Annotated in this window: 55 protein-coding genes and 1 pseudogene (1 of these 56 only partly in view); 20 read left to right on the top strand and 36 right to left on the bottom strand. The window is 70.1% G+C overall.

Annotated elements, in window-relative coordinates; translation table 11 throughout:
* The 5 genes in view from uppS to ACIQU6_RS27905 are tightly spaced (at most 40 nt apart) and all read right to left on the bottom strand, a layout consistent with a single transcriptional unit that may run on beyond the window.
* Window positions 1-567: the 5' portion of a polyprenyl diphosphate synthase gene (gene uppS, locus ACIQU6_RS27925; protein ID WP_403484436.1), read on the bottom strand. It extends 153 nt beyond the left edge of the window; the window shows 567 of its 720 coding nt (coding positions 1-567); its start codon is at window positions 565-567; its stop codon lies off the left edge, out of view.
* A gap of 34 nt (window positions 568-601) precedes the next feature.
* Complete coding sequence (locus tag ACIQU6_RS27920) at window positions 602-1,213, bottom strand: phosphatase PAP2 family protein (protein WP_403484435.1); 612 nt, start codon at window positions 1,211-1,213, stop codon at window positions 602-604.
* The gene (locus ACIQU6_RS27915) at window positions 1,210-2,466 is read right to left on the bottom strand and encodes an MAB_1171c family putative transporter (protein WP_403484434.1); all 1,257 of its coding nucleotides are present in this window, start codon (window positions 2,464-2,466) and stop codon (window positions 1,210-1,212) included. Before ACIQU6_RS27915 ends, ACIQU6_RS27920 begins: the two co-directional genes overlap by 4 nt.
* A gap of 30 nt (window positions 2,467-2,496) precedes the next feature.
* Window positions 2,497-3,033 (bottom strand): hypothetical protein, encoded by a 537-nt coding sequence (locus ACIQU6_RS27910; protein ID WP_403484433.1) that lies wholly within the window; start codon window positions 3,031-3,033, stop codon window positions 2,497-2,499.
* Window positions 3,034-3,073: 40 nt separating this feature from the next.
* The gene (locus ACIQU6_RS27905; RefSeq protein ID WP_403484432.1) at window positions 3,074-3,562 is read right to left on the bottom strand and encodes a hypothetical protein; all 489 of its coding nucleotides are present in this window, start codon (window positions 3,560-3,562) and stop codon (window positions 3,074-3,076) included.
* A 358-nt stretch (window positions 3,563-3,920) separates the two neighbouring features.
* Between ACIQU6_RS27905 and ACIQU6_RS27900 the strand changes: the two genes are divergently transcribed.
* Window positions 3,921-4,400, top strand: coding sequence for a hypothetical protein (locus tag ACIQU6_RS27900; protein ID WP_403484431.1), 480 nt, complete (start codon window positions 3,921-3,923; stop codon window positions 4,398-4,400).
* Window positions 4,401-4,731: 331 nt separating this feature from the next.
* Window positions 4,732-5,271, top strand: coding sequence for a PH domain-containing protein (locus ACIQU6_RS27895; protein WP_403484430.1), 540 nt, complete (start codon window positions 4,732-4,734; stop codon window positions 5,269-5,271).
* A 658-nt stretch (window positions 5,272-5,929) separates the two neighbouring features.
* Here ACIQU6_RS27895 and ACIQU6_RS27890 read toward each other — a convergent pair.
* The 3 genes from ACIQU6_RS27890 to ACIQU6_RS27880 form a co-directional block, all read right to left on the bottom strand.
* Window positions 5,930-6,235 carry a hypothetical protein gene (locus ACIQU6_RS27890; RefSeq protein WP_403484429.1) on the bottom strand — a complete coding sequence of 102 codons (306 nt, stop codon included), beginning with the start codon at window positions 6,233-6,235 and terminating at the stop codon, window positions 5,930-5,932.
* A gap of 388 nt (window positions 6,236-6,623) precedes the next feature.
* A complete protein-coding gene (locus tag ACIQU6_RS27885; RefSeq protein WP_274911915.1) occupies window positions 6,624-6,779 on the bottom strand; it encodes a hypothetical protein in 156 nt (51 codons plus the stop codon).
* Between the two features lie 151 nt (window positions 6,780-6,930).
* On the bottom strand, window positions 6,931-7,767 hold the full coding sequence (locus ACIQU6_RS27880; RefSeq protein WP_403484428.1) for an SGNH/GDSL hydrolase family protein: 837 nt from the start codon (window positions 7,765-7,767) through the stop codon (window positions 6,931-6,933).
* Window positions 7,768-7,868: 101 nt separating this feature from the next.
* Between ACIQU6_RS27880 and ACIQU6_RS27875 the strand changes: the two genes are divergently transcribed.
* Complete coding sequence (locus tag ACIQU6_RS27875; protein ID WP_403484427.1) at window positions 7,869-8,495, top strand: TetR/AcrR family transcriptional regulator; 627 nt, start codon at window positions 7,869-7,871, stop codon at window positions 8,493-8,495.
* On the opposite strand, the gene ACIQU6_RS27870 is transcribed toward ACIQU6_RS27875, so the two are convergent.
* From ACIQU6_RS27870 to ACIQU6_RS27845, 6 genes are all read right to left on the bottom strand, one after another.
* Entirely contained in the window at window positions 8,467-9,717 is a 1,251-nt protein-coding gene (locus tag ACIQU6_RS27870) for an FAD-dependent oxidoreductase (RefSeq protein ID WP_403484426.1), read from the bottom strand. The two genes, ACIQU6_RS27875 and ACIQU6_RS27870, sit on opposite strands and share 29 nt — an antisense overlap.
* 154 nt (window positions 9,718-9,871) lie before the next feature.
* The gene (locus ACIQU6_RS27865) at window positions 9,872-10,891 is read right to left on the bottom strand and encodes a hemolysin family protein (RefSeq protein WP_403484425.1); all 1,020 of its coding nucleotides are present in this window, start codon (window positions 10,889-10,891) and stop codon (window positions 9,872-9,874) included.
* A complete protein-coding gene (locus ACIQU6_RS27860; RefSeq protein ID WP_403484424.1) occupies window positions 10,888-12,222 on the bottom strand; it encodes a hemolysin family protein in 1,335 nt (444 codons plus the stop codon). The genes ACIQU6_RS27865 and ACIQU6_RS27860 overlap by 4 nt, the downstream gene beginning before the upstream one ends.
* Before the next feature lie 355 nt (window positions 12,223-12,577).
* The gene (locus ACIQU6_RS27855; protein WP_403484423.1) at window positions 12,578-13,468 is read right to left on the bottom strand and encodes an LLM class F420-dependent oxidoreductase; all 891 of its coding nucleotides are present in this window, start codon (window positions 13,466-13,468) and stop codon (window positions 12,578-12,580) included.
* An 80-nt stretch (window positions 13,469-13,548) separates the two neighbouring features.
* Window positions 13,549-13,950, bottom strand: a complete 402-nt coding sequence (locus ACIQU6_RS27850; RefSeq protein ID WP_403484422.1) for a phage tail protein — start codon at window positions 13,948-13,950, stop codon at window positions 13,549-13,551.
* A 204-nt stretch (window positions 13,951-14,154) separates the two neighbouring features.
* On the bottom strand, window positions 14,155-14,817 hold the full coding sequence (locus ACIQU6_RS27845; protein ID WP_403484421.1) for a GntR family transcriptional regulator: 663 nt from the start codon (window positions 14,815-14,817) through the stop codon (window positions 14,155-14,157).
* Between the two features lie 165 nt (window positions 14,818-14,982).
* On the opposite strand from ACIQU6_RS27845, the gene ACIQU6_RS27840 reads away from it, so the two are divergent.
* A complete protein-coding gene (locus ACIQU6_RS27840; RefSeq protein WP_403484420.1) occupies window positions 14,983-16,050 on the top strand; it encodes a multidrug resistance efflux transporter family protein in 1,068 nt (355 codons plus the stop codon).
* A gap of 132 nt (window positions 16,051-16,182) precedes the next feature.
* Here the strand turns inward: ACIQU6_RS27840 and ACIQU6_RS27835 are convergent, their stop codons facing one another.
* Window positions 16,183-17,319 carry an APC family permease gene (locus tag ACIQU6_RS27835; protein WP_403484419.1) on the bottom strand — a complete coding sequence of 379 codons (1,137 nt, stop codon included), beginning with the start codon at window positions 17,317-17,319 and terminating at the stop codon, window positions 16,183-16,185.
* Window positions 17,320-17,524: 205 nt separating this feature from the next.
* Here ACIQU6_RS27835 and ACIQU6_RS27830 point away from each other — a divergent pair, with 205 nt between their 5' ends.
* Together ACIQU6_RS27830 and ACIQU6_RS27825 are read left to right on the top strand one after the other, a co-directional pair.
* Complete coding sequence (locus ACIQU6_RS27830) at window positions 17,525-17,812, top strand: hypothetical protein (protein WP_403484418.1); 288 nt, start codon at window positions 17,525-17,527, stop codon at window positions 17,810-17,812.
* A complete protein-coding gene (locus ACIQU6_RS27825; RefSeq protein WP_403484417.1) occupies window positions 17,809-18,180 on the top strand; it encodes a fic family toxin-antitoxin system, toxin component in 372 nt (123 codons plus the stop codon). Before ACIQU6_RS27830 ends, ACIQU6_RS27825 begins: the two co-directional genes overlap by 4 nt.
* On the opposite strand, the gene ACIQU6_RS27820 is transcribed toward ACIQU6_RS27825, so the two are convergent.
* The 4 genes from ACIQU6_RS27820 to bioB form a co-directional block, all read right to left on the bottom strand.
* Window positions 18,160-18,960 carry a class I SAM-dependent methyltransferase gene (locus tag ACIQU6_RS27820; protein ID WP_403484416.1) on the bottom strand — a complete coding sequence of 267 codons (801 nt, stop codon included), beginning with the start codon at window positions 18,958-18,960 and terminating at the stop codon, window positions 18,160-18,162. The genes ACIQU6_RS27825 and ACIQU6_RS27820 overlap by 21 nt on opposite strands.
* 41 nt (window positions 18,961-19,001) lie before the next feature.
* Window positions 19,002-19,733 carry a dethiobiotin synthase gene (bioD, locus tag ACIQU6_RS27815; protein WP_403484415.1) on the bottom strand — a complete coding sequence of 244 codons (732 nt, stop codon included), beginning with the start codon at window positions 19,731-19,733 and terminating at the stop codon, window positions 19,002-19,004.
* A gap of 83 nt (window positions 19,734-19,816) precedes the next feature.
* Window positions 19,817-21,121, bottom strand: coding sequence for an adenosylmethionine--8-amino-7-oxononanoate transaminase (locus ACIQU6_RS27810; RefSeq protein ID WP_403484414.1), 1,305 nt, complete (start codon window positions 21,119-21,121; stop codon window positions 19,817-19,819).
* Window positions 21,114-22,253 (bottom strand): biotin synthase BioB, encoded by a 1,140-nt coding sequence (gene bioB / locus ACIQU6_RS27805; protein ID WP_403484413.1) that lies wholly within the window; start codon window positions 22,251-22,253, stop codon window positions 21,114-21,116. The genes ACIQU6_RS27810 and bioB overlap by 8 nt, the downstream gene beginning before the upstream one ends.
* Window positions 22,254-22,482: 229 nt before the next feature.
* Between bioB and ACIQU6_RS27800 the strand changes: the two genes are divergently transcribed.
* Window positions 22,483-23,721 (top strand): 8-amino-7-oxononanoate synthase, encoded by a 1,239-nt coding sequence (locus ACIQU6_RS27800; RefSeq protein ID WP_403484412.1) that lies wholly within the window; start codon window positions 22,483-22,485, stop codon window positions 23,719-23,721.
* Between the two features lie 273 nt (window positions 23,722-23,994).
* A complete protein-coding gene (locus ACIQU6_RS27795; protein ID WP_403484411.1) occupies window positions 23,995-24,423 on the top strand; it encodes an ATP-binding protein in 429 nt (142 codons plus the stop codon).
* Between the two features lie 70 nt (window positions 24,424-24,493).
* On the opposite strand, the gene ACIQU6_RS27790 is transcribed toward ACIQU6_RS27795, so the two are convergent.
* The 3 genes from ACIQU6_RS27790 to ACIQU6_RS27780 all read right to left on the bottom strand — a co-directional run bounded on the left by ACIQU6_RS27790 (window position 24,494) and on the right by ACIQU6_RS27780 (window position 26,332).
* On the bottom strand, window positions 24,494-24,967 hold the full coding sequence (locus tag ACIQU6_RS27790; protein ID WP_403484410.1) for a C40 family peptidase: 474 nt from the start codon (window positions 24,965-24,967) through the stop codon (window positions 24,494-24,496).
* Window positions 24,968-25,383: 416 nt separating this feature from the next.
* Window positions 25,384-25,689: a hypothetical protein gene (locus tag ACIQU6_RS27785; protein WP_403484409.1), complete on the bottom strand. Its 306-nt coding sequence runs from the start codon at window positions 25,687-25,689 to the stop codon at window positions 25,384-25,386.
* 7 nt (window positions 25,690-25,696) lie between these two features.
* Entirely contained in the window at window positions 25,697-26,332 is a 636-nt protein-coding gene (locus tag ACIQU6_RS27780; RefSeq protein WP_403484408.1) for an ATP-dependent Clp protease proteolytic subunit, read from the bottom strand.
* Between the two features lie 148 nt (window positions 26,333-26,480).
* On the opposite strand from ACIQU6_RS27780, the gene ACIQU6_RS27775 reads away from it, so the two are divergent.
* From ACIQU6_RS27775 to ACIQU6_RS27760, 4 genes are all read left to right on the top strand, one after another.
* Entirely contained in the window at window positions 26,481-26,684 is a 204-nt protein-coding gene (locus tag ACIQU6_RS27775; protein WP_403484407.1) for a hypothetical protein, read from the top strand.
* Window positions 26,685-27,229: 545 nt separating this feature from the next.
* Entirely contained in the window at window positions 27,230-27,703 is a 474-nt protein-coding gene (locus ACIQU6_RS27770) for a hypothetical protein (RefSeq protein ID WP_403484406.1), read from the top strand.
* 161 nt (window positions 27,704-27,864) lie between these two features.
* Complete coding sequence (locus tag ACIQU6_RS27765; RefSeq protein WP_403484405.1) at window positions 27,865-28,212, top strand: DUF6247 family protein; 348 nt, start codon at window positions 27,865-27,867, stop codon at window positions 28,210-28,212.
* Window positions 28,209-28,469 (top strand): hypothetical protein, encoded by a 261-nt coding sequence (locus tag ACIQU6_RS27760; RefSeq protein WP_403484404.1) that lies wholly within the window; start codon window positions 28,209-28,211, stop codon window positions 28,467-28,469. Before ACIQU6_RS27765 ends, ACIQU6_RS27760 begins: the two co-directional genes overlap by 4 nt.
* Window positions 28,470-29,193: 724 nt before the next feature.
* On the opposite strand, the gene ACIQU6_RS27755 is transcribed toward ACIQU6_RS27760, so the two are convergent.
* The 9 genes from ACIQU6_RS27755 to ACIQU6_RS27715 form a co-directional block, all read right to left on the bottom strand.
* A complete protein-coding gene (locus ACIQU6_RS27755) occupies window positions 29,194-30,843 on the bottom strand; it encodes a PIG-L family deacetylase (RefSeq protein WP_403484403.1) in 1,650 nt (549 codons plus the stop codon).
* Window positions 30,844-30,977: 134 nt separating this feature from the next.
* A complete protein-coding gene (locus ACIQU6_RS27750; protein WP_403484402.1) occupies window positions 30,978-31,262 on the bottom strand; it encodes a hypothetical protein in 285 nt (94 codons plus the stop codon).
* 213 nt (window positions 31,263-31,475) lie between these two features.
* The gene (locus ACIQU6_RS27745; RefSeq protein ID WP_403484401.1) at window positions 31,476-32,012 is read right to left on the bottom strand and encodes an acyltransferase family protein; all 537 of its coding nucleotides are present in this window, start codon (window positions 32,010-32,012) and stop codon (window positions 31,476-31,478) included.
* A gap of 872 nt (window positions 32,013-32,884) precedes the next feature.
* The gene (locus ACIQU6_RS27740) at window positions 32,885-33,589 is read right to left on the bottom strand and encodes a polymorphic toxin-type HINT domain-containing protein (RefSeq protein ID WP_403484468.1); all 705 of its coding nucleotides are present in this window, start codon (window positions 33,587-33,589) and stop codon (window positions 32,885-32,887) included.
* A 3,744-nt stretch (window positions 33,590-37,333) separates the two neighbouring features.
* On the bottom strand, window positions 37,334-38,449 hold the full coding sequence (locus ACIQU6_RS27735; protein ID WP_403484400.1) for an ALF repeat-containing protein: 1,116 nt from the start codon (window positions 38,447-38,449) through the stop codon (window positions 37,334-37,336).
* Window positions 38,450-38,502: 53 nt separating this feature from the next.
* Window positions 38,503-39,165 (bottom strand): RICIN domain-containing protein, encoded by a 663-nt coding sequence (locus tag ACIQU6_RS27730; protein WP_403484399.1) that lies wholly within the window; start codon window positions 39,163-39,165, stop codon window positions 38,503-38,505.
* A gap of 120 nt (window positions 39,166-39,285) precedes the next feature.
* The gene (locus tag ACIQU6_RS27725; protein WP_403484398.1) at window positions 39,286-39,840 is read right to left on the bottom strand and encodes an RICIN domain-containing protein; all 555 of its coding nucleotides are present in this window, start codon (window positions 39,838-39,840) and stop codon (window positions 39,286-39,288) included.
* Window positions 39,841-39,893: 53 nt separating this feature from the next.
* Entirely contained in the window at window positions 39,894-41,486 is a 1,593-nt protein-coding gene (locus tag ACIQU6_RS27720) for an AbfB domain-containing protein (protein WP_403484397.1), read from the bottom strand.
* A gap of 913 nt (window positions 41,487-42,399) precedes the next feature.
* Entirely contained in the window at window positions 42,400-43,392 is a 993-nt protein-coding gene (locus ACIQU6_RS27715; protein ID WP_403484396.1) for an FG-GAP repeat domain-containing protein, read from the bottom strand.
* A 1,140-nt stretch (window positions 43,393-44,532) separates the two neighbouring features.
* Between ACIQU6_RS27715 and ACIQU6_RS27710 the strand changes: the two genes are divergently transcribed.
* Both ACIQU6_RS27710 and ACIQU6_RS27705 read left to right on the top strand, forming a co-directional pair.
* A complete protein-coding gene (locus tag ACIQU6_RS27710) occupies window positions 44,533-45,702 on the top strand; it encodes a hypothetical protein (protein WP_403484395.1) in 1,170 nt (389 codons plus the stop codon).
* Window positions 45,703-46,234: 532 nt separating this feature from the next.
* Entirely contained in the window at window positions 46,235-46,549 is a 315-nt protein-coding gene (locus tag ACIQU6_RS27705) for a type II toxin-antitoxin system Phd/YefM family antitoxin (RefSeq protein WP_403484394.1), read from the top strand.
* Between the two features lie 57 nt (window positions 46,550-46,606).
* Here the strand turns inward: ACIQU6_RS27705 and ACIQU6_RS27700 are convergent, their stop codons facing one another.
* Complete coding sequence (locus tag ACIQU6_RS27700; protein WP_403484393.1) at window positions 46,607-47,554, bottom strand: M28 family metallopeptidase; 948 nt, start codon at window positions 47,552-47,554, stop codon at window positions 46,607-46,609.
* A gap of 521 nt (window positions 47,555-48,075) precedes the next feature.
* Here ACIQU6_RS27700 and ACIQU6_RS27695 point away from each other — a divergent pair.
* The 6 genes and pseudogenes from ACIQU6_RS27695 to ACIQU6_RS27670 all read left to right on the top strand — a co-directional run bounded on the left by ACIQU6_RS27695 (window position 48,076) and on the right by ACIQU6_RS27670 (window position 52,831).
* On the top strand, window positions 48,076-48,378 hold the full coding sequence (locus tag ACIQU6_RS27695) for an urease subunit gamma (protein ID WP_274911893.1): 303 nt from the start codon (window positions 48,076-48,078) through the stop codon (window positions 48,376-48,378).
* Window positions 48,379-48,395: 17 nt separating this feature from the next.
* Window positions 48,396-48,701, top strand: a pseudogene (locus ACIQU6_RS27690) (urease subunit beta); the annotation flags it as partial.
* 115 nt (window positions 48,702-48,816) lie between these two features.
* The gene (locus tag ACIQU6_RS27685) at window positions 48,817-50,538 is read left to right on the top strand and encodes an urease subunit alpha (RefSeq protein ID WP_403484392.1); all 1,722 of its coding nucleotides are present in this window, start codon (window positions 48,817-48,819) and stop codon (window positions 50,536-50,538) included.
* Between the two features lie 42 nt (window positions 50,539-50,580).
* A complete protein-coding gene (locus ACIQU6_RS27680) occupies window positions 50,581-51,255 on the top strand; it encodes an urease accessory protein UreF (protein WP_403484391.1) in 675 nt (224 codons plus the stop codon).
* A 62-nt stretch (window positions 51,256-51,317) separates the two neighbouring features.
* The gene (gene ureG, locus ACIQU6_RS27675) at window positions 51,318-52,013 is read left to right on the top strand and encodes an urease accessory protein UreG (protein WP_403484390.1); all 696 of its coding nucleotides are present in this window, start codon (window positions 51,318-51,320) and stop codon (window positions 52,011-52,013) included.
* The gene (locus ACIQU6_RS27670) at window positions 52,010-52,831 is read left to right on the top strand and encodes an urease accessory protein UreD (RefSeq protein ID WP_403484389.1); all 822 of its coding nucleotides are present in this window, start codon (window positions 52,010-52,012) and stop codon (window positions 52,829-52,831) included. Before ureG ends, ACIQU6_RS27670 begins: the two co-directional genes overlap by 4 nt.
* Window positions 52,832-52,864: 33 nt before the next feature.
* Here the strand turns inward: ACIQU6_RS27670 and ACIQU6_RS27665 are convergent, their stop codons facing one another.
* The 4 genes from ACIQU6_RS27665 to ACIQU6_RS27650 form a co-directional block, all read right to left on the bottom strand.
* A complete protein-coding gene (locus ACIQU6_RS27665) occupies window positions 52,865-53,239 on the bottom strand; it encodes a hypothetical protein (protein WP_403484388.1) in 375 nt (124 codons plus the stop codon).
* A 126-nt stretch (window positions 53,240-53,365) separates the two neighbouring features.
* Entirely contained in the window at window positions 53,366-53,761 is a 396-nt protein-coding gene (locus tag ACIQU6_RS27660; RefSeq protein ID WP_403484387.1) for a roadblock/LC7 domain-containing protein, read from the bottom strand.
* 70 nt (window positions 53,762-53,831) lie between these two features.
* Window positions 53,832-54,683 (bottom strand): hypothetical protein, encoded by an 852-nt coding sequence (locus ACIQU6_RS27655; protein ID WP_403484386.1) that lies wholly within the window; start codon window positions 54,681-54,683, stop codon window positions 53,832-53,834.
* Window positions 54,684-54,691: 8 nt separating this feature from the next.
* Window positions 54,692-55,078: a hypothetical protein gene (locus ACIQU6_RS27650; RefSeq protein WP_403484385.1), complete on the bottom strand. Its 387-nt coding sequence runs from the start codon at window positions 55,076-55,078 to the stop codon at window positions 54,692-54,694.
* Window positions 55,079-55,443 lie beyond the last annotated feature (365 nt).

Genomic DNA, 55,443 nt, shown 5'->3' with positions numbered 1-55,443 from the left:
CGTGCGGACGATGAGGTCGGGATTCGGGAGCCCGGCCGTGCTCAGGTACTGATCGACGGTCGGAGCGCCGAGCGGGGTGCGAGGAGGCACGACCATGGCCTGGTGCACGGCCTGGGCGATGTCGGCCTGTCCGTCGTAGCCGATCCCGAAGCAGACAGCCATGCCGGCGCCAGCGCGGTCCGCAGTGTCTCGCTCGGCACGCGCGATGACGTCCTTGAGGAACTGCGGTGCACGCGCCGGCATGATGGGGCCGCTGGAGAGGATTCGGACGGGACCAGTGGAGGCGGCGGCCGCGGTGTCGACCAGGTCGGCTATCACCTTGGCGAGGATGGCGACCTCCGCCGGATCCCGTTCGAAATTCCGGTCGGACATGAGATGGACCGTCGCCACCTCAACCCCCAGGGCCCGGCACTGCTCCAACACGTGGTGTACCGCGGCCGCCCCTTGAGAGAAGCCCTCCGCGACCGTGGCGTTATGAGCCTTGGCCCAGCGCCTATTTCCGTCAGCAATGAACGCTATGTGGCGGGGCGGAGCGACGTCGGCGAGTCCGCGAGCAGTGATCATCATGGCCGTGCTTCCTACAGGCAGAGGGGACGTAGCGTCACGCGCTCACCGCCGTGAAGACCAGGCCAGCGACCACAGCGCCAGCGACCGCGCCGGCGACGGTCTGCGCGGGGGTGTGGTCGCGGAGCGAGACGCGAGACCAGCCGATCACCGCGACAAGTGGGATGGCGAGCCACACCAGCGAGCCGTAGGTGACGGCGAGCATTGCCAAGGAACCAGCGGCGACCGACGTGTGGACGCTGATCTTCCAGAAGGCAGTGATAGGCAGCAGTGCGGCCAGCGTTGCGAGCATCGCGACGACCAGCGCAACCATGGCTGACGGCGCCTCGCGCCAGATCATGATGGCGATCCCCGTGGCAACGGACGCCATGATGACGGGAATGAGCAGCAGCCGGCGCTTGCGTTGGCCGACATGGCGATCGGCCCACATGCCCTTGCGCATTCCGAACTTGATGTAGGCGACAGGTATGGCAGCAGAGAAGAGGATCGCTTCCAGCGCCCAAAGGAGACCTGTCGCCCGGTTTTCCTGAGCAAGGCCGACGCCGAGGCTCACCAGGACGATGACGTTGCGCGGCTCCATGCCGTTGGTGATGAGACGAGCAGCACGGTGCTCGTCGGTGCGAGAGGCAGTCTGGACGGTGTCGGTCATGTGGTTCGTACTTCCTGAAGCGGCGCCTGGCCTGCCAGTTCGGTGGCGACTTCGACCAGGCGCTGGTCGGTGTGGTGATGAGCGACCCGGGCCAGCCAGACCGCATTGGCCAACAGGTCGTTCTGGAGGGAGAGGAGGGAGCCGGCCGGGTGCAGGGCGACAACGTCACCGTCAACGGCCTTGATACGGGCAACGCGCAGGCAGATCGCTTCACGAGCTGCACGGGCATCCGCACCGTGAAAGCCCTCGGCACGCGCAGCAGCGAGGGCTTGGTGATACAAGTCCCTACTAACCCACGGCAACAACTCGAAGGTGGCGTCAGAGATTTCCACCACGCGTTCGTCAAGGCGACCGTAGAGGTCACGCAGGCGCCTACGGTCGTCCTTCATCGACGTGCCGGCCTTGAAGTGCGCGCGGATCACATCAGGTGGGAGGACCGAGACGAGTTCCTGCCACAGAGGGCGCAGGGCGATCAGGCCGCGGCGGTAACGGATCGCACGCACGAGGATGTCGGCGGCGCGGACGGAGCTGCCGGCGATCACCAGGAGGATTGTCACGGCCTGGATGAGACTTCCACCGAGGTGGAACTGCGCTTCGGTGAGCGGGTACGTCCAGTCGGTCAGGCCGCAGATGAGGAACGTGAGTCGGTACGTCGGATAGAAGGCGCCCACACCGGCACCGGCGGCCATCAGCTGCATGCACAGCCGCAGCAGCCCATCGGTCCGGCGGGCCGCGGTCAGGCACAACAGCGTCGACAGCGACAGAGCAATGCCCATCGGCAACAGGTACATCGACAGGTGCAGCGTTCCAGCGAGGTTGCCGTACTGCGGTGTCGCAAAGTCCGTTGAGCCGTCAGGCGCCGTCAGCGAAAGAGCGGCGAAGGGGAACGTTGCAGCACCGGCAATGCCAGTGATGGCGTACAGCCCCATGCGGTGCCGCAGGGTCGTCCAGCGGCGCCAGGCAGGCTCCGGATCGCGCGGCGGGACCACCGTTTCCACCCAGCCCAGGAGCAGGAAGCAGGACAGCATCACCAGCAGATGCTTGGGCAGGATGGCCAGATCAGGAACGCCGGTCAGGGCAGTGATGCCGTGCTCAATGAAAGTCAGACGCAAGGTCGCCGCGACCGTGAGCGTCGTGAAGGTCCAAAAGATTGCCCACTGCCCCGGATTCGTGGGCCGGGCGTAGAGCCGGAAGGCCACCACCGCCCACAGCGGGACAGTGGTGAGCAGGTCGATTATGTCGTCTGTGGGCACAGTTGGTCTTCTAGCGGAAGTGGGTACGGGTTACAGGCTGTGGTGTAGCCGGTGGAGCAGAGGGTCAGCTCCGTACCGGGTGTCGCGCGCATGCTCGTCGGCCTTACGACGCAGCAGGAAGGCGAAACGCTCGGCCTCGTTCTCGATCTGCTGGTACGCCGGATCCTGGGAGCCGTCTTGAGACCGAGTGCGGCCGATGAGACAGCCGCTGAGGAAGTCGGCGCTGAGAAAGGCGAATTCCTCGGGTTCGGGAGCCTTGGGGCGGGCAGGAAGGACCACCGGCTCATGGCCGAGGAGGAAGTGCCCGACCTCGTGGGCGAGGCTATGGATCGCGGCAGCGCCGCTGAGTTCAGGGGCGATCCACATGGCGTCACCGTCGGCATCCGGGCGGGTGAGCCATAGCCCGTTGGCCCGTAGTCCCTCAATGGGGGGTTCCCCGCGAAGGAGCTCCAAGGGCTTGGGGTACATGGCCTGGACCGCGGTGAAGAGACTTTCGACGGTCAGGTCGTGTGGTAGGTCGATCCTGTTGAGGGCGCATCGGATCTGACTGTCGGGATGGTGGATCACCGGGACACCTTGGCAGAGGGGGAAGCGTCGGGCAGGTCAGCTAGCCGTCTGCCTCATGCTCCAGTCGTTCAAGTTCTTCGAGTTGTGAGACGTACCGAGCGGCGCGGGCTTGCCCCGCAGGGGAGAGACGTCGGGCCGCGCGAGCTAGTACCGCAACATCCGGAGCGTCTTGCTCCGCTTGTTGTTGTCGACGCTTAGCTTCGACGAAGCGTTGCGCCTCGGCCATGACTTTTTCGGCGATCTCGCTCGGGCTGCCTGTGATTTTGAAGGCGTCGAGAGGGACTTGGAAGAAGTCCGCGAGGACCGAGAGGTAGCGCTCGGTCGGGTTAGGGCCGCCCTCCTTGCGCAGTCGGCGGATGTACTCACCAGTGATCGTGCTGGCGCCGTGGCGCCTGTTGATCTCGTCGGCCACCTGTTGATTGGTGTACTCGACGTACCGGCCGGGACGTTCAGGGTCTTCGGGGGCGCACGCCTCGAACAACAGGTTCAGGCGCGCGGCGAAGGAATGCCGCAGGGTGGGTGGGGTCACGGTGGTGGGGGTCTTCCTTGGCGGGTTTTGGAACCATCACGCCCACCTTATCCTCCGATCCAACGATTGTTGGATACAGGTGGCGGTCTGCCACAGATGGTTTGACGAATCCCGTTCAACCCCGTTTCATGGTGATCAGGCCAATGCGCCATTACTGGCTGCTTAGGCTGTTTTACCCCTTGTGTCGTACTTGACGAGGAGCGTCGATCATCCATGCAACCGCCCACCTCCGCGCCCCCGCTCACCCCCGTCACTGCGCGAGAGTGTGTTGCTGTGCTCCTCCTGGTGCCAGGCTCCTCGCGCTCTCGTGTGTCGAACTAACATTCGATCACGAGTCATTCCACAGGACGGACAAGCCATGACGATCTCCGACGCCATGCCGATGCTCCTGGCCTCCGGCCTGCGATCGACCACGACCACACATCTAGAAGGCTCGGCCCCGCAGCAGGCTCTGGGACAGGAAACCTCGCTGGAGTTCAGGATCGGCCCCGAGCATGGCCCGACCGAGGTGCTGCGACGCGCCCGTAGATTCGCGGCGATGGTCCTGCCGGCATTGCTCGGCTCGGCGCCGGAGGCTGAGCCCCTGGGTGAGGCCGTCCTCGCTGTCCTCACAGAACTCGTCGACGTCACCGCGCGACACCGCGCCAGCGTTGACCTCGCCGGCCGCATCTCTTACGACGGCTCACATGCCTTGGTCTCCATCGGTGAAATGAACCGAATTCTTCCGGAGCCGCAGGAGGAGCCGGGCCTGTATCTAGTGCACCGAGTCGCCGAGGACCTTGGCCAGCACGAAGGGTTCGATGGGGGCTACGTGACCTGGGCCGCCATCCGCGCGTAGTTCCTTCTTTTTCATGTGAGTTCATAAGAGAGAAGGAGCTGGGGGCGCTTTTTCTGCCCCCCAGGTGTGTGAGAGGCCCGCCCGTTGGCGTTGTGGGTGCCACGGGCCCCTGTTCATGTAAATGAAGGCGGGCCCCATGCCGTGGGCTCCAGTGTCCGACGTGGAGGCGTGAGCGTTGCGCCCGCCCGGCTCCTCCCGCCCCGCGCCCCGGTGTCTTCCGGGATGACGCGGTGCGATTCCGGCCGGGGTCGCTTACGGCGCCTCCATCCAGGCGCCAACTTTGTCAGGGGTGGTGCGCTGTCGCAGTCCGGCTGGAGCATAGGGTGAAAGCGTGCAAACTATCGAATACCGTGCCGTGTCCCACGCGTGGCAGTGGGGTGCCGTGGCGTTCTTCGTCATCGGGGGGATCCTCCCGACGTGCTTTCTGTTCTTCGGTCTTGGCTGGGGCGGATACATCCACGGCTTCGGGCAGCCACGCAGCAGCGCAGCCGGGCAGTGGTCCTCCCTCTGTACCGGAGGATTGGTCATGCTGCCCGTCTCGCTCGTGGCTTATTACTTCACTGCCGGGCGGACATACGTCAGCGCCGAAGGTGTTCGGACCAGGACCCCGCTACGGCGGCGCTTCATACCCTGGCGCGACATCAGAAGCGTCTTTGTCGATGACGACACTCAAGTGTCATACCGCAAAGGCCGCCGTGGCTCCACGTACCGGATCAGGCTGGACCTGGTGAATGACACGTATGTCTATTTGCCAGCGCCCCTACGTGGGGAGTTTGATTCCGCCCTGGAATCGGTAAAGAGCGAGATCATTCACCGTTGGAAAGCAGCGAACGCTTCAGATCCGTCCGGTGGTCATGTAGTACGCGGCTGACGTAGATCAAGACAACTGCAAGGCTGTCACGTTCCAGCTGCATTTGCAGGGGAGAGTTCCATGCCCTGGTGCGGCAGCAACCGACGCTCCCGCCTTCCCGCGGACGGCCGGTCCGGCGCCTGTCCGTCCTGAAGCGGGATGGCTTCCAGCGCGTGGCCCTGCTGCGGGATACGGGGGCGCGGTGTTCGGCGCCAGCCACGGACGTGGACCACGTCGTTCCGGGCGACGATCACGCCCCGGCGGACCTGCAGGCGTTGTGCGGTTGGCGTCACGCGCGGAAGCCGTCCGCGGAGGGTGCGGCGGCTAGTCGAAGGCGGGTGTCCAGGCGGAGGCCAGCACAGCGGCATCCGGCAGAGTTGGGGTGAGGGTGCGCGGTATTGCGCAGCCCCTAATTCTGTGGGTTTGATCCGGACGCCCTCAGCTGTGTCAACGGCCATAGAGATGCCCAGGTAGGTGGCCGTGGGGTGTCCTTCGAGTGGTCATGCCGCATCAACGGTGTGCCGGTGAGGTTGTGCCGAGTATTCGCTCGGCCCAACGGGCCGGCGCCCCGGGGAAGGCTGACGGTACGGCACTCGACGTGCGTGACCGGGCGTATCACAGACTCCCGTTCATGGAGATGCGTGCGGGCGCGGGTCTAATAACCCTTGGCTATGGTCATTCACTCGATATCGGCCGCAAGTGCGTCGATAAGCCGCCGTAGGGCCAGGAGTGCATTGGCCGTTGCGTCCGCGCTGACTGAATCTCGGGACTCCAGCACCGTCGTTGCCGGGTTAAGGACGTTGATTAACCGTCCAGTGCGAACGGCTGGATGTACTTCGCGAAGTGCGGTACGGAAAGACTCCGGATACCAGTGCATGTGAGCTAGGCCCTCGGCAGGGGTGTACACCTCGGGGGCTGGATGCCGCTTTGCGTCCTCGTGGGCCGTGAGGAGTTCGGCGGCATCCCGGGCGAGCGCCTTGGCCATCGCGATTGTTATACCCCACCAACGACGACCACTGCCCGCCGTGACGGGACCGCACGCAGGTCACCAGCCGGCAGGCGTCGGCGGAAGCCTGTCTAAATGCCAGCCCGGTGTGTGGCGTCCTCGCCGTCAGCCACGGGCCTACGGCTGGCCGTAGCCTTAGTGGTGGGTGACACGGCGATGCCCCGCCGACGCCCTGTCGAGGACGACGGCGGGGCTCTAGATCACATAGGGAGGGGCTTAGGGAGGGGTGAACCTTGCCCCAAGCGCGTTCTCGCAGGTAGCAGCCGTCGCCTGCTTCTCCTGGCGGTTTGCGCAGGCCAGCGCCCCGGTCCCGGCTGTGCTTTCCTACAGGCGCGGGCCCGCGGAGGGCGCGCGCAGATCCAGGCCGTCAGTCCTCGTCGTCTTCCGCCCGGCGCTCGCCCTCCGCCTGGGACGGCTGGGTGCGCATCGTCTCGGGGTGCCGCGGCTCGTTGGGGTCCCTGTCCTCGTCCAGCCGCTCGCCCTCGGCCTGCGACGGAGTGGTGTACTCGTCGTACTGGCTCATGGCCGCCTCCGCACGAATCGGAACGGGTGCGTGCACATCGAGCGTAACGCCTGGCGGGGGTGCCGGCCCGGGCCCGTTCGCCGCGCGAGGGGCGCCCGGACGGCGCGCGGCGCCGCGGTCGCGCGGCAGGTGGCCCGCCAGTCCGCGCGGATCACGATCCGACCGGTCGCCAGCCCGTCACGGGGCCGGGGTTGGCGTGGTCCGTCGGCGATATCCAGAAGGGCCGGCCGAGTTCGGCGCTGAACTGGGCGCCCGTCCGGCCGTCCCCGGTGGAGCGTCCGGTGAGCCGGCGGCCGATCCACGGCACCAGGTGCGCGCGGGCGAACCGCAGGTCGGCGGCGCGCCGGTCGGCCCAGCGCGGCGGGACCGGGGGCGGCAGTGGTGCGTCCCAGTCCGACTCCGCCGGCAGGCCCAGGGCCTGCCAGACCGCCTCGGCGACCCGACGGTGCCCCTCGGCGTTCAGATGCAGCCGGTCCTCGGCCCACAGTCGCGGATCGGCCAGCGCCGCGGAGGAGTAGAGGTCGACGACCAGCGCGCCGTGCCGGGCGGCCAGTTCGTCGATCCGCGCGAACAGCCGCTCCATGCGCGGCCGGAAGCGCTCCAGTACCGGTCCGCGGCGGCCCGGGCTGCGCATCAGCACCAACTGCCCGCCGCCGCGCGCCAGTAGCTCCGCGCACTCCGTCAGCCGCGCGCAGACCCGCTCCACGTCGCACTGGGGGCGCAGCACGTCGTTGAGTCCGCCGACCAGCGTCACCAGGTCCGCGCCCATCGAGGCGGCCGGGCCGCACTGTTCGTCGGCGATCTGGTCGATGAGCTTGCCGCGCACCGCGAGGTTGGCGTACCGGAAGCCGGGCGCCCTGGTGGCCAGGCGGGCGGCGAGCAGGTCCGCCCAGCCCCGGTAGGAGCCGTCCGGGAGGTCGTCCGACATCCCCTCGGTGAAGCTGTCGCCGACCGCGACGAAGCTGTTGTATTGCGCATTCATCTCCATGGCGCGGTGATCCTATCCCGCGGTGTACGGTCGACAGCGGCCGGAGTGCCGGCCGCGAAGAGGCACCGCGAACAGGCGGCGAAGGCAGAGGTGGGCGTGGGATGAGTCCTCGGCGGAGCGCGGATCCCGAGGCGGCGACGTTCACCGAACGGGCCCGGCGGCAGCAGTTGATCGACTGCACCATCGAGCTGATCTCCACCCGCGGTTACCCGGCGACCTCGCTGTCGGCGATCGCCGAGCGGGCCGGCGTCTCCAAGGCCGCGGTGCTCTACCACTTCTCCTCGAAGGACAACCTCACCCGCGCGGCGCTGACCCAGGTGCTGGACCAGTTCGGCGGCTACGTCCGCGAGCGGGTGGAGCGGGCCGCCGACCCGCTGGCCGCCGTCGTCGCCTACGTGCACGCGATGATCGGCTACCAGCGGGACAACCGCCGCCAGGTCCGGGTGATCACCGAGATGCTGCTCGACGACCACGGCGGCACCCGGCTGAAGACGCCCGGCTCGCACGACACCTACGACCGCTGGCAGGGCCTCGCCACGCTGCTGGCGGAGGGCCAACGGGCCGGGGTGCTGCGGGAGTTCGACACCCGCACGGTGGCGCTGGCGATCGGCGGCGCGATCGACGGGCTGATCGGGCACTGGCTCGCCCACCCGGACCTCGATCTGGACGCCGCCGCCGCGGAGTTGGAGACCTTCACCCTCAACGCCGTGCTGCGCCCGGCCTCGTAGCGGCGCCCCGCGCGAAGTCCGGGGTCGGCTCGGGCCGGAAGCCGATGCCGCCGAGGTAGCCGGTGACGGTCCGCAGCGCCGGCACCCGCCGCAACAGCCGCATCGGCACCGGGAGTCGGTCCCCGCGCAGCGTGCCGTTCAGCGCGGAGCGGATCATGGCGTGCTCGCTCTGCTGGGACTTCTGCACCATCGCCATCGGCCACTCGCGCCGCCGCTGCACCCGGGCCAGGTCCTCGTCGCCGACCGTCCCGCGGCGCAGCGGCCCGGCCAGGATCCGGGCGGCGGCCACCGCGTCCTGGAGGGCGAGGTTGACGCCGACCCCGCCGACCGGCGACATGGTGTGCGCGGCGTCCCCGATGCACAGCAGGCCGGGCCGGTGCCAGCGCCGCAGCCGCCCGAACGTCACCTCCAGCAGCTTGACGTCGTCCCAGGAGCCGATGGTGGCGGTCACCTCGTCGTCCCAGCCGAACAGCGCGCCCAGCCGGTCCCGCAGCCACTGGACGTCGTGGCCGCGCATGGCGGCGTCCCGGCCCTTGCCGATGAGGTAGGACGTCTGGAAGTAGCTGCCGCGGTCCATGGTGACCGCGACCTGGCCGCCGCCGAACCGGGCGAAGACCCGACCCTCCTTGACGGCGTCGCTCGGGGCGTCCACCCGGATCTGCCAGACGTCCATCGGGACGTCGAGGTACTGCTGCCGCATCCCGGCCGCCGCCCGGATCGGCGAGTTCCGGCCGTCGCAGGCGAAGGTCAGGTCGGCGGCCAACTCCCCGGCGTCGCCGTGCTCGTCGACGTAGGTCACCCCGGTCACCCGGCCGTTCTCGGTGCGCAGTCCGGTGGCGGTGGTGCGCATCCGCAGGGTGAAGGCGGGCTCCTCGGCGGCGGCGCGGGCGATCAGGTCGAGGAAGTCCCACTGCGGGACCATGGCGAAGTACTTGTGCGGTCCGGGGATGCGCCGCATGTCGGCCATCACCACGGTGGTGTCGTCGACCTGGATCCGCATCTCCTCCAGCTTCGGGAACGGCAGCCGGGCGAACTCCGCGCCGAGGCCGAGGTCGTCGAGCAGGTTCAGAGTGGACGGGTGGACGGTGTCGCCGCGGAAGTCGCGGAGGAAGTCCCCGTGCTTCTCCAGGACGGTGACCTCGATGCCGGCTCTGGCCAGCAGCAGCCCGAGCATCATGCCGGCCGGGCCGCCGCCCACCACGCAGCATGTCGTGCGGTCCATGGTGTTGCCCCCTCGTCGCGTGCGCGTACGGATGCGTGACCGGGCCGTCGCGGCGGCACGCGCACGCGACTGACCGATCGGTTAGCAATCTAACCGATCGGTCAGTGATGGTGTTTCCGGGGGTCTCGCATCTCCGGCGGACGCCCGCGAGGGGTCAGGCCGTGGGCTGTTGCAGCACCAGCTCCCGTAGCACGTCCTCCATGGTCACCAGCCCCGCCAGCCGGCCGTCGTCGCCGATCACCGCGGCCACGTGCGTACGCGAACCGCGCAGCGCGGTCAGCACGTCGTCCAGCGGTGTCGCGGCCTTGACCCGGGCGATCGGGCGCAGCGCCGACACCGGGAACGGCGCGGTCCGCCCGGTGGCGTCCAGCGCGTCCTTGACGTGCAGATAGCCGAGGATGCGGCGGGTGTCGTCAACGACCGGGAACCGCGAGAACCCGGACTCGGCGGCCAGCCGCTCCAACTCCTCGGGGGTGATCCCCATCCGCGCCGAGACCACCTCGGACACTGGCAGCACCACGTCCCGCACCGGGCGGCGGCCCAGCTCCAGGGCGTCCCGGAGCCGCTCCTGGGCCCGCTCGTCGAGCAGCCCGGCGGCCCGCGAGTCCTCGACCAACTCGGCCAGCTGGGCGTCCGAGAAGGCGGCCGCGACCTCGCTCTTGGGCTCCACCCGCAGCAGCTTGAGCAGGGCGTTGGCGAGCGCGTTGATCGAGAAGATCACCGGGCGCAGCGCCCGGGCCAGCGCCACCAGCGGCGGCCCCAGCAGCAGCGCGGTACGGACCGGCTCGGCCAACGCCAGGTTCTTCGGCACCATCTCGCCGAAGAGCATGTGCAGATAGGTCGCCACGGCCAGCGCGATCACGAACGAGATCGGGTGGACCAGCGCGTGCGGGATCTGCACCGCGTCGAAGAGCGGCTCCAGGAGGTGCGCGATGGCCGGCTCCGCCACCGCGCCCAGCACCAGCGTGCACAGCGTGATGCCCAACTGGGCGGCGGCCAGCAGCGCCGAGACGTGTTGCAGGCCCCACAGCACGCTGCCGGCCCGGCGGTCGCCGGCCTCCGCGTGCGGCTCGATCTGACTGCGGCGGACCGAGATCAGCGCGAACTCGGCGCCGACGAAGAAGGCGTTGACGACCAGGGTCAGCAGGCCGACGAACAACTGGAACGCGATCATCGGCCGGCCTCCTCGCCGCCGACGCCGACCGGCGGGGCGTGCAGCAGCACCCGGGCCGCGCGGTGCCCGGAGGCGTCCAGCACGTCCATCGTCCAGCCCGCGACCTCCACGCTGTCGCCGGGCGCCGGGATGCGGCCCAGTTCGGTCGCGATCACGCCGGCCAGGGTCTCGTACGGGCCCTCCGGCAGCCGCAGGCCGATCCGCTCCAACTGGTCGGTGCGGGCGGCGCCGTCGGCCTGGTAGACCGCCCGCCCGTCCGCGTCGGAACCGGCCGCGGCCAGGTCCGGGGTCTCCAACGGATCATGCTCGTCGCGGACCTCGCCGACCACCTCCTCGACGATGTCCTCCAGCGTGGCCACCCCGGCCGTGCCGCCGTACTCGTCGATGACCACGGCCATCGTCCGCCGGCCCGACAGCCGGTCCAGGAGCCGGTCCACGGTCAGCGTCTCGGGCACCAGCAGCGGCTCGCGCAGCAGCTCGGAGACCGGGTGGCGGGCGCGCAGCTCGGCCGGGACGGCCAGCACGTCCTTGATGTGCGCCACGCCCACGACGCTGTCGAGGTTGCCGCGGTAGACGGGGAAGCGGGACAGCCCGGTGGCCCGGCACGCGCTGGCGACGTCCTCGGCGGTGGACTGCACCTCCAGGGCCACCACCTGCACCCGCGGGGTCATCACGTTCTCCGCGGTCAGGTCGGCGAGGTTCAGGGTCCGGACGAACAGCTCGGCGGTGTCCGCCTCCAGGGCGCCCGCCTTGGCGGAGTGCCGGGCCAGCGCCACCAGCTCCTGCGGCCCGCGGGCCGACGCCAGCTCCTCGGCCGGCTCCAGGCCCAGCCGACGGACGGTCCGGTTGGCGGTGTTGTTGAGGTGGGTGATCAACGGCTTGAAGGCGGCGCTGAAGCCGCGCTGGGCGGTGGCGACCCGCTTGGCGACGGCCAACGGACTGGAGATCGCCCAGTTCTTGGGCACCAGCTCGCCGATGACCATCAGGACGACGGTGGAGAGCGCGGTCCCCAGGACCACCGCCAGGGAGTCCGCGGCGGCGCGCGGCAGTCCGATCGCCAGCAGCGGACTGTCCAGCAGGGTGGCGATGGCCGGCTTGGAGAGCATGCCGATGAGCAGGCCCGTGACGGTGATGCCGAGCTGGGCGCCGGACAACTGGAAGGTCAGCCCGCGGACCGCCTTCAGGGCGCTGTCCGCGCCGCGCTCGCCGCGGGCGGCGGAGCGCTCCAGGTCGCCGCGCTCCACGGTCGTCAGCGAGAACTCCGCCGCGACGAAGATGCCGCAGGCGAGGGTCAGCAGAAGCGCCACGGCCAGCAGGAGCAGGTCGGTCATCGGGTCACCTCCGTCCCATGGTCGGACACGTTCGGGAGGATCGCGCCCTGTTGCGGGTCCTTCGCAGGGACGCGCCACGTCCTTCGCAGGGGCGTACGACAACTAGGAGGCTCGGCCATGGCCGGACGCTCACACACCTTTCGCCGGAGGGGGCCGGGACCTTCGGTGTCCCGTGCCGGAGAGCCCATGGTAAAGGGTCGGCAAAGGGGTATGCGTTCCGTTTCTGTGGCCCACGTTGTCGGCCGCCCCCGTGGGGGTTGCTCTTTGCGTCTGGGGCGCGGGGCGTTGGGTGGGCGGGAAGAGCGGTGGGTGCCACGTCCTGTCGTGGGTCGGTCGACTTGGGTATCCGGGCTGGTCAGGTGCCCTTGAGGTGTGCGATGACGGGGGCGAAGGCGTCCATGGCCGCGTCGAGGACGGTGAGGTAGGAGAAGCCGTAGCGGTCTCGGTGTTCGCGGAGCTGGTCGGCCATGTGCGCCGGGGTGCCGAGGAGGAGGGTGGGGACCTGGAGCGCCTGGTCCTCGGTTATGCCGACGCCCTGTGCGGTGATGTCGCGGGCGGCCGCGCGTCGGTCGTCGGTCACCTCCACGCGTTGGATGATCAGGTTGAGCTCGGCCGGCTCGGGGCGGTCCGCGGCGTACTTCCGGTACGTGGCGACCGACGCGGCCAGCTCGTCGGCCGGGAGCAGTGCCAGCGTGCCCTCCGGTTTGCCCGGCGCCTGGCGCGCGCCGGTGAACGCGGCGATCTCCGCGTGCCGCGCCGCCAGCCGCAGCATCCGGGGGCCGTTGCCGCCGATCATCAGCGGCGGGCGGGGGCGTTGGGCGGCCCGCGGAAGATGCTCGGGGTCGCCCAGCAGCCGGTCCAACTCCTCGATGGTGCGCTCCAGATGGGTCACCCGCTCACCGGCCGTCCCGAACGGCAGCCCGGCGTCGTCGTGTTCGCGCTTGACGTAGCCGGTGCCCAGGCCCAGCTCCAGCCGCCCGTCGGTGAGCGCGTCGGTGGTGGCCACCTCGCGGGCCAGCAACGAGGGGTTGTGGAACGCGGCGTTGAGCACGAAGGTGCCCACCCGTGGGTGCGTGGTCGCCGCGGCCGCGGACACCAGCGCCGGGAACGGCGCCGGCCACCCCAGGTGGTCCGGGACGAGCAGCACGTCATAGCCCAGTTCCTCGGCGTGCCGGCACTTCGCGCGCCAGGCCGGGCCGGAGCCGAGGGTGAGCAGGGTGACACCGAAACGGAACGGACGCGGCATGGGACCCCCTTGGACACGGGGTCGACGTGGAGCCGCGCGACCCTCAACGGACATGCAACCACGGTCGGTTGGCCGCTGGGTCAGATGGTGACGGTCAGTTCCTCGTACGTCAGCGTCACCGACTCCGCGGGTGCGCCGTCCTCCGGGGTCTCCCAGGTGGTCGGGCGGGCGCCGGCCAGCCGGTAGCGGCGCAACGGGGTGCGGTCGGCGGCGTAGTGGACCACCGTCACCGTCTGTCGGGGCCGGTCGGCGGCGCGTTCGGCCAGGCATCTGGTCAGCCAGTCGGTGAACGCGGCGCTCTGGTCCGGGCCGCGCACGATGGTGATCTCGCCGGGACTCCCCGCCCCGTCGGGGAGGCCGCCGGGCGGCGCGATGCCGAACGCCGTTCCGGACACCGAGCGGACCGTCTCGACCTGGAACGCGCCGAGTTCGACGGTGACCGCCGACGGGTGCCGGGTCTCGGGGGTCTCTTCGAGGGGCATGGGCTTCCTCCGCGCACAGGGGCGGGGCCGACCGGCCCCGTGTCGATAGCCCGACCGCTGCCCGGCCCGCTCCGGGCGCATTCCGCGGCTCGCTCGAACGGCGGCAGGAAGAACGATTCGGTTCGCTCGAAAGGGGCGGTGTCGGCCAACTCCGGGGCAGGAACCGGCCGTCGACGCCCGGCCGTCCGCGCCGTCCGGCCGCGGTCACCGCGCGTCGGGCGCGCCCGCCGCCTCCTCCGCGTCGAGGCCGCCCCAGATCTCGCCGGACAGCGCCACCGCGGCCTCGGTGTCGCCGGCGGCGCAGGCGTCGATCAGCGCGTCGTGCCGGGCGGCGGAGGCGCGGGCCGCGGCGCTGGAGAAGCGGCGCCGCTCCAGCCGGCGCAGCAGCGGGGTGTAGCGGCGGACGGTCTCGGCCAGCGCCTCGTTGCCGCACACCTCGATGGGCACGGCGTGCAGCGCGTCGTCGGCGGCGACCGCGGCGGCGGGGTCCTCGGCGTCCAACGCGGCGACGAACGCGGCGTTGGCCGCCCGCATCCGCGCCAGGTGCTCCTCGGCAAGGTGGGGCACGGCCGTGCGGACCGCGAGGGCGTGCATCGCCTGCACGACCGCGAGCGCGTCCCGGATCTCCTCGGCCACGACCGGGGCGACCCGGGTGTAGCTCTGCGGCTTGGACACCACCAGCCGCTCGCCGGCGAGGCGGGCCAGCGCCTGCCGTACGGGGGCGCGGGAGAGGCCCAGCTTCTCGGCGAGCTCGCCGTCGTGGAGCTTCTGCCCGGGCGGCAGTTCGCCGGAGACGATCGCCTCCACCAGCGCGTCGTACGCCTTGTCGCGCAGGAGCCTTCTCGGCACGGGTTCCAGTGCGGTCACCCCCTGATCCTAAGCGGCCGACCCCGGTGCCGGGCCGCCTGTGGGGAGCACTAACATTTCAGATGTCAGTGCGCGCGGCGGTCCTCGTCGGCGCCTTTCGCCGAACGGGGAACCGCAGGTCAGCCGGTCGAAGAGCGCTGCCCCACGGTTCCGGAAGGGAGCACCGTGCCGATATCCGCGCGGGGCGCACGGGCCGGCGTCGGCCTCCCCATGTGCCTCGGCGTGCTCGCCGCCGCCTGCTTCGCCACCACCTTCGTGCTCAACCGCACGATGAGCCTGGCCGGCGGCTCCTGGATGTGGACCGCGAGCCTGCGCTACCTGTTCATGGTCGTCCCGCTGGTGGCGCTGGTGGCCCTGCGCGGCGGACTGCCCGCGGTGCTGCGCAGCCTGCGGGCCCGACCGGGCGGCTGGCTGCTCTGGTCGACCGTCGGCTTCGGACTCTTCTACGCGCCGCTGACCTGGGCGGGGGAGCACGGCGCCGGCTGGTTGGTGGCCGCCACCTGGCAGGTCGTGATCGTCGCCGGCATCGCGCTCGGCGCGCTCGGCGGCGACCGGCTCCCGCTGCGCACCCTCGGCGTCTCCGCGCTCATCGTGCTGGGCGTCGTCCTCACCCAGCTCCGCGGCGCCGGCGGCACCGGGCTCGGCGACGCGCTGAAGGTGGCGCTGCCGGTCCTCCTCGCCGCGGTCGCCTACCCGCTCGGCAACCGCCGGCTGCTCGGGCGCGACGGACTGGACGGGGTGCAGCGGACGCTCGCCATGACGCTCGGTTCGCTGCCGCTGTGGCTGGCGCTGGCCGGCGCCGCCGCGGTCACCCAAGGGCCGCCGTCCGGCGGCCAGTTGACCCAGTCGCTGATCGTCGCGCTGCTCTCCGGCGTGCTGGCCACCACGCTCTTCTTCCGCGCCACCGACCTGGTCCGGAACCAGCCGGCCGCGCTCGGCGCGGTGGAGGCGACCCAGGCGGCCGAGGTGCCGTTCACCCTGCTCGGCGAGGCGCTGTTGGCCGGCGTCGCGGCGCCCGCGCTATCGGGGTGGGCGGGCCTGACGCTGATCGTCGCCGGACTGTGTGCGCACGCGCTGGGTCACGTACCCCGCGGCGGCGACCGCCAGCAGCAGCCCGACGGTGCTCAGGGTGAACGTCTCGAACGTGAAGCGGGAGACGCCCCACACGGCGCGGAAGGGGTACCGGACCCCGATCGCCGCCTCCAGGGTGCCGGGGAACAGCGCCACCCATGAGCCGAGCAGGATCCAGGCGTACACCAGGAGCGCCGCGACGGTGAACCCCGGGGTGCCGAACGGGACTTCGTAGGGGCGGGGCACCTCGGGGTGGCGCAGCCGGAGCGCCAGCAGCGCGGGGATCACCGCGAGTTAGGACAGCAGCAGCGTGGTGATCGCCACCGACAGCACCACGCCGAAGACGGCGGAGGCGTCGCCGTGCGCCAGGTGCATCGCGGCGAGCATGAAGGCGGTGGCGGCGACGCCGGAGAGCAGGTTCATCCGGACCGGCGTGCCCAGCCGCGGGTGGAAGGCGCCCAACGCCCGGGTGAAGAAACCGCCGTCGGCCGCCGCCCTCGCCTGTATCCGGTCGGCGACGATCATCCAGGCGCTGCCCTGGGTCAGCAGCGCCACCGCGAACAGCACCGCGACGCCGGTCAACAGCGGTCCGCGCCAACTCCCGTAGATCCCGAAGACCAGCTCGGCGGCGTCCATGAAGCCGGCGATCCCGGTGACCCGGCCCGGCGGCGCGGCCGACAGGATCGCCGCCACCGGCAGCAGGTAGCAGCCGGCGGCGATGGTGCCGGAGACCCCGATCGCCACCGGCACGTCGGCCTGCGGATCGTGCATCTCGTCGCCGGCCGCGTTGGGCGCCTCGAACCCGACGTAGGCGAACAGCAGCACCGGCACCAGCGCCAGGAACCCGGCGGCGGTGGGCGCGAAGCGGGCCTCGGCCAGCCCCCGGAAGCCGTGCTGGACGCCGTAGACCACCGCCGTGGCGGTGAAGAAGGCCAGCGCCAGGACCTTGGCCGCGGCGCCCGCCGTGGTGATCCACTTGCCGCGGCGCAGCGAGACCACCGCGGTGAGGATGGCGGCCCAGATGAAGACCAGCTTGAAGGCGTAGTCGGCGACGGTCCCGGAGCCGAGCGGGAAGACGAAGCCGTGCCAGGCCCGGGCGGCCAGGAAAACCAGCGAACCGCCCAGCCAGAACGGGTTGGTGACCCAGTAGAACATCGTCGTCAGCGCCGCCGGCAGCCGTCCGAACGCCACGTCCACCCACACGTACGGGCCGCCCTCCTGCGGGAACGCGGCGCCGGTCTCGGCGAACAGCAGGGCGTACGGCAGCAGGAACGCCACCGCCAGCACCGCGATCCAGGTGATGGCCTGCCCACCGCCCGCCGCGATCTGCCCGATCACGTCGAACGACACCACCGCGGCGACCCCCATCGCCACGATGTCGAACCGGCGCAGACTGCGCCGCAGATGAGGGACGGGGGCGGGGACGGGCACGGCGGCGATCCTCCTGGGCGCGGGGTCGCCGGACGGTCGCGCGGCCCGGCGGATCACATCGTGCGACATCGGATAGGGGGCCCGGCCGCGGCACGGCGGTCGGATCGCGCCGGTCGCCCCGATGGCCCGGGCACCGGCGGGTGTTCCCGAGCCTCGCTGACCACGGCCCTTGCCGGTGCTAGCGGACGCGCGCTAGCTTTGAGGGGTGGCGAAAACCCAGTTGAACGTCCGGGTGGACGAAGCCACCGCCGAAGCGGCGCGGGAGCGCGCCCTCCAGCGGGGAGTCAGCGTGAACCGTTACATCGAGGAGCTGGTCCTCAGGGACGCCGGCGAGGTCGGCCAGACCTTCGTCGAGGCCGCCGCGGACTTCATGAAGCAGTACGAGCGGGTCTTCGCCGAGGAGTTCGGCCCCGACCCGGGCCCCGGCCGCCTCCGCTCCACCCCCGACCACCCCGACGCCCTCCACGGGGAAGGACAGCCGGGCACAACGTGACACTGCGCATCGATCTCGCCTGGCTCCTCCTGATCGCCGAACAGCACACGCCGGGAGACCCGCAGGTCACCGACTGGGGCGCCCTGATGGCCGCGGTCGGCCGCCACGAGGTGGAGATATTCGGCGTCCCCGTCTACCCCGAGCCCCAGGACCGCGCCGCCGCGCTGCTCCAACTGCTGCTGCACGTACCGGCGTTGGAGCGCTCGAACGCCATGTTCGCGAGCGCCGTCGCCTACGGCTTCCTGGTCGCCAGCGGCCTGAAGGTCACCACCTCGCCCGAACGGGTCCGCGATCTGGCCCGCTTGGTGAAGGAGGGCACCACGGACGTCCAGGCCATCGCCGACGAGCTACGCGCCTGGACGCTCTGAACCGACCGGCCGCCGCGCGAGGGTGATGATCTCGGGGGCGCCGGGAGTGCACGGTCGCCGGTCCCAGTCCCCGTACTGCGCCTCGACCGCCAGCCCCGCCTCCGCCAGCCGGCCGGACACCGCCGCGGCGTCCAGGAAACGCAACGCCGCCCGGTCGACCCGTGGTGCCGCCCACCCTGGTCCGTCGAACGTCTCGGTGAACCGGACGACGTCACCCACCACCGGCAGCTCCACCTGGTGCGCCACCCGCGCCCGGCGGCCGTCGGGCCGGGCCACCTCGACCGCCCGGTCCGGCGTCCACCGCTCCCACGGTCGGACCAGCGGATTGCGGGTCTCGAAGGCGAAGCGGCCGCCGTCGCGCAGCGCCGAGTGGATCGCGGCCAGCGCCGCGCGCAGCTCCGCGTCGCCGATGAGGCACTGGAAGGCGTGGCCGGTCATCACCACCAGGTCGAACCCCGCGCCGGGACCGGAGCCGGCGACCTCCGGGGCGTCGGCCGCCGCCGCGTCGGCCAGGATCCACTCGATGTCGAGGTCGGCCCGACGGCGGGCCCTGCGAAGCATCGCCGGATCGGGGTCGAGCCCGCAGAGACGGCCGGTGTGACCGGCCTCCCGGGCGCGGTGCAACAGGGTGCCGGTGCCGCAGCCGACGTCGAGCACCGCGTCCGCGGCCCGTGCCAGGCCGAGGTAGAAGTCGTTGTCGGGGCCCCAGGGGTTGAGGGCGTCGTACCACTCGGCGTCGCCCTCGGGGCGGGTCTGTTCGGGGCGGGCGTGCTCCGTCATCGGACCAGTATCCGACCGGTCCCGCCGCCGCGGCGAGTCAATTACCCTGCGGCGGTGGGCTGTTGGGCACCGAGGCGGGTCGGGTCGAAGGCGCCCGAGCCGCCGAGTTGCGGGGACAGCCAGTCGGGGGCGGCGGCGCGGAAGGCGTCCGGCGAGAGGGTGCCGGAGCCCGCCGGGAGGGCGCCGAGGAGGGGGGCGCCGGCGGCCTCCGGCAGGTCGGCGAGGTTGCAGCGGGCCGCGAGCCCGGGCTCGGCCGGCCAGCTGCCGATCACCACGCCGGGGGAGTCCAGGCCGTGCGAGCGCAGCGCCAGCGCGGTCAGCGCCGTGGCGTTGAGGGTGCCGAGACCGGCCTCGACGACCACCAGGACCGGCGCGCCGGCCATCCGCGCGGCGTCGGCCAGGGTGTTCCCCTCGTCGTCGAAGCGGACCAGCAGCCCGCCGGCGCCCTCGACCAGGACCAGGTCGTGCGAGGCGGCCAGTTTCGCCGCGGCCTCGGCGATCTCCTGCGGGCGCACCGCCGGCAGCCCGGCCCGCCGGGCCGCCGTGTTGGGTGCCAACGGCTCGGGGAAGCGGGCGAGTTCGCTGAGGGTGACCGGACCGGCCAGCCGCCCGACCTCCGCCGCGTCGCCCGGCTCGTCCACCGCTAGTCCCGTCTGGGCGGCCTTGAGGACGGCCACCGAACGACCGCGGCGGAGCGTCGCCGCGGCGACCGCGGCGGTGGTCACGGTCTTGCCGATCTCGGTACCCGTACCGGACACGAACAGCACCGACATATGGTGTGCGCCTTTCCGACTCTTCGCTGGTGGTGGGGGTTTGGGGAGGGGCGGGGCCGGTGGCCCCGCCCCGTGCCGCGGCGTCAGCCCGCGCGGGCCGCCGCGCACACCGCGGCGCAGATCCGCGCCACGTCCGCGTCGCCGGTGATGTACGGCGGCATGGTGTAGATCAGGTCCCGGAACGGGCGCAGCCAGACGCCCTCTTGGACGGCGGCCCGGGTCGCGGCCGCCACGTCCACCTCGTGGTCGAGCTGGACCACGCCGATCGCGCCCAACACCCGGACGTCGCGCACTCCGGCGGTGCCGGCCGCGGCCGCCAGCCCGCTCCGCAGCCCGGTCTCGATCCGCTCGACCTCCCGCGCCCAGTCCTGGGACAGCAGCAGCTCGATCGAGGCGTCGGCGACGGCGGCGGCCAGCGGATTGCCCATGAAGGTGGGGCCGTGCGCCAGCACCGGCAGCTCGCCGTGGGAGATCCCCTCGGCCACCTCCGCGGTGCACAGCGTCGCCGCCAGCGTCAGATAGCCGCCGGTCAGCGCCTTGCCCAGGCACATCACGTCCGGCACGACCCCGGCGTGCCCGGCCGCGAAGAGGGCGCCGGTCCGGCCGAAACCGGTGGCGATCTCGTCGAGGATCAGCAACACCCCGTGGGCGTCGCAGGCTTCGCGGAGCACCCGCAGATAGCCGGGGGAGTGGAACGCCATCCCGCCCGCGCCCTGCACCACCGGCTCCACGATCACCGCCGCCAACTCCTCCGCATGACGGGCGATCAACTCCCGTAGATGCGCGGCGTACGCCGGGTCCGGCGGGGCGTCGAAGCCGGCCGGCGGCGCGTCCGCGAAGAGCTGACGGGGCAGCACGCCCTGCCACAACTCGTGCATCCCGCCGTCCGGATCGCACACCGACATCGGGTGCCAGGTGTCGCCGTGGTAGCCGCCGCGCCAGGTCAGCAGCCGCTGCTTGCCCGGCTTGCCCCGCGAACGCCAGTACTGGAGGCACATCTTGACGGCCACCTCCACCGACACCGAACCGGAGTCGGCGAGGAAGACGTGCCGGAGCGGCTCGGGGGTGATGTCCACCAGCCGCTTGGCGAGCCGGACCGCGGGCTCGTGGGTGAGCCCGCCGAACATCACATGGCTCATCCGCTCCAACTGGCCGCGGGCCGCCTCGTTGAGCACCGGGTGGTTGTAGCCGTGCACCGCCGACCACCAGGACGACATCCCGTCCACCAACTCCGTTCGCCCCTCGGCCGGTTGGGCCAGGCGCAGCCGGACGCCGCTGGCCGACTCGACCAGCAGCGGCTCGCTCCGGCCGGGCATCGGCCCGTACGGGTGCCAGACGTGCTGCCGGTCGAGCGCCAACAACTCGGCGGGGGCGAGCGACTCAGGCATTGGGCGGCAGGTCGGTGCCGGCGCCGCGGCGGCGCACCGCGACCAGATCGCGCCGGGTCTCCTCGGAGGGGGCCGGGACGGTGGCCTCGGGGGCGGCCGCCGGCTCCGCGTCCGCGTCCGTCGCGTCCCTGCGGTGCGCCGGCAGCGTGGCGGTGTCGGTGCCCTCCACCTCGAACCCGGCGTCCGCGATCATCGCCAGGTCGTCCTTGCCGGCCTGCCCCTCGCTGGTCAGGTAGTCGCCCAGGAAGATGGAGTTGACCAGGTGCAGGGCGAGCGGCTGGAGGCTGCGCAGATGCACCTCGCGACCGCCGGCCAGCCGGACCTCCACGTCCGGGCAGACGAACCGGACCATCGCCAGGATGCGCAGGCAGCGTTGCGGGGTGAGGTGCCACTCCTTGGCCAACGGGGTGCCCTCGAAGGGGATCAGGAAGTTGACCGGCACCGAGTCCGGGTCCAGCTCGCGCAGGGCGAAGACCACGTCCACCAGGTCGGCGTCGGACTCACCCATGCCGGCGATCAGTCCGGAGCAGGCGGACATGCCCGCGGACTGGGCCTGTTGGACGGTGTCGACCCGGTCGGAGAAGTCGTGCGTGGTGCAGATGTCGCCGTAGGTGGCTTCCGAGGTGTTGAGGTTGTGGTTGTAGGCGTCGGCGCCCGCCGCGCGCAGCCGCTCCGCCTGGCCCTCGCCGAGCAGCCCCAGGCAGGCGCAGACCTCGATGCCCTCGTTCTGCTCCTTGATGGTGGAGATGGTCTCGGTGACCCGCTCCACGTCCTTGTCCGTCGGCCCCCGGCCACTGGCCACCAGGCACACCCGCTTGGCGCCGCCGGCCACCCCGGCCGCGGCGGCCTTGGACGCGTCGTCCGGCTTCAGCCAGGTGTACTTGAGGATCTCCGCCTTCGAGCCCAGCCGTTGGGAGCAGTACGAGCAGTCCTCCGGGCACAGGCCCGACTTGAGGTTGACGAGGTAGTTGAGCTTGACCCGCCGCCCGAACCACTCGCGGCGCACCTTCCCCGCCGCGGCCACCACGTCGAGCAGTTCGTCGTCGGACGTCGCCAGCACGGCGAGCGCCTCGTCACGGGTCGGCACCTCGCGCCGCAGTCCCTTGTCCACCAGTGTGTTCAGCAGGTCCATGGCCCTGATCCTGGCGTACGCGCGGGGCCCCGGCCAAGGAGGATTCCCACAATGCCCGGCGATCGGGGTGTGTGTATCACCACACCGTCTCCGGGCGGAACGACCACTAACGTCTATCGACAGCCCACAATCGAGGCCCCGCAGGCCCGTTGCCGGAGCCGTTCCCCGACGCCCGCGCACCGGGCCGGGGACGAGGCGCGGTGCCCGGGCCGACAGACGAAGGACGCCGATGCCGCAGGACCCCGCTCCGACGCTGCCGTACGACACCCCGGACGCGCCCGTCGCGGCCCCCCGGCCGTCCCCCGACGCCGTCCCGCGACCCGCCCCCGGCGCGGCGTTCGACTGGCTCGACGACGCGCGCGCCGCACGCCACCGCGCCGGCCTGGTCCGCACCCTGCGGCCCCGCCCGGCCGACTCCGCGGTGCTGGACCTCGCCGGCAACGACTACCTCGGGCTGGCCCGGCACCCCGAGGTGACCCGGGGCGCGGCCGAGGCCGCCCACCGCTGGGGCGCCGGCGCGACCGGCTCCCGGCTGGTGACCGGCAGCACCGAACTCCACGCCCAACTGGAGCGCGAACTCGCCGCGTTCTGCGGTTTCGAGGCGGCCCTGGTGCTGTCCTCCGGCTACGCCGCCAACCTCGCCGCGGTCACCGCGCTCACCGCCCCCGGCACCCTGGTCGTCTCCGACGCCGGCAACCACGCCTCCCTCATCGACGGCTGCCGGCTCTCCAGGGCCCGCACCGAGGTGGTCCCGCACGCCGCCCCGGAGGCCGTCCGCGCCGCGCTGGCGGGCCACTGTGGCCGGGCGCTGGCGCTCACCGACTCGGTCTTCTCGGTGGACGGCGACGCCGCGCCGCTGCCCGCGCTCGCCGACGCCTGCCGGACCCGGGACGCCGCGCTGGTGGTCGACGAGGCGCACGGGCTGGGCGTGTTGGGCGAGGGCGGCCGGGGCGCGCTGGCCGCCGCGGGGCTCGCCGGCGACGCCGACGTGGTGGCGACGGTGACCCTCTCCAAGTCCCTCGGCTCCCAGGGCGGTGCGGTGCTCGGCCCGGCCCGGGTCATCGAGCATCTGGTCAACACCGCCCGCTCGTTCATCTTCGACACGGGGCTGGCGCCGGCGGCGGTCGGCGGCGCGCTCACCGCCCTGCAGCTGCTGCGCCGCGAGCCGCATCGCCCGGCGCGGGTCCGGCAGGTGGCCCGGGAACTGCACGCCCGGCTCACCTCGGCGGGGCTGACGGCGGTCCGTCCGGACGCCGCGGTGGTCTCCGTCCGCGCCCCCTCCCCGGAGGCGGCGGTCCGTTGGGCCGCGGACTGCCGGGCGGCCGGGCTCGCGGTCGGCTGCTTCCGCCCGCCGTCGGTGCCCGACGGGATCTCCCGGCTGCGGCTGACCGCCCGCGCGGACCTGACGGACGCTCAGGTCGCCGCGGCGGCCGACACCGTCGTGGCGACCGCGCCGGTGGCCGGATAACGCCGCCCGACGGCACCGGTGGCACGGTCGCACCGGCCGCGCCGCCCCCTGGCGCCCCATACACCCCAAACACCGTTCGCCGCACCAGAGTTCACCGCATCAGGTGAGCTCACACCGAGAGAACTCTGTATATCTTGGGTGATCACCCGCCACACCGGCAGCATGGGTGGCAGTCTGGCGCACAGTACACATCCGAGGACGTCGGGCCCCGGCCGGGAAGCGCGTTCCCCGTGGGTCACGGCCGCGCCTCGGCGGGAAAGGGACGGCGTCGTCATGGCAGACCACCAGGAATCCACCCGCACACTGCCGAGCCTGGACGCCTCGGTCGCCGCCGCCCGGGGACACGTCCGGGACGTCCTCGTCCAATGGGGCCTACCGCCCGACGCGGCGGCCGTCGACGACCTCGTCCTGATGGTCTCCGAGCTGGCCACCAACGCCGTGCAGCACACCCGCGGCCGCTCCCCGCACTTCACCGTCGCACTCCGCCTGGACCGCGACGAACGGCTGTGCCTGGGCGTCGCCGACGGTCAACCGCGCCCACCGCGGCGGCTGCCCGCCGCGGTGCAGCAGGACAACGGCCGGGGCCTGGTGATCATCCGCTCCCTGGCCGCGGAACGCGGCGGCCGGCTCTGGGTCGAACCCACCGCCGGCGGCAAGACGGTCTGGGTAACGGTGCCTTGGCCACCCACCACCTCCCGATGACCGCGGCGCGACGGCGACGTCTTCCCGACCACACCGTCAACTTACCTGGCCCCACGGACAGTTGGCCGGGTCAGCGCACCCGCCCGTACCAGACGGTGCGGCTCCAGATCCGTTCCAGCCGGACCACCGCGCCGGCCTTGGGCGCGTGCCAGATCCGGTTCTCGCCGGCGTAGATGCCGACGTGGTAGACGCCGCTGCCGGCGTGGAAGAAGACCAGGTCGCCGCCCCGGCGGGCGGAGCGCGAGACGTGCTCGGTGTGCCGGTACTGCTGCGCCGCGGTGCGCGGCAGGGCCCGTCCGGCGCGCCGGTAGGAGTAGCGGGTCAGCCCCGAGCAGTCGAAGGCGTCCGGCCCCTGGGCCCCCCAGCGGTACGGGGCTCCCTCCTTGGAGGCGGCGATCCGCAGGGCCTTGGTGGAGACGGAGGCTAATTCGGGCTCCGCGGCCGCTCCCGGGGCCGGCGCGGGACCGCCCAGGGTGACCAGGGTGAGTGCGGAGACGGTGCCGGCACGCACCAGGAGGTGCGACTTCTGCATGCGCATAGCCATGCGCAACCCTTCGTCAGCCGGTGATCCGGACCGCGACGGTCGCCGCCGGCCCGGACCGCCCCGTCGCTGTGGCGGGGGCTTGTCGTCGAAGGGATCGTCACGCACCACCCACCCGATTTCCGAGCTGAAATTGCGGTGTGTGATATTGGTCACGTTTGGTGCGAATGGGTGGTTTTATCCCAAGTGGCCCGATTGTCGGCGCGTCGACGGGGCCGGGACCAGCGTCGAAACCCAAGGGGTGCGGGAAATTCCGGCAACTCGCGCAATTCCGCGTCCCCTTACCGTAGCCGCGCCCGCTACGCCGTCTGTGCACTCATCAGTCGTACGTGTCTCCACAGCGCGGGGCCCGTACCCCCGTAACGCGCCCCGCGCGAGGGCCCGTACGACTCCCGCGGGCCTGCCCCGCGACGGTCGGGTCAGGGCTCGTCCCGCGGTGGCACGGTCACCCGCCGCGCCCGGCGCTCCCCGTCCAGCACCCGCAGCGCCCGGCCGAGGGTCGCGCTGTGCAGTTCGCTCTCGCCGCGGTCGTGCATCACGGTCAGCGCCTCCCGTAGCTCGATGGACTTGCTCACCAGGGCCTGGGCGGCGCGCAGACCCTGGTAAGTGGTGGTGCCGCGGGCCGGGTTGATCCGGCCCAGGAGGTCCAGGACCTCCAAGTAGCAGTCGACCAACCGGCCTTCGGCCCGGGTGAGGGCCGGCAACGGCGGCAGTTCCGGCAGCACCGGAGTCTCACCTCCCCAGGGGCGTGAGCCCGGCGTGCCCGCGGCCTTGGGTGAGGGCGTCGATGAGCCCGTACTCCAGGGCGGCGGGGGCGTCGAAGAAGGTGTCCCGCTCGGTGTCCGCGGCGATCCGCTCGCGGGGCTGCCCGGTGTGCTCGGCCAGCATCTCCTCCAGCTTGTCGCGGGTGCGCAGCAGCTCCTCGGCCTGGATCTGCAGGTCGTCGGCCTGGCCCTGGACCGCCTCGCCGAGCGAGGGTTGATGGATCATCACCCGGGCGTGCGGCAGCGCCAGCCGCTTCCCCGGAGTGCCGGCGGCCAGCAGTACCGCGGCCGCGGAGGCCGCCTGGCCCAGGCAGATCGTCTCCACGTCGCAGGAGACGAAGCGCATCGTGTCGTAGATCGCGCACATCGCGGTGAACGAGCCGCCGGGGGAGTTGATGTAGAGCGAGATGTCCCGGTCCGGCGCGGCGTGTTCGAGGTGCACGAACTGTGCCATCACGTCGTTGGCGGAGGCGTCGTCGATGGGCGTGCCCAGGAAGACGATCCGCTCGTCGAGCAGCTTGGAGTAGGGGTCCAGGGTCCGGGTCCCGTAGCTGGTGCGCTCGGTGAACTCCGGCAGGACGTAGCGGGCCGTCGGCCGCAGCATGACTGCTCCCTTCCGTCTGTAAAAAATGTACAGGATGTACATCTCGTTAGAATGGGAACGCATTCCAGTGATCAAGTCAAGCGTCCAGGTCGGAGGGGCTTTTTTGCTCCTCGCTGGGACTCGTGCCTCACATTCCTGTCACCGTTTGATGGGCGTCATTGCCCTCACCTTCGGGACCTCGCCAGCCGTTCCCCCGATGTCGCTGGCCGGCCTGACCTGCGAGCTTGTCGCGACTCGCCGCGATATGAGCGTCTGCCAACGGGTGCGTGCGGCCCGGCCCTTCACTGTCGTACGTCAGTTGACCAACTGGATCCTCAAGGAAGGCCTTCAGAAGGCCGATTGGAATGCCTGAGCCTCAACAGGCCCGTCGCTGCATGGCGGTCGTCAGCGATCGGGTCGGCATCCCCGATCATGAGAGCTGCCTGGGACGACGGATCACGTAACGCTGGGAGCGGACATGACGGTGGAGGTCGGCACGCAGCAGGAGCGCGTCGCGGGGCGTGTGTGGATGGTGCGCTGGCTCCCGATGGCCGTCCCTCCGCCGGCGCGGTGCGTCTCACGTGTTCCCGCTCGGCCTGTCTCGATGTGCACTGTGTCGGCGCTGTTGAGGGGCGCAAGGCCGCGGTCGCGTACGTCAACATGCACCTGGACGCCTCTGCAAGGATGGCGGACCGCGCGGTGCGGCCTGGTACGGCTGCCGCACCGCCGAGTGCGGGTGGCATCCGGCGGTGGGAGTGGTGCGGTGCGGCGGACCGTGGCCTTGTCCGCGTACGCGGGCCGGGCCGGGCCGGGCGATTGTGGCGGATCGCGGAAACCTGCCCCCGCTGCGCAGCCGCCACCCCCGGGTGCCGCGTCCTGGCCACAGCCCCACCACCCCGCCCCACGGTGCCCCCGGTGATGGCACGACGAGCGCCAGCACACGACGCTGCGGCCGCGGTGTTCTCCGATCGTTTCCCCGTCGCGGAGGTCTCCGCGCTGATCGGCGAGCCCACCGAGGTGCCCCGGGCTCGCGCCGTCTCGCCTGGCACGGTGTCCCGAGGGGGCAGAGGAGGGGGAAGGATCGCGCAGCGGAACGTTCCCGACAACCAGCAGCCCGATGCGCTGCACAGAGAACTGATCGAGCTCGGGGATGCGTTCCGCGCCTACCAGCAGCTCACGGAACCTGACCTGGCGCTCCTCGCCGCATTGCTCGGGCGCAAGGCCCGTGCCTTCGCTCAGTGGGCCGAGGTCACCGGCACCCCCTCTCTGCGGCATGAGGCCGACCGCGCCCTCAAGGCCACGCAGACCCCCGCGAGATGCACCGCAACCGCACCGGCACGGCTGCCCCTGACACTACGAGCACCGACGAGTCCACGGTGGAAAGGCTTATGACTCCGCCGCGTATTCACGAGCATGCGGGAGCGGCGCAAGGTAGAGGCGGCGTTGTTGTGGGAGGGGCGGACCGCGGGTAAGCCGGCAGTCGGTATGAGCGTGACCGCTTCGGGTGGGTCGGTATCGTGGGAGGAACGAATCGGAGGCATCGGAGGGTGATTGTGAGTGCTCAGCCTGGAGGGCCGTACGGGCCCTTGATCCCTGTGCCGGACCTTAACCCGGACGCGCTGCGGGCCGCTGTCGCCAAGATTGCTCCTAGCAGGCTGCCTGCGCTCACGCAGCACCTTTTCGAGGCGACGACCAACGCTCAGCAGACCCAGAGCCTTGCGCCGCTGCGCGCCTTCGTTCATTCCTGGGCCGTGTTCATCGCGATCGAGCGGCACCCTGAGCGCGCTGCCCGTCTCAGGGAGCTGGAGCGGATCGTGGATGCCGGTGAGCAGGACCCGGCCAAGGCGATCGACGAGATTCGCCAGATTCGTCGCGCGGCAGAGGCTGAGGCAGGCTTGTGACCAATTGGAGCTGGGAGTACAACCCGAGCGAGGAGCATGTCGCGGCCGGGCTTCCGCTTGGCGTCATTGCCGAGGTCGAGCGGCTGGCCACCGAGCTCGCCGCGCTGGGAGGTGATGCGATGAAGGTCGGCCGACCAGTGGACCGTGAGGGCGGGCTGCGGGAGTTCGACATTCTGGGCGGCCGCGGCTTCATCAGCTTCCTCGCCGTCCCACGCCACCGCTGCATCTACATCTGCAACGTCACCTGGTACGGGTGAACTCCACTGCTGTGAACCGCCGTCCCCCTCAACCAGGCAAAAATCGCGCAGAGTTCGGCGACACCAGACCGCGACGAGCAACAGGCCGGATCGTAAACCCACTTGCTTGATGGTGCGTCAACGGGCAGTCATTCAGGGCACCCTGTCACCGGCAGGTAGATCGGCAAGTGCCTACACGACATCGGGATTCGACTCCAACAGGATCGGTCCGCTGCGCTGCTCAACCTCAAGAGCGAGCTGCCTGTAGCCGTCCTCGCCCGAAACTTCACCATGCTTCGCCACCGCATCCTCCTTGGATAACAACACTCTCTGTCACCACCGAAAGTGCGACAGGGCGTTGATCGGACAGACCCGAAAAGATCGACGCATCACAGGTTAAAGCGACCTCTCAGCGGGCGTTTCAGTCGTCGGGTTGAGGGGCAGTGGGGTCGACGGTACGGGTGTGGAGTCGGGCGTCGGGGCCGATAAGAGCGATGGTTAGGCGGCCGTTGGGAGTGTATCCGGCGGCGGGGGTTGTGGAGGAAGGGGTCGGTGGGGATGGGGGTCCAGGTCGGCTGGAACGGGCTGCCGTCGAGGAGCTGTTGGGCGAGGGTGAGGGTGCCGTCGTCACGGCGTTGGAGGAGGGCGACGTGGTGACCGTCGGGGTGGACGGTGGCGGTGGGGGGTCGAATCCGGGGGTGGGGTCGAGGAGTTCGGGCTGGGGGGTTCCAGGGGTGGGAGAGCATCAGGAGACGGCCGTCGGTCTGTTCGAGGAGGGTGACGGGGCCGGCGGGGCGGGGCAGCAAGGTGGCGTAGTCGCGCAGGAGGGGGCCGCCGGGCTTGGCTTGGTACCAGCGCAGCATGCCGGTTGGGGTGGTGGCGTAGATCTCGGTGGTGCCCCGGCGCAGGTGAGGGCGGTGGCACCGTCCAGGATGCCGCCGTGTAGGTCGCGCCATTGGCCCCAGCCTTGGGGGGAGGCATTGCGGACGCTGAGCCCGGTGCCGAAGTTCCTTAGCAGGAGCATGGGTTGGCCGGAGGCGGTAACGGTAGCCACGGGCATGCCGACGGCGCGACGACGGTCGGGGTTGTGCTGGTCGTGGGGGCTGCCCAGGTTGTTCCAGGTGCCGAATTCGCCGTCTGGACTGCCCTGTCGCAGGTGCATGGTCTCGCGGCGGTGGCCCTCGGGAGCGGTGGCGATCTGGGCGCGCAGGGCGAACAGGTGGAGACGGCCGTTTCCGTCGCGGACGGTGTCCAGGCGAGCCAGGCAGCGTGTTTCGTCGTCCGGCCAGGTGCCCAGGGGGTGGGGGCCGGTCCAGGTGGTGCTGTCTGGGGTGTCCTGGGTCCACTGCTGGGGGCGGCCGCCCAGGACGGCGAAGGCCGTCAGGCGGCCGTCGCCGCGCAGGTGGAGCCAGTTGGTGCTGGGGCGCCAACGGTGGGTGGTGCTCTGCCCGTAGTAGCGGTTGAAGGCGCGGTTGCCCAGGGGGCGGTCGCCGCACTCGCCTGGGTTCTTGAGGCAGTCGTGGCCGTCCTCGCCGCCGTAGATAGCTAGGTAGCGGAACTTCTCCGCTGCGGCGGTGGCGCTGAGGTTGTCGGGCTGGAGCTTGTTGCAGTAGCCGGCGTAACTCTCCACCGCCGGTCGGTGATCCGGGGTTTCGCGTTCGTATTGGCGCAGGGCGGCCATGGCGAAGAGCGCGGCGGCGGTGTGGTCGGAGTTGTCGCAGTAGGTGACGGTGTCGGTGGTCGCGTTGTAAGCGGTGCGGGCCGGGTCGGGGTTCATGATGCGCACGACGGACGGCTGGTAGGCGCGCAGAATGTCTGTGAGGGTGTGGATGACGCCGTCGCGAGTGAGCGGCCGGCCGTCGTGCTTCTCCGGGATGGGACTGCCGGTGGGGCGGAGGGTGCCCAACTTCTCGATCTGCTGGGCCCACAGGTGGAGGACCTTGTCGTCCGGCAGGGCCACACAGGTACGCAGGTTGAGGAAGATCAGGGTGATGCGGCCGTCGTCGAGGGTGTTGATCTCGGCGGTCACACCTTCGTGGATGCTCAGCGTTTCGCAGGTCCAGGGGGCGTGGCGGTTGCCGGTGGTCATGTCGGCGTAGGCGGCGCGGATGCCGTGCTGGCGGGCCGCGGTGTAACCGGGGTAGTCGGGCTTGGCGTGCTTGCGCGCCGGGTCGTCCATGGCCAGGTTGATGCCATCGGCCTCGCCGGTCGTCAGGTAGACGCTGACGACCGGGATGCCCGCACGGACCGTGTGCAGCAGGTCCGGCGTCATGAAGTACAGATCGTCGTCAGTGTGCGCGCAGATCTGCACATGGGGCGCCGGCGTTCCGGGATCGCCGGGGCGGCCGTTGCGTGCAGCCGACTGGGGCGTGGCGGAGCGTCGGAACAGGCGCATGGTCAGTGGGCCTTTCGCAGGAGCATGCAACGCGGCAAGCCGCGCACGGGTATGGGAAGTTGGAGGGTGCCTCAACGGGCGCGGACGGCGTCAGTCCGCAGGGGTGGGAAGGCGTCGGCGGAAGTCGGCTCCGCTTAGGGCGTTGCCGCGCGCACCTGGGCTGCTGCCCGCGCCATCCCTTGTTTGAGCAATCGGGCGGCGGGCCGTTCCACGTAGCGATGCACCAGCCAGGCAGCCACCAGCATCGTTGCGACGGCCCCGGCCAGCACGGCGTACGGCGACAGATGCGGCTCCAGAAATCCGATCAGCTTCCGGCCGATGTCCTGGTGAAGCAGGTACAGCGGGTAGGCCAGCGCACCCGCGTACGGCAGCCAGCGCCACTGGATCCACGACAGTTTGCCGGTGGCGATGAGCGCCATCACCGCGAAGCACACGTGCGAGGATGACCACGATCGGCCAGAACGGAACGCCGTGGCCTATGTAGCGCGGAATGCGCGTCCACGAGGAGTGGACGAAGGGCAGGCAGGCACCGAAACACACCAGTACCAGGCCCGTGAGCACCTGGTTGGGGCCGAAGCGGTGCATGAGGTAGAAGGCGATGCCCGCGATGAAGTACCAGCTGTAGTCGGGCATCACCAGCAGGCGTACCGGGCTGTCGCCGTAGTTGGCGAAGACCGCGCTGGCCACCACCCACACCCAGCAAACGCCAGCACGCGCCGGTAGGCCAGCGCCCACCAGGCGAGCGCGGCGAAGAGCAGGTAGAAGCGCATCTCGGCGAAGAGTGTCCAGTAGACCCCGTCGACGTGCTCCACGCCGAGCGGCTCGTGGAGCATGGTGAGGTTGGTGAGCACCGTCCGCCACGACAGCCGGTCTCCGTCACCGCGGAAGACGATGAGGCCCGCAGCCGTTGCCAGCACGGCGAACCAGTACGCGGGGAACAGCCGCACCACCCGCGAGGTGAAGAAGTCGCCAAGTGACCTCCCCCAGCAGCTCATACAGATGACGAACCCGCTGATCAGGAAGAAGAGCTGAACCCCGAGCCACCCGTAGGCGGCCAGGGAGAAGGAATCGGGGAACAGCGCCTTGGCGTCCGACGACCACGCGCCTTCCCGCGCGACGAAGTGATACAGGACCACGGCCAGCGCTGCCAGGAGCCGCAGCCCGTCCACTACGACGATCCGACGTCGCGGACGTCCCCCCCGCAGTCGCAGCTCCGGGCTCCGTGGACGGTCTCCCGTTCGTCGGAACCGCGGTTGCGCTGCCGCTCGCTATACCCATCGCACTTCCATCTACTCCATGCCAAATCCACGAAAGTTTACACAATCCTCATATGCCGTAGATCCGTCGTTGGTCGTACGAGGCGTCTTGCCTTGCGCGTGGTGGCAACGGGCGGCTGGCGACTACGCGGCACGCTTTGGCTCCTGCCGAGAGCGGAACTACAGTGCGGAGCAGCGTGTCCTTGCCCTGGGACACGGCCCGCAGGCCCTCTTCCCTCGAAGCGCCGTCACACGCATTCAGGCGTGAGGGCTGCTCTCTACGCCTAGAGAGTCTCGTCGTAGGGAAGGCGTACCAGAGGCGACGGAAGCAATTCGAGGCCAATGCAGCCCACCCTGAACCCCGTCGCAAGAACTCCGGCCGTAGCACTAGCTAAACTTTAAGATTGAAATCCCCGGAGAGCCTTAAGGGTCTCCGGGGATTTCCGCTCTGCGGCCTGTGCGCCTAGTGGCGAAGCTGCCTCATGAGGCTCCGGACCTTATACCAGGATACAGTGGCTAGCGCCTCGGGCGAGGCGGATTCTCTACCACCTCAACGCCGGCGAGAACATCCAGATCAAACCCGGTTGACGTGCCATCGGCAACGTCCTGCATACACTGCACCAGTTCTTCTACGTTAGGCTTTGCGCATCCCGTCCGGATGTAAAATTCGGGCCGCGAGAGCATGCTCAGAGACTCAGCCATAACACAGGCCACCCGCATGAGCTCTTCGCGATCGACCGTAATCACGACCTGTCCAGTACTTTCATTGACATGCATTTGGCATCCTAACTTTTCGCCAGGCGGTTTTTGAACGCTTCGAACGTATCCTTGTACGCTGTCATCGAGTATTCATTCCTCTGAATGACGACGACGCCGCGCTCTCGGTCGTACCAACCCTTGCCGCCGTTCTTCATTGGAGCTCCGTCGCCCCGGCCAGCAAAGCCGTCGAGATAATCTGCCAGCTGGTCGTCCGTCATGTCGAAATGATGGCTGCCAGTCTTGCCAGTCTTCTTCAGTTCCGCTTCGGCCTCGTCACGGATATGGAGCGTACCGTTGTAGGCAGCGTCACCGCAGCCTTCCATACCTCCGACGTTGTGGACGAGGATTGGAGCATCGCCCGCCGCAACATAGTAGGTGTGGATGCCTTCGACGGTGAGGTTGTAGACCTTGCGGGCCTCGGTCCAGGTACGAGTGCCAACGACTTCGCGCAAGTCGCCGTCGGGGGTGCGGAGTCTGTCACCCACCTTGAGTCCCGCGGCGTTCAGCCATCGTTGCTGGTTATTCACCCAGAACGGATGTCCAGCGGTGGCGGTGACACTTCCGACTTTACCGTCGATGTCGACGGTAACCTCGATCAGGTTCTTCTGCCCCTCGCCTGTGATCACCTTGGTGACCACACGCGCATGGGTCACGCCGGTACGAGGGTCGGTGGCCAGGACCTTCTGTCCAGTCCGAATGTCCTTGATCGCCCGGCGGGTGCCATCTTTCATCACCACCAGAGTGTCTGGCGTGAAGCTGTTGTACTCGGCTGCCTGAGCCAAGTTAACGGGGCACGAAGGAGACTTCCGGAACTTTTTAAGGGTCTCCTGACTCTTGTTGATCAGCTTCTTGGCCGTGGCAGACTCTTCAAGGAACTTATCGATGCCCCCGACGATGCGGGAGATCGCCTTGGAGATTTTCGGTATTTCCTTGATGACTTGAAGGGCCTTGCCCCAGGGGAGGGCGCCGACCACTGTCCAGAAGCAGCTTTCGATGTTCCCCTCGGTGAAGCACTGCTTGATGTCACCAAAGAGGAGATCGACGATAATCTGGCCACCGTTTTCGAGCAGGAAGTCCTTGATCGACTTATCTGACTGTTGTCGGGCCTTCTCGTACTCCTCAGGCGTCATTCCCGCCTTTTTGAGGGCCCACTTGTCCAGATCGTTCAGGGAAGGGCCGCCGCCCTTGCCATCCTGCTTGACGGCCTCCGCCCGCCGCTTGCGCTCCTGTTCCCGCTCGTATTCCTCGGCCTTGTTTGCCGCCTCGTCCGCTTCCTTGGCGTACTTGTTGGCGTTCTTGGCGGCTTCTTCCGCGGACTTGGCGTGGTTTTCGGCGGAGCTGGCGAGTTTGTCTGCGGCGTCGGCGTCCTTTTCCGCCTGGGCTGCCGCGCCCTGGGCGACGCTGGCTTCGTGTTCGGCCTGGTTGGCGGCGCTGTTGGCTGCGGCGGCGTGTTGGTCTGCTTCGGCGGCGGCCTTGCGGGCTCGTGCGGCTTCGGCCTCGGCTTCGTTGGCTGCCTTGCGTGCGGCTGCCGCGTCCTTGGCGGCCTGGTTGGCGGCCTGGCGGGCAAGGTCGGCGTCGCCCTTGGCCTGGGCTTCGGCCTTGTTGGCGGATGCTGCGGCGGCCCTGGCCTTGGCGCCGTCGGCGGCTGCTTCGGCGGCGGACTTCATGGCGGCGGCCGCGGAACGTGCGGCGTTGGCCGAGGAACGGGCTGCGTCGGCGGCGGCCTTGAAGGCCGGGGCAACCTGGGCGCCTGCCCGCTTGGCGGCCGCTTCGGCGGCCTCGGCGGCCTTGACCGCTTCAGCGGCCTTGGCCTCGGCAGCCTTGACCTGGTCCTCGCCGGTCTCCTGGGCAGCCTTGGCGACTTCGGCGGCGAAGTCGGCGTCGACGTCCTTGCCGGAGAACGGTGCCGTCAGCTCGATGGCAGTGTTGGCCGGGTCGGCGATGCCGGCCGCGGTGGTTCGGGCAGCCCCGGACGCCTGGACGGCGATGGTGGACTGAAGCCTGGCCATGGCCGCTTCACGGACCGCGCCTTCGGCTTCGTCCTTGGTGCGGTTGGCCGCCTGCAGGGCCTGGTTGGCGTGGATGGCGGCCTGTCCGGCCAGGCGGGACGCCTCGTGCGCGGCGATGCCGGCGCGCGCTTCCTGGGCGGTGGCCTCGGCTGCCTTGGTGTTGGCCTTCAGCGCTGCGGCGATGGTGGCCTGGTACTCGGCTTCGGCCTTGTTGGCCGCGGCGTTGGCGTTGGCGGCGGCCGCTTCGGCGTTGTTGGCGGCGTGGTTGGCGCGTGCGGCGTGCGCGCCGGCCTCGGCAGCGGCTGCCCGTGCTCGGGCTGCGGCGCCTGCGGCCTCGGTGGCCGCGGAGCGGGCGCGTACCGCGGCGCCGCTGGCGGTGTCGGCGGCGCCGCGAGCCTGGCTGGCCGCCGCGCCGGCGGTGTTGGCGTCCGCCCGTGCTGCCTCTGCGGCGGCATTGGCCTGGCCGGCGGCTGCGGTGCCGCGGCCCGAGGCGGCCATTGCCTCAGTTGCCTTGGCCCGCGCCTCCTTGGCCTGGTGGTTCTGTTCCGCCTTGAACGCCGCGTTGCGCGCGTTGCGGGCGTTGGTCTCCTCGCTGCGGGCCTTTTCGTCCGCCTTGGCGGCGATGCCTTCCTTCTCGGCGGCGCTGGCGCGTGCCGAGGCCGCCGTGGCTGCGGCCGCCTGGGCCTGCGCGCGGGCCGCGGCTGCGGTGCGGGCTTCGGCCTCGGCACGTGACCGTGCCGCAGCCGCCTTGTCGCGTTCGCGTTCGGCGCGGGCGCGTGCCTGGGCGGCCAAGTTGCGCTCTCGTTCGGCGATCGCGCGCTGTTCGGCGGCTATCTTGGCTTGGCGCTGGGCCTCGACGCGGGCCTCACGGGTCTTCTTTGCGTGCTCCCAGGCTTCCTTCTCGGCCTTCTCGGCGTCGAGGCGGGCCTGCTTGGCCCGGGAGGCAGCGTTCGCGGCGACCTTGGCCTGCTTGTCGGCGGCCGTGGCCAGTTGGGCTGCCGCCTTGGCGTTCTCCTCGGCGTTGGCTCGCCACTTCTTGGCCTGCTGCTCGTGCGCTTCGGCGGCGTTCTTGCCGTCCAGCGCCGCGGCGTCGGCGGCGGTGGCGTCCACGGCGTGCTGGGCGGTCTGGGCGGCCTTGGCCGCCGCGTCCGCCGCTTCCGCGATGCCCGAGGCGACCTCGGACCACTGCGTGCCGTAGGTCAGGCCGGTCTCCACCAGGACGTCGGCCTGCACCTTGGCCTGGCCTGCCGCGACCTTCGCCTGCTTGGCCGCCGCGGTGGCATAGCCGACCTGGCGTTCGACCTCGGCCTTGACGTTGTCGTAGGAGGACAGGTGCTTGCCCGCGCGGTCGGCCGAGAGCATCCGGTCGGCTTCACGCGATGCCTGGGCCGCCAACGTCATGGCGTTGGAGGCATCCTTGAGGGCCTTGACCGCGTCGCCGTGCAAGGCGATGAGCTGAGTGCGGGCCTCCGCCGCGCGCTTGGCCTTCTCGGCCAGCTCACGCAGCTTCTCCGCGGCCTCCTGAGCCTCCTTCTGAGCCTTCTCCTGGGCCTCCCGGGCATCGGCGTCCTTCTTTGCCGCGATCTGGTAGCCCTTTTCCAGGAACTCCTCGATGGCCTTGTCGGTGCCGGCGGCCAGCGCTTCCTGGGCGGCCTTCTTCACCTCCGGGCCGCCGTTGGCCGCCAACAGCTCCACGCGCTTGCGGAGTTCGGCCGCGCGCTCCTTGGCGTTCTTCTCGTCCGTCTGGTCCTTCTGGCGGGCGATCTCCGCGCCGAACGCCAAGAAGTCCTCACGGTCCTTGGCCGTGGCCTTCGGGCCCAGAACGCGTTCGACCTCGGCGTTGAAGGTCGGCCCGCCGGTGCCGCGCATCGCCTCGATCTTCTTGCGATTCGCGGCGTCGGTGCCGTTCTTCTTGTCCTTGGCGCGCTGGCGGGCCTCGGCCTCGCCGTGCTCCAGGAATTCCCGGATCGCGTTCGGGTCGTCGCTCTCCAGGGCCTTCCTGGCGGCCTCCTGGACCTCCTCCTCCTCGTCGAACTCCGCGAAGTCCTCGACGAGTTGCCGATCCCGCTCCGCGCTGATCCGGTCAAGCTCCGAACGCGGAGCAGCCGCCTTGGTGGCGGACGACTTCGGCAGCGAGTCGGCTACCCGGTCCAGTGCTGAGATCGCCTCGGCGAAGTCGGACCTCTGCGCCGCGTTCCGTGCGTGCTCGGTGGTCGCGGCAGTTGCCTGGCTCGTCATGCCGCCCAGCAGCGCCACGACCACCGTTGCGGTCACCGTCTTACGTGCTATCCCGGCGACAGTGTCGCCGCGTAGCTTTCCGACCCTTGGCCGGAATCTACCCATCACGGGAAGAAACCCCCTTGAAACGAAATGGATAAACAGAAAGACCCCCGCCCCGCAGCAGTGAGCAGGGCAGGGGAAGCCGGCCGACGCGCAACCTGCGCGTCGGCCGATCGCTTGGGAAGATCAGCCCTTGAGGCGGCTTTCCGCTGCCTGGGCACGGTCGTACATGTCCCGCCAGAACGTGGCGGTTTCGACCGCGTCCGCCTGCTCCTTGGCCCAACTCTCTTCGGTGGCATCGGCCGGGTCGGCGATGTTCTTCCAGATCCCGTCCGCGGCGTCCTTGGCGAGCTGGGCGACCTTCTTCCAGTTCTCCGCCTGGGCCATGGCCGTGGCCTGCTCGGCCTGCCACGCCTTCTGCGCGGCCCCTGCGTGCTCGGCAACGGCCTGCCAGGCCCGCTCGGCCTCGGCCCGCGCCTCCGCCGCGTCGGCCGAGCCCTGCACCGCGGCCTCGGCCGTCTCCGCCTGCTCGATCAGACGGGACAGGGCGTGATGCCGGCCCCGCTCCGCGTCAGCAGTCCGCAGCCGGTGCTCCTCCAGGTCCAACGTCGCGCCAGTCACCCAGCCGTAACCGAAGAACTCCGCGACGTCCGCGTCGGTCGCGCCGGATCGCAGTGCCCACTGAGCCGCCACCCGTACTTGCGCGCCCGGGTCGTTCTCAGCGAGCGCACGCACGAACTCCCGGTCCGCGGCGACGACTTCCAGCTTGTGCTGCTCGTTCGCCTCACGGGCAACCCGGTCACGCTGCCGCGCCTGGTCGTACCCCGTCTTGACGAAGGCGGCCCGGTCCGCGTCGGTGCCCTTCAAAGCGCGAGCGGCTGCGGCGCGCACCTCGGGAGAGAAACCGACGGTGTGGGTCTGCACGACACGTTCGCAGAACGCCTTGTTGCGTGCCCGGGTGTCCCGCAGCCGCTTCTTGGCGTAGTCATAGCCGCCGCCGGGCGCCAGCCATTCCGCGATCGCCTCGTCCCCACGGGAGTTGCGCAGCACGTTCCACGCCGAGGTGCGGATCTCGGCAGGAAGCCGAGACTTCGCCAGGCGCTGCACGTAGCTCCGCGCCTCCTCGGCCGCTGCGGCCTTGGCCAACGCGGCCGGGTCAGCGGACTGATCCGTCGACTGACCGGTCGAAACGGCGGCAGCCACTGAGGCGTCGGCCCAGGCAGGAGACACCGTCACGCAGGCGACCCCACCGGCCAGCAGACCCGCCGCCACCGCCTGCGCGACCCACAACTTACGGCTCACAGCCGACCTTTCAGAAACAGAAGATTCATTGCGGTGATCCAGCGAGGGCGCGGTCACTTGACCGGCAGGACTCGCCACAGCTGCGCGTCGGTCTGGTTGCAGTACCACTGCTGGGCCTGGACGCCGTCGTCCTTCTTGCCGTGGTCGATGTCCAGGCAGCGGTCCGGGGTGTGCAGGGGGCGCAGTTGGAAGAGCTTGCTGACGGGGTCGACCAGGACCATCCGCCAGCGCAGCTGGGCGCCACCACCGCTACAGCCCCACTGCTGCACCCGGGCGCCGACCTGGGTGCCGCTGTTCTCCACCTCAAGACACTTGCCGCTGTGCTCGTTGCGCAACACGAAGGACGAGTCGACGGTGGGTATGGCGCGCCACTGCTGTGCCTGGCCCTCGTTGCACGTCCACTGGAGCGCGGCCGCGCCGTTGTCCTTGCTGGCGGAGTCAATACCAAGGCACTTGCCGCTCTCCGGAAGCTGCAGCCGGACAGTGTCGCCCTTGTCCGAAGCGGCGTCCTTGGCGGTCTGAGCCTTCTTCGCGGCCTCACGGGCAGCTTCGAGGGCCTTGTTAGCGGCGTCATCCGCGCCCTTGTTCGCGGCCTGAGCAGCCTTCGAAGCGCTCTTCGCGTCATCGACAACGCTCGCGTACGCGGTGGATGCGCCGACGGTCAGTGCGGTGAGGCTGCAGGCGGTGGCCAGGGCCGCTCGGATGGTCCGAGACATCTGGGAGTCCGTTTCTTCTCGATGGGTGGGCAGCCCAACGGGGTTGGGCGAGATGCGGTGTCTGGTGGCGTCGAGCCGGTCGCCAGACGGCGACGACCGGCTCGACGGAAGCTGACGAGGTCAGGCCTTGGCCGGCTTGAGCTGCCAGCGCTGCGCGGCGGCGCCGGTGCAGTACCAGCTCTGCGCATTGGCGCCGTCCGCGACACTGCCGTCCTTGATATCCAGGCAACGCAAGTCAGCGTGCACGGGCCGCAGTTCGTACAGCTCCTTGGCGACGTCGACCATTACCAGACGCCAGCGCATCTGGTTGCCGTCGACGCACCACCACTGCTGGACATTGGCCCCGGCCTGGGTGCCGCTGTTCTCCACCTCAAGGCACTTGCCGCTGTGCTTGACCCGCACCTCGAAGGTCGCCGAGCCGGTGGGCACGAGCTCGAAGAGCTGGTTGTCCGCGTCGTCGGCGCACTTGGACTGCATCGCGTTGGCGCCGTTGCGGAAACTGCCGTCGGCGATGGTCAGGCACTTGCCACTGTGCGACGCCTGCAACTGCACGACCGACGTCTGACCGGCAGCTGCACGGGGCGTGTCCGTATCGGCGTGCGCGGTGGTGACGCTGCCGGCCAGCGCGGCGACGCCGGCGCCGATGGCCAGCGCGGCTCGGGTGATCCGGGACATGGGGGTGTTCCGTTCTTCTTGCTTCTTGGGGAGGGGACTCGGCGGGCGGAGCGTCAGCGCGCGAGCGGGGCGGAGATCTTCCAGGTGGCGTCCTGGGCGAAGTCCTTTACGGCCTCGTAGCGTTGCTTGCCGCTCTTGTCGGCCGCGTAGAGGTCACCCTGGAACTGCCGCAGCCAGCGCCCCGGCTGGCTCGCCGACTCAAACGACGTGCCCGAGCCCGTCAGGCCCTTGCGGGCACACCAGGTGGCGTCCTTGCGGAACGCCGCACTCTCATCGTCGGCGGCCATCCGCACCCGGAAGTTCTTCTGCATCAGGTAGTAGCCGGGCTTGCGCACTGACTCGAAGGAGTAGCAACCGGGCTGTCCGGCAGCCAGGCCCAGCACGATGCTCCAGGTGGCGTCCTCGCGGTCTGCCTGCTTGCCCTTGCTGCTACCAGGGGCCAGGAACGCCTCGCCCTTGTCCGCGTCGGACTGGCGGATGTACCAGCCGCGCAACTGGGCACTGCCCGCCTGGAAGGACTGCCGCGTCGCCCGGGGATACCCCTTCATGAGGAACTCGGTGACGTCTGCGTCGCTTCCGGCCAACGCCTTCTTCGCCGCGGCGACCAGACCGGGGTGGACCCCGGTCTTCTCCGCGCGGGCTTGAATTTGCAGTACCTGCTTCCGGTGGTCCTCGGCCTGCTTCTTGAGGATGTTGTCGTAGTCGAGCTTGTTGGCCTGGGAAGCACCGGTGTGCAGGAACTCCTTCCAGGCAACCGGGTCGGGACTCAGGATCGCCCGCTGTGCCGCGGCGTAGAGCTCGGATTGCTGCTCTTCGGCGGGGGTACGTCGCAGCAGTTCGCGGATGAGATCGTCATCGCTGAGGTTGAGCGCTGCATCGGAGAACGTGATTTTGAACCGCGTCTCGAACAGCGCGAGAGTGGCCTTGCGGTACTTCAGGTCTTCCTTGTGCCGGAGCTCCTCGGCTTCCTTCTCCGCCTTCTCCTTGAGCTCGTTGGTCACGTCACGCTGGTGGGCCTCACGCGCCCCGGTGGTGATGAACTCCTGCCAGGCAGCGGTATCACCGGCCAACGCGCGGGCGGCTGCATCCTTGACCTCCTTGCCGACCGCCGGGTGGTTCATGACGGCGCGGACGAAGTTGTCGTCACTGAGCCCCAGCAGCTCCGGGCTCACAGGTATGCCGACGGTGATCAGAGCCCGCTGCTTGGTCGCCCGAGCCACCCGGTCGGCATCGGCGCGGTCCTTTTCCCGCTGCTTGTCGGCCTCGTACGCCTTGTGGATGCCGGCGACGATGAACCGCACCTGGTCCTCGGCCGAGGTGCCGACCATCATCACTTCCTCGGCCGCCATACGCACCGCCTGCAGGGACTCGCCGGCGTCCCTGGCCTTCTGCCACAGCGCGTGGATGAAGTCGCCGTCGCTCAGGAGCAGTATGTCCGGGCTCGGGTCGAGGTGGACCACGGCCGCGGCATCCACGCGCTGCTCATCGGTGGTGCCGATACCTGCTGCCTGGGCCACCGATTCCGTCGGCGTGGCGAAGGAAACCGGGGCGGCCACGCCGGTGACCGCGGCCAGCGCCGTGGCGGTCACGATCCCGCGCTTGATGGCCCTCCGCATTCCTGCGGAGTTGGTGTGGCTCTTGTCCATTCTGTGTTCAGTAACCCTTCCAGCGTCCCGTGAGAGTCGCCCGATGTTTGCGGGCAGACGGATACGCAGCTTGGAGATTTCAATTGCCGTGATTCGGCGGATAGTTGAAGCGAGCTGCTCGCCTGTTCTGGCTCTTCTCAGGTGCCTGAGCGACCCAGGCGGAGCGGGGGAGGGAGGCCGACGGATCGAGCCTCGAGTCTTGCTTCACGGACCCTGGATGCGCATCCTGGGACCGTTCCGTCCCAGGCGTTCCGGACGGCATCCACTCCCACGGCCCCAAGCGGTTGACGTCTTTGTCGAAGTTCGTCCGCGCAAACCGTACGGTTCTTCGCCGACGCGCCCCATGGGCCTTCCTCTCGAGGCTCCTCGCCCTCGCAGCGGGACCTGGCGCAGGACAAGCCCGACCGCTCCAAGGCGGAGCCCGAAGCCCGCACGGGCCTGGTCTTCACGGTCATGGCTGGTTAAATCCCCCGCTGAGTGCACCCGCCGACGGCGGGCAGCATCTGTAAATATCGGGTCAAGTAAGTATCAGGTGACGATCAATAGTTTCAACACCCTTACATCCGTCCAAGAGGGGCAATCTGTGCCCAGTTAGCGCCCCCTTGGCCTGCAATCTCAACGGCCAGTCGGAAATGACCATCCGTCAGTAGATGGTCGACCCTTTATCAAATCTTGATCAGGGGGAGGTGGCCTTCGGGTACGTGGCCCGCAAGGCCCTCATGAGGGCGCGCACTCACGTTGCCTGGTGGATCGAAGCAATCGCGTTGCCGACCTGCGGCGAATCTCGGGTTGGCGACGGGCTCAGGGGCGTCGACGGCCGGGGCTGTGCAGGAGGCGCCGCGCGGCGCTCGAGCGCGGAAGCCGCACTTCCATCCCGGAAGTGCGGCTTCCGCGTTGGCACAGGGGTGCGGTGTCAGAACATCAACTTGTAAGCGCCGTAGCCCCAGCCGATCTTGACGGGCTTGTCAAACGGATCCGGGGTGTTGCCGTTGCCCTTGTACAGCATCAGGTCGCCACTGGGGGTACGGGCCAGTAGGTCGGTCTTTCCGTCGCCGTCCACATCGCCAGTGGAGAGCAGGTAGTCGTACGAGTTCCAGCCACCGCCGATCTTCTGACGGGCCTCGAAGGGAGCCCTCCAGTTACCGGTGCCCTTGTAGAGCCACAGCACCCCCGACTTGTCGCGGGCAACGACGTCAGCCTTGCCGTCGCCCGTGAGGTCACCCTGGCCGGCGATCTGGGTGTACTGCCCCCAGCCGCCGCCGATCTCGTTCCGCTGGGTCAACCGGCCGTCGGAGTAGGAGAGATAGACATACATCACGCCCGCCTTGTCGATGGCCATGATGTCGGACTCCGAGTTGCCACCGAGGTCGCCAGGGGAGAGGACCTTGTCGTAGATGTTCCAGCCCCCGCCAATGAGGCTGGTTTCGGTCTCGAAATCGTTCTTCGGGGACGTGAAGCGCAGATTGCCGTCACCGTCCCAGGTGTAGAGCCCGTCGACGAAACCGTCCTTGTCACGGTCGACGTTCTGCGCGGCCGTGTAGATGCCCCAGCCCGGCGCTATACGAGTGCGCGGCTCGAACCCGTTGCCGCTCGGCAACTGCTGATAGAGGTCACCGTTGCCCATGACGCCCGAGAAGTGGAAAGACGGGGAGCTCACCGCGCCCGGGGCGCTAAGCGCAGTCGCCGCCATCCGGCTCTGAGGGGCATGCGGGGCCTCGCCCTTGGTGGCCCAGGGGGCGGTCAACTTCAGAGCCTGGGGCTGAATGTTCTGCAAAGACGCCGGGACAGGGGCGGGGCTGTCGGCGACTGCGGTTCCCTCCATCGCGCCCAGCAGGGTTACCGCGAGCGTCGCAGTGGCGATCTGGGCGAGTGCACGGCCACGCTTACGGCCGAAACGGAAACCCACGTACTTCTCCAGTTAGTTGGACATTAGTTGCGTCATGCCTCATAGGGCGTGATGGCATATTATTAACTTAATCTTTACAGAAAGGTGCTGTGTGTCAACCGAGCCCCCAGCTCGCAGGAGGTGGTTCGCCAGCGCCGTCTTGGAAGCGAAATGAGGAAGGGCTCGCCTGGCGACACATGAAAGGCCGTCAACTGAGTGACCAGACAAGAAGGTTGATGGCCCGATTGCTTGTCTGCGCTTCGCCAGTCGCAGTAGCGGTGCCCCTGGCCGCGAGAGCAAGCCTGAGTGTGAGTCCAAGCCGTTACGACTTCGGCATGACAGGGTGAGGCGCCGGATCATCCGGGGCAGGCCAGTTCGCAGTGGGTGCCGAGCCGGTCCCAGATCAGCACGAGCGACATCCAGACACGTCGATTCGATGGACGCCGTCGATCGACGCGTGAAGTCGCGTTCGCCCACATCCGGCGGCTCACCGAGGAGAATCAGCAACTTCGCGAGCTACTCGCCCGTGCGCTCGGCGAACAATGTGCCGCGACGACTCGCACCAGCTCACCACGGGCGGGAACGGGCGATCCCAAGTGGGAGTAACTCACCTGCATCGACTTCATCTCATTGATGCGGTGGGCCAGGAAGATGTTTCATGCGCGGGGTCGGCCCCGTGGAGAGGACAAGCGAGGGCTGGTACGGGCGGGGCACGGTGGATACAACGAGTTGTGAAGGACGTGCGAGGGAGCGGTAGTTGGATCGGATCGGGCCGTACGCCGTGGTGCGGGGGATCGGCGCGGGTGGGGTGGGTACGGTGTATCTGGCCCGGTCGCGCGGCGGGGGTTTTTGATGGCGGTGAAGGTGGCCAGACCGGAGTTGGCCGCGGACGCAGCCTTCCGGGCCGGTTCCGCGCCGAAGCGGACGCGGCGCGCAGAGTCGACGGCTTCCACATGGCACAGGTTGTGGACGCCGACCCGGGCGGAGAGCTGCCCGCAGTATGTCGGGCCACGTACCTGACAAAATTCGCTGGCGCGTACAACCTTCCTGCTTCCACTCTGGTCTCCCATACCGGTACCTACCGCACCGAGCAGGAGCAGGAGCATCTCCATCAACCGCAAGGGCCTGGCCGCCATCGGCTGTGTGGCCCTGATATCCACCGTGTCCGCCGCATGTGGCCCGTTCGAGAAGGTCAGTGCAGGCGTCAAGGTCCAGCAGGGATTCCAGAAACTGGGTGAGCGGAAGGCGCTCACCGCGGAGGTTCGGATCTCGGCGAACGAGCAGCAGATCTGGTCCGCGCTGAAGGGCACCAAGGGCTTCCAGCGCGACTACGCCAAGCTCATGGCCGGCCTCAGGCTCTCCATGTGGTCGGCCCCCGACAAGCCGGTCAAGGACGTCTTCAAGGACCCGGAGGCCAACGTCCACGTCCCGAGCGGATACGTGTTCGCGGTCGATGGCGGGCAGCCCGTTGTGGACGTCCGTTCCGACGGCAAGACGATGTACCAGCGCATGGACTTCCAGCGCCTCGCCAAGCTGACGCCCCAGGGCAGCGCGAACCTCGCGCGCCAGAAGGGCGAGTTGGACAAGTTGCCGTCGCCCTTCAAGGAGATGATGGGCGGGCAGTGGGTGGGCTACGACGTCAAGGACTTCGAGGAGTTCGCGAAGAAGCAGCAGCCCGGCCCCGGTGGCCCCGCCACCCAGCTCAAGGTCGAGGACCAGAAGAAGGTGATGGACGCCTTCGAGAAGGCGTTCATCGACAACGCCGACCTCAAGGACGCGGGCAGTAAGGGCGGCGCGGACCACGTGACGGCCACGGTGCCCGCGAAGAAGGCCATGATGACCCTGGCCAAGGGGCTGGAGCCGATCGCGGAGAAGAACCCGTCCCTCGGTTCCCTGAAGGACAGCGCCGAGGACGTCCCCGAGAAGGACATCACGCTCGACATCGCCCTCAAGGACGGCGCCGTCTGCGAACTGACCCTGAACCTGGCCCAGTTCGCTGACGACGACCAGAAGGTCGACGGGGAGCTGCCGCTGTCCATCGAGCTCAAGAGCGAGGCGCCCGCGTTCAAGGCTCCATCCGACGCCAAGATGGTCAAGCCCAAGGACCTGGAGCGGGCCGTCAGCGATCTGCAGTCGGCCAAGCAGCGCGAGGCCGGTAACGGCGAGGGTTCAGCCTCGGCTGGCGGCAGCTCCGCCGAGATCGAGCGGCAACTGGAGAAGATGCGCAAGCTGGAACGGGAGCACCCCTCCCCGGAGATGACGAAGCTCCGCAAGCAGATGGAGGACCTGCTCGAAATGGCGCGCAGCTCGGAAGCGCGGCAGCGCCCCTGACGGGTGTGAACGCAACGCCTCGCCGATGGGCGGGGCGTCCGCGCTGTCCGACCCGGGGGCCGGGGACATCGGACGCCCCGAAGATGGCGCGGGCTCCACCTGGACCCGATGGGCGCGCTCTGCAGCCTGCCCCAGACGCAGACCGGCAACGGAACTCCGTCGGGAATCTGCGGCTCTGCACGGGCGCACCACCCTGCGTTCCCCCGGCCTACCTGCGACGAGGGATACACCAAGCTCGGGATCACGCCGCCGCGCGTGATGCCCATGGCAGCCTGCCAATGTGGAGGCTTGGCGGATCTCCCCCCAGCCCTGGTGCGTTGACGGACAAGCCCCCGCCCGGCCGGAACTCTGTGGGGGACCGGTGGAGCGGGACGTTCCGCTCCACCGGAGACCCGCCAAGGCTCTCACCGCGTCTCACTCACATATTTCTCACAGACTGGAGCGCACAGGAGCACGTGAGAGCCCCTGACCTGGACATTTACTGTCGTCACAGACCACGGTGGACCAGGTGGACGCGCCGTAGGCTAGGAGCATGGCCTACGAAATTCCGGTGACGCAAGCCCGGGCCGAGCTCGCGGATCTGATCAACCGCGTCGTCTACGGCGGTGAGCGGGTGGTCGTCACCCGTCACGGCAAGCCCCTGGCGGCGCTGGTGTCCGCCGCTGACCTGGAACGACTTGAGGAATGGGGGCGGAGCGAGCGGGCCGAGGAGCAGGACCAGGTGATCAGCACGGTCTCGTCCGTGCGGCCCCTGCCGTCCGCTCCGGGCGAACGCCGCCGCTTCGGGATCGCCGCGGAACACCGCGACCCGGCCGCCGGGGATCGGCGACCGGGTCGGGAGGGATGACCTCGGCGGAGCGCGGGGCGGCCGCGGGGGGCCGCGTCCGTCAGCGCCTCCGGGGCGTCAGGAGCTGAGCTGCCAGACCGCGTTGGCGATGGCGTCCGCGTGGTTGTGCAGCGCGGTGTCGTCGATGTTCTTGGACGTGTCGCAGGCGCGGTGGTAGCAGGGGTCGAACGCCTTGCCCGCGGTGCCGCCCCAGTTCTTCGCCTGGGCGTCGGTCTTGATGTAGTCGGCCCCGGAGAAGAGGCCGCCGACCGGGATGCCGGCGCGCTGGAAGGGGGCGTGGTCGGAGCGGCCGTCGCCCTCGGTGTCCCATTCGGTGGCGATCTTCTTGGTGCCGAACCAGTCGGTGAAGACCTTCGCCAGCTCGTCGTTGTAGTGGTAGACGAAGTAGCCGGGGTTCGGCGAGCCGATCATGTCGAAGTTCAGGTACGCGGAGATCTTCGAGCGGTTGGCGCCCAGCGTGTCGACGTAGTGCCCGGAGCCGACCATGCCGTCCTCCTCGTCGCCCCACCAGGCGAAGCGGAGGTGCTTGGCGGGCTTGAGGTGTTCCTTGGCGACGGCCAGCGCGACCTCCAGGATGCCGGCCGAGCCGGAGCCGTCGTCGTTGATGCCCGGGCCCGCGTCGACCGAGTCGAGGTGCGAGCCGACCATCACCGTCGAGTCCTCGGCGCCGCCCGGCCAGTCGGCGATCAGGTTGTAGCCGGTGGCGCCGCCGCTGGTGAACTCCTGGACGTTGGTGGTGAATCCGGCCGCGTCGAGCTTGCCCTTGATGTAGTCGACCGACGCCTTGTAGCCGGGCTGGCCGTGGGCGCGGGTGCCGCCGTTGGCGTCGGCTATGGACTGGAGCTTGTCGAGGTGGGCCTTGATGCCGGCCACCGGGATGTCCGGCGCGGACTGGGTGCGGGGCGCGGTGGCCTGGGCGACCGCCGTGGTGCCGAGCAGTGCGGCGACGGCGGTGGCGGCGCCGGCGGCGAGGGCCGCGCGGCGCATACGGGGTGAGCGTGACACGGAGGGCTCCGATGCTGTTGTGGGGGGTGAAGCGCAGCGGAATTCTTGACGCGTGCATGAGGATCGCTAGAGGCTTTCCTTGCAGTCAAGGGCGGATATCGGACAGTCGCGTCCGGGCATCGGATTGCCGTCTGGTTTCGGGGGATACTTCCCCTTGATTGCGGGTTATCCCGACCGATTTTCCGCACTCCGGAAGGGGGTTGAGGTGTGGAATTCGCCACCCGAGTTCTCGGGCAACCCCGGAGGTCGGGGTGGGGGGGGGCGCGGTCGCCGGACCGTAACGGCCGGTGATTTCCGGCGGGTTACGCCAGGCGCGACACGGTGCGTGCAATTCCCCGTCCGCCGTAACGGCATCGAAATCTCGCCGAACTACCCTTCCGCCATGAGGGAGTTACTGATCAACTAGTGGAAGTCGGTTTGCTCGCCCTTTAAACATTGTGTGGTACATCTAACTGCGCAGGTATGTTCGCGCCTGTGACCTGGGTAAATGCGCCCGGGTGGAAACCTGTGAGGTGGAACGTATGCAACTGACCCCGCATGAGCAGGAACGGTTGTTGATTCATGTGGCGGCAGACGTGGCCGAAAAGCGGCGGGCCCGGGGTGTGAAGCTCAACCACCCGGAAGCCATCGCCCTGTTGACGGTGCACATCCTCGAAGGAGCGCGGGACGGTCGCACCGTCGCCGAGCTGATGTCCTCCGGGCGCCGGGTGCTCACCCGCGACGACGTCATGGACGGCGTCCCGGAGATGATCCACGACGTCCAGGTCGAGGCCACCTTCCCCGACGGCACGAAGCTCGTCACCGTTCACGAACCCATCAACTGACCACGGGAGCGCAGAAAATGATCCCGGGACAGATCCTCTACGCCGACGAGCCGGTGCGCCTCAACGAAGGCCTCCCCCTCACGCGCATGACCGTCCTCAACTCCGCCGACCGCCCAGTCCAGGTCGGCTCCCACTACCACTTCGCCGAGGCCAACCCCGGCCTCGACTTCGACCGCGTGGCCGCGTACGGCCTGCGGCTGAACGTCGCGGCCGGCTCCGCCGTGCGCTTCGAGCCCGGCATTCCCACCGAGGTCGAGCTGATCCCCATCGGGGGCAAGCGGATCGTCGTCGGGCTGCGCGGTGAGACCGGAGGTCCTCTCGATGTGAGCAGGGGGCACCACCCGGCGGTAGCTGGGGGAATGCGGGAGGCCGCCGGGCCGCAGCCGTGGAACGACCTGCACTCTCGCCGAGCGGGCGGAGAAGCGAACGGAGTTGAAGGTGCCTGAACTGACGCGCCAGGAGTACGCCGACCTGTTCGGCCCCACGGTCGGCGACCGCATTCGGCTCGCCGACACCGACCTGGTCATCGAGATCAGCGAGGACCGCTCCGGCGGCCCCGGCCGGGCCGGTGACGAGGCGGTCTTCGGCGGCGGCAAGGTGATCCGCGAGTCGATGGGCCAGTCGCGCGTCACCCGCGCCGAGGGCGCCCCGGACACCGTGATCACCGGCGCCGTGGTGCTCGACCACTGGGGCATCGTCAAGGCCGACGTGGGCATCCGGGACGGCCGGATCGTCGCGCTGGGCAAGGCCGGCAACCCCGACACCATGGACGGTGTCCACCCCGACCTGGTCATCGGCCCGGAGACCGAGGTCATCGCGGGCAACGGCAAGATCCTCACCGCCGGCGGCATCGACACCCACGTCCACTTCATCTGCCCCCAGCAGGCGGACGAGGCGCTGGCCTCCGGCATCACCACCCTGGTCGGTGGCGGCACCGGCCCCGCCGAGGGCAGCAAGGCCACCACCATCACCCCCGGTGCCTGGCACATCGCCCGGCTCTTGGAGGGCATGGACAACGTCCCGGTCAACGTCGGACTGCTCGGCAAGGGCAACACCATGTCCCTGCCGTCGATGCGCGACCAACTGCGCGCCGGCGTCCTCGGGTTCAAGATTCACGAGGACTGGGGCGCCACCCCCGCCGTCCTCGACGCCTGCCTGTCGATCTGCGAGGAGAGCGGCGCCCAGCTCGCGATCCACACCGACACCCTCAACGAGGCCGGATTCCTCGGCGACACCATCGCCGCCATCGCCGGCCGCTCCATCCACGCGTTCCACGTCGAGGGCGCCGGCGGCGGCCACGCCCCCGACATGATCGCGATGGTCTCCGAGCCCAACGTGCTGCCCGCGTCCACCAACCCCACGCGGCCGCACACCGTCAACACCGTCGAGGAACACCTCGACATGCTGATGGTCTGTCACCACCTCAACCCGGCGGTCCCGGAGGACCTGGCCTTCGCCGAGTCCCGGATCCGGCCCTCCACCATCGCCGCCGAGGACATCCTGCACGACCTCGGCGCCATCTCGATCATGTCCTCCGACGCCCAGGCCATGGGCCGGATCGGCGAGGTCGTGCTGCGCACCTGGCAGACCGCGCACGTCATGAAGCGCCGCCGGGGCGCCCTGCCCGGCGACGGCCGGGCCGACAACCACCGCGCCCAGCGGTACGTCGCGAAGTACACCATCAACGCGGCCCTCGCCCAGGGCATCGACCACGTCGTCGGCTCGGTCGAGAGCGGCAAGCTGGCCGACCTCGTGCTGTGGGACCCGGCGTTCTTCGGCGTCAAGCCCCAACTGGTCATCAAGGGCGGCCAGATCGCCTACGCGCAGATGGGCGACGCCAACGCGTCCATCCCCACCCCGCAGCCGATCCTGCCCCGCCCGATGTTCGGCGCCACCGGCAAGGCCCCGGGCAGCAACTCGTTCAACTTCGTCTCCCAGCAGGCCATCGAGGACGACCTCCCCGAGCGCCTCCCGCTGGCGAAGTCCTTCGAGGCCATCCGTTCCACCCGCGGTGTCAAGAAGGCCGACATGCGCAACAACGACGCCCTGCCGCGCGTCCACGTCGACCCCGACACCTTCACGGTGACCATCGACGACGAGGTGGTCGAGCCGGCCCCCGCCGCCGAACTCCCCATGGCCCAGCGGTACTTCCTCTTCTGACGTACCGTTCATGACGTCACCGAAAGATCCGGAGCACCATCGATGAGTCGCGCTGCGCTGCTCGTCCTCGCCGACGGCCGGTTCCCCGCCGGAGGGCACGCCCACTCGGGCGGCGCCGAACCGGCCGTCACCGCGGGGCACATCAAGGACGCCGCCACCCTCGCGACCTTCTGCCGGGGCCGGCTGCACACCGCGGGTCTGGTCGCCGCGGGGCTCGCCGCCGCGGCCGCCGGGGGCCTGGACCCGCTCGTCCTGGACGACGCCGCGGACGCCCGCACGCCCGTCCCGGCGCTGCGCCAGGTCGCCCGCCGGCTCGGCCGGCAGATGATGCGGGCCGCCCGCGCCACCTGGCCGGGGCCCGAGCTCGACGCGCTGGCCGCGGCCCGCCCGCGCGGCGCCCACCAGCCCGTCGTCCTCGGCCTGGCCGCCCGGTCGGCCGGGCTGACGCCCGTGGACGCCGCCTACGCGGTCGCCTACGAGAACATCAGCGGCCCGGCCACCGCCGCGGTCCGGCTGCTCAGCCTGGACCCGTTCGACGCCACCGCGGTCCTCGCCCGCCTCGCCGACGACCTCGACCAGGTCGCCCGGGCCGGCGCCGACGCCGCGCACCGCGCCGTCACTGAGGGCCCGGACGCCCTGCCCGCCGCCTCCGCGCCGCTGCTCGACATCGCCGCCGAAGCACACGCCGCCTGGCCGGTACGGCTCTTCGCGTCCTGACCCGCCACCCACCCATCCACCGCGCCGCACACCCCGCGGTCCTACGCACCACCGGAGTCACCATGCACCTCGACCACCAGGACGGCTTCCCGCACCGGCACACCTACAGCGCCGCCGAACCGATCCGCTCCGACGGCACCCGGCGCGCCCTGCGCATCGGCCTCGGCGGCCCGGTCGGCACCGGCAAGACCGCCACCGTCGCCGCGCTGTGCCGCGTGCTGCGCGACGAGCTGTCCATCGCCGTCGTCACCAACGACATCTACACCCGCGAGGACGCCGAGTTCCTGCGCCGCGAGGCGGTGCTGCCCACCGAGCGGATCACCGCCGTGGAGACCGGTGCCTGCCCGCACACCGCCATCCGCGACGACATCTCCGCCAACCTCGAAGCCGTCGAGGACCTGGAGGACGCCGTCGGCCCGCTCGACCTGGTCCTCGTCGAGTCCGGCGGCGACAACCTCACCGCCACCTTCTCCAAGGGCCTGGTCGACGCCCAGATCTTCGTCATCGACACCGCCGGCGGCGACGACATCCCGCGCAAGGGCGGCCCCGGCGTCACCACCGCCGACCTGCTGGTCATCAACAAGACCGACCTCGCCCCCTACGTCGGCGTGGACCTCGACGGCATGGCCCGCGACGCCAAGGCCCAACGCGGCGACCTGCCCGTCGCGTTCACCGCCCTCAAGCAGCCCGACGGCGTCAAGCCGGTCGCCGACTGGGTCCGGGCGCAGCTGGCGAACTGGACCGCGGCCCAGGCATGACCACCCGCACCCTCCCGCTCCCCACCGCACCGCAGGCCGCCGCCCTCCCGGCGGCCGGCCTGCGGGCCACCGCCCGCATCGTCGCCCGCGCCGACGAGCCGGGCGGTACCACCCGGCTGCCGGTCCTGGACGGCGGCGGCCCGTTCGCGCTCCGGCGCGTCCAGTCGCACGCCGACCAGGCCCGGGTCTGCCTGGTCGGCGCCATGAGCGCCCCGCTCGGCGGCGACCGGCTGCGCATCGAGGCCACCGCCGAACCGGGCACCTCGCTCCGTGTCACCGCGGCCGCGGCGACCGTCGCGCTGCCCGGTCGGACCGGCGAACCGGCCACCTACGACGTCCACTTGACGGTCGGCGACGGCGCCCGGCTCGAATGGTTGCCGGAACCGCTGATCTCCGCGGGGGGCAGCGACCTGCGGATGACCACCACCATCGACCTCGCGCCCTCCGCCAGCCTGGTGTTCCGCGAGGAACAGGTGCTGGGCCGCACCGGCGAGCACACCGGCGCGCTCCGCAGCCGCCTGACGGTCCGCCAGGCCGGCCGCACCCTCCTCGACCAGGAGACCGCCTACGGCCCCGGAGCCCCCGGCTGGGACAGCTCCGCGGTCCTCGGCGACCATCGTGCCGTCGGTCAACTCCTGCTCTGTGGCTCGGAGTTCGCCGACAGTCCGGCCGAGGTGACGCTGCTTGGCGGGGCCGCCGGCGACGGCGCCGGCCAGGGCGTCCTGGCCCCGCTCGCCGGACCCGCAGCCCTGGCCACCGTGGTCGCCCCCGACGGCCTGACGCTGCGTCGGCTGCTGGACGCGGTCGCGGCCGGCTGAGCTCCCCCAGCTATCGCTGGGAGGTGCCCCCGCTCACACCTCCAGATCGGCCTCCAGGCGGGCGAGACGGTGGCGCGCCAGCGCGAGGTTGGCGCGCTTGCGGTCCAACACCAGGTACAGGAAGAGACCGTTGCCGCTCTTGCCCGTCAGCGGCCGGATGAGGTGGTACTGCGAGGTCAGCGTGATGAGCATGTCCTCGATGGTGCCCTGGAGTTCCAACATCTCCATCGTGCGCAACTTCGCGCGCACCACGTCGGTGTTCCCGGCCGCCGCCACATTGAGGTCGAACGTCTGGGGATCGCCGAGCGTGGCGAGCGCCATGCCGCTGGTGTAGTCGACCAGCGCAACGCCTATCGCGCCCTCGATCGTGGACATCGCTTCGCCGAGGGCGGTTTCCATCTGCGTCATGAGGGTGGGCCTTTCACTGAATTCGGTGGACTGGCTGGATGGGTCGGCAGGTCGGTCGTGCGGGACGGCTGGCCGATGCGGCCGAAACCGTCAATCGCCAAGCAGCGAGGGCTGGTTGACGGCTGTCTAACGGCCCGGCGGGGTGTCGATCAGGGCCGCGATGCGTGTGGCGGTGCGTCGGGCCTGGAGGTGGAGCCGGCCCACGTTGGCCTCCGGGCCCGCCACGGCCGTGAGCACCGCGCGGCTCCCGGCCGCGTACGCCGCGACGTAGCCGCGACTGCCGCGGGTCAGGTACTCCTCGAACCCGCCCTGCCCGGTCGCGTCGGTCAGGCGCTTGGCGACGCCGATGGCCGCGGCGGTGAGCGCGGCCAGGCCGTCGGGTTCGATGTCCGGCAGGTCGTGGGCGATCACCATCCCGTCCGCGCTCGCCACCATGCCGCCGTGCAGATGCCTGATGTGCTCGCGCAGCGCGCGCAGTTCGTCCCGGATCCCGGACGCGATCGCCTCGGTCTCGCTCGTCATCGGTGTTCTGACGCTCCTTCTCCTGGCGCGCATTCCGAATACGCGCCTCATGGGCGGGGTTCACAAGGGTTCACAGGTTCTCCTCCAGTGCGGTGCGCAGGCGGACGAGGAGGGCGACATCCGGATCCGCGGTCTCCAGGACGCCCGGGTCCGGGAGGTGCCACACCGCCGCGGCGTCCCGGCCCCGCCGCTCTTCCCGGAAGGCCCCGGGGCGCCGGCGCGGCAGCCCCGTCGCCACCCGCACCCGCCCGGCCGCGGCCAGCCGCCGCACCTCCAAAAGGGTGCAGAACGCCGACTGGCCCAGCTCATGGGCGAGTTGACCGGGGGTGCGCGCCCCGTCGGCGTGCGCGAGCAGCCGCCGCTGACGGCCGGTCAGGGGCGGACGGCCCGGCTGCTCCGCCGGCAACGGCACCACCGGCGCGCCGTCCGCGGCCGCCCAGGCGCCCAACCGGTCGAGCTGCGCCCGCCGCCGCGCCACCGCGGCCAGCAGCGCGGCCGCGCCGACCGGGCGGATCACCCCCAGCCAGTGCGCGTCGCCCGGGGTGAAGGAGGTGGCCCCGGAGGCCGGCGGCAGGACGAAGCACGCCGCGTCGAGCAGCGCGGCGAGCTGGCAGAGCTCCAGCTCGCCGCGGGTCAACCAGCCCTGTGTGAGCAGGAACTGACCGCCCTGGTGGGTCGTTCCGGCCGCGGCCTGCGCGCGTCGCCAGCACTCCGGCGGCAACCGGCCGGCCCGCGCGAGCCGGGCTCCGATGTCGGGGGCCGCCGGGCACTCGACGCAGTAGACCGCGCCCTCGTGGAGGTAGACGCAGCCGTCGGGGCCGCGCAGGGCGCCGGTGGCCCGTTGGGCGGCGTACCGACCCAACGGGCCGGCCCGGCCGTCGTCACCGATCGGGCCCCGGCGCGGAAGAGGCGTCCCAGCCATGCCGGAGGTCAGTCCGCCGCCGCCAACTCCGCCGCCAATTCCCGCAGTCGCAATCGGGCGATGGCGAGGTTGGCCTGTGCGCGGTCCAGCCAGAGGTGGAGGCAGGTCTGACTGTCGAAGGCGGTGGGCACCAGGCGGATCAGGTGGTAGCTGTTCCCCGCCGTGATGATCAGGTCCTCCAGCGGTTCCCCGTCCCCGCCCGCGGTGTCGAACGTGGCGTTCCGGGCCACCGCCTGCACCACCTCGGCGGCGTCCGCGGCCGCCGCCTCGTGGTCACCGTGCGGGGCCCGCCCGGCGGTGCCCAGCGTCAGCCCGCTCGTCCAGTCGGTCAGACCGGCCCCCTGGACTCCGGGGATCCCCATCGCACGGGCCAACACCTCGTCGATTCCGGGCACTTGACGTCTCCCTCCGACCACTGCGCTCCGCGCTGCCATGCACGACAAAACGCGAGGCCCTCCCACATGGCGGTCCGCGGGAGAGCCTGCCCGGAAGGCTACTGAAGTCGGTACGTACCGCACCCGGCTATACGGGTTGCCGCTGGCAATTGACCGGTTCTCGTCGGTGGGTGTCGCCTTCGTGTTGGGCCTCCCACGTTGTCGGCTCTCCCACCGTGCCGCTGCGCTGGGCTTGCTGCCCACCTCGTCGGCTTTCCCGCCGTGGCGCCTGCGGCGGGCGGTGCCGCTGCGCGGGGCTGTCGGGGTGCGGTGACGGGCCTCCGGGGCAGGGTGTTCGGACTGCTTCGCTTTACGTCCGAACACCC

The sequence above is a fragment of the Streptomyces sp. NPDC090442 genome (assembly GCF_044769405.1).
Taxonomy (GTDB): domain Bacteria; phylum Actinomycetota; class Actinomycetes; order Streptomycetales; family Streptomycetaceae; genus Streptomyces.
The sequence above is the reverse complement of the archived record's forward strand: the minus strand, read 5'-3'. Positions and strand labels throughout refer to the sequence as shown.

Bases quoted from the DNA above. Each gene is read 5' to 3' on its own strand.
- ACIQU6_RS27820 (WP_403484416.1), bottom strand. From the start codon at position 18,960: ATGACGGAGCACGCCCGCCCCGAACAGACCCGCCCCGAGGGCGACGCC.
- ACIQU6_RS27755 (WP_403484403.1), bottom strand. From the start codon at position 30,843: ATGCGCCTGTTCCGACGCTCCGCCACGCCCCAGTCGGCTGCACGCAAC.
- ACIQU6_RS27660 (WP_403484387.1), bottom strand. From the start codon at position 53,761: ATGACGAGCGAGACCGAGGCGATCGCGTCCGGGATCCGGGACGAACTG.
- ACIQU6_RS27740 (WP_403484468.1), bottom strand. From the start codon at position 33,589: ATGAAAGATGGCACCCGCCGGGCGATCAAGGACATTCGGACTGGACAG.
- ACIQU6_RS27770 (WP_403484406.1), top strand. From the start codon at position 27,230: ATGGCACGACGAGCGCCAGCACACGACGCTGCGGCCGCGGTGTTCTCC.
- ACIQU6_RS27725 (WP_403484398.1), bottom strand. From the start codon at position 39,840: ATGTCCCGGATCACCCGAGCCGCGCTGGCCATCGGCGCCGGCGTCGCC.
- bioB (WP_403484413.1), bottom strand. From the start codon at position 22,253: ATGGACCTGCTGAACACACTGGTGGACAAGGGACTGCGGCGCGAGGTG.
- ACIQU6_RS27900 (WP_403484431.1), top strand. From the start codon at position 3,921: ATGACGATCTCCGACGCCATGCCGATGCTCCTGGCCTCCGGCCTGCGA.
- ACIQU6_RS27870 (WP_403484426.1), bottom strand. From the start codon at position 9,717: ATGGACCGCACGACATGCTGCGTGGTGGGCGGCGGCCCGGCCGGCATG.
- ACIQU6_RS27855 (WP_403484423.1), bottom strand. From the start codon at position 13,468: ATGCCGCGTCCGTTCCGTTTCGGTGTCACCCTGCTCACCCTCGGCTCC.
- ACIQU6_RS27655 (WP_403484386.1), bottom strand. From the start codon at position 54,683: ATGGCTGGGACGCCTCTTCCGCGCCGGGGCCCGATCGGTGACGACGGC.
- ACIQU6_RS27720 (WP_403484397.1), bottom strand. From the start codon at position 41,486: ATGGACAAGAGCCACACCAACTCCGCAGGAATGCGGAGGGCCATCAAG.
- ACIQU6_RS27800 (WP_403484412.1), top strand. From the start codon at position 22,483: ATGCCGCAGGACCCCGCTCCGACGCTGCCGTACGACACCCCGGACGCG.
- ACIQU6_RS27695 (WP_274911893.1), top strand. From the start codon at position 48,076: ATGCAACTGACCCCGCATGAGCAGGAACGGTTGTTGATTCATGTGGCG.
- ACIQU6_RS27880 (WP_403484428.1), bottom strand. From the start codon at position 7,767: ATGGAGATGAATGCGCAATACAACAGCTTCGTCGCGGTCGGCGACAGC.
- ACIQU6_RS27890 (WP_403484429.1), bottom strand. From the start codon at position 6,235: ATGGCCAAGGCGCTCGCCCGGGATGCCGCCGAACTCCTCACGGCCCAC.
- ACIQU6_RS27775 (WP_403484407.1), top strand. From the start codon at position 26,481: ATGGGCGTCATTGCCCTCACCTTCGGGACCTCGCCAGCCGTTCCCCCG.
- bioD (WP_403484415.1), bottom strand. From the start codon at position 19,733: ATGTCGGTGCTGTTCGTGTCCGGTACGGGTACCGAGATCGGCAAGACC.
- ACIQU6_RS27810 (WP_403484414.1), bottom strand. From the start codon at position 21,121: ATGCCTGAGTCGCTCGCCCCCGCCGAGTTGTTGGCGCTCGACCGGCAG.
- ACIQU6_RS27730 (WP_403484399.1), bottom strand. From the start codon at position 39,165: ATGTCTCGGACCATCCGAGCGGCCCTGGCCACCGCCTGCAGCCTCACC.
- ACIQU6_RS27795 (WP_403484411.1), top strand. From the start codon at position 23,995: ATGGCAGACCACCAGGAATCCACCCGCACACTGCCGAGCCTGGACGCC.
- ACIQU6_RS27885 (WP_274911915.1), bottom strand. From the start codon at position 6,779: ATGAGCCAGTACGACGAGTACACCACTCCGTCGCAGGCCGAGGGCGAG.
- ACIQU6_RS27665 (WP_403484388.1), bottom strand. From the start codon at position 53,239: ATGACGCAGATGGAAACCGCCCTCGGCGAAGCGATGTCCACGATCGAG.
- ACIQU6_RS27790 (WP_403484410.1), bottom strand. From the start codon at position 24,967: ATGGCTATGCGCATGCAGAAGTCGCACCTCCTGGTGCGTGCCGGCACC.
- ACIQU6_RS27850 (WP_403484422.1), bottom strand. From the start codon at position 13,950: ATGCCCCTCGAAGAGACCCCCGAGACCCGGCACCCGTCGGCGGTCACC.
- ACIQU6_RS27860 (WP_403484424.1), bottom strand. From the start codon at position 12,222: ATGACCGACCTGCTCCTGCTGGCCGTGGCGCTTCTGCTGACCCTCGCC.
- ACIQU6_RS27780 (WP_403484408.1), bottom strand. From the start codon at position 26,332: ATGCTGCGGCCGACGGCCCGCTACGTCCTGCCGGAGTTCACCGAGCGC.
- ACIQU6_RS27680 (WP_403484391.1), top strand. From the start codon at position 50,581: ATGAGTCGCGCTGCGCTGCTCGTCCTCGCCGACGGCCGGTTCCCCGCC.
- ACIQU6_RS27750 (WP_403484402.1), bottom strand. From the start codon at position 31,262: ATGGCGCTCATCGCCACCGGCAAACTGTCGTGGATCCAGTGGCGCTGG.
- ACIQU6_RS27875 (WP_403484427.1), top strand. From the start codon at position 7,869: ATGAGTCCTCGGCGGAGCGCGGATCCCGAGGCGGCGACGTTCACCGAA.
- ACIQU6_RS27920 (WP_403484435.1), bottom strand. From the start codon at position 1,213: ATGACCGACACCGTCCAGACTGCCTCTCGCACCGACGAGCACCGTGCT.
- ACIQU6_RS27865 (WP_403484425.1), bottom strand. From the start codon at position 10,891: ATGATCGCGTTCCAGTTGTTCGTCGGCCTGCTGACCCTGGTCGTCAAC.
- ACIQU6_RS27670 (WP_403484389.1), top strand. From the start codon at position 52,010: ATGACCACCCGCACCCTCCCGCTCCCCACCGCACCGCAGGCCGCCGCC.
- ureG (WP_403484390.1), top strand. From the start codon at position 51,318: ATGCACCTCGACCACCAGGACGGCTTCCCGCACCGGCACACCTACAGC.
- ACIQU6_RS27705 (WP_403484394.1), top strand. From the start codon at position 46,235: ATGGCCTACGAAATTCCGGTGACGCAAGCCCGGGCCGAGCTCGCGGAT.